The organism is Enhydrobacter aerosaccus (assembly GCF_900167455.1).
Classification (GTDB): Bacteria; Pseudomonadota; Alphaproteobacteria; order Reyranellales; family Reyranellaceae; genus Reyranella; species Reyranella aerosaccus.
In genome coordinates this window covers 1-54946 of sequence record NZ_FUWJ01000017.1, presented here as the reverse complement: position 1 = coordinate 54946, position 54946 = coordinate 1, and the positions used below count along the sequence as shown (strand labels likewise).

59 protein-coding genes (1 of these 59 cut by a window edge) are annotated in these 54946 nt (G+C 64.4%); 37 read left to right on the top strand and 22 right to left on the bottom strand.

Going from position 1 to position 54946, the window contains the following annotated elements; translation table 11 throughout:
* From B5D62_RS30835 to B5D62_RS30785, 11 genes are all read left to right on the top strand, one after another.
* Positions 1-451 carry the 3' portion of an urea ABC transporter substrate-binding protein gene (locus B5D62_RS30835; protein ID WP_085937932.1) on the top strand. Its footprint begins 785 nt before the window's first position, so only the last 451 of its 1236 coding nucleotides appear in the window; its start codon lies off the left edge, out of view; the stop codon is at positions 449-451.
* Positions 452-565: 114 nt separating this feature from the next.
* Positions 566-1432 carry a branched-chain amino acid ABC transporter permease gene (locus tag B5D62_RS30830; protein ID WP_085937931.1) on the top strand — a complete coding sequence of 289 codons (867 nt, stop codon included), beginning with the start codon at positions 566-568 and terminating at the stop codon, positions 1430-1432.
* 1 nt (position 1433) lies between these two features.
* On the top strand, positions 1434-2486 hold the full coding sequence (locus B5D62_RS30825) for an ABC transporter permease subunit (RefSeq protein WP_085937930.1): 1053 nt from the start codon (positions 1434-1436) through the stop codon (positions 2484-2486).
* Positions 2483-3211, top strand: a complete 729-nt coding sequence (locus B5D62_RS30820) for an ATP-binding cassette domain-containing protein (RefSeq protein WP_085937929.1) — start codon at positions 2483-2485, stop codon at positions 3209-3211. The genes B5D62_RS30825 and B5D62_RS30820 overlap by 4 nt, the downstream gene beginning before the upstream one ends.
* Positions 3211-3918, top strand: coding sequence for an ABC transporter ATP-binding protein (locus B5D62_RS30815; RefSeq protein WP_085937928.1), 708 nt, complete (start codon positions 3211-3213; stop codon positions 3916-3918). Before B5D62_RS30820 ends, B5D62_RS30815 begins: the two co-directional genes overlap by 1 nt.
* Before the next feature lie 55 nt (positions 3919-3973).
* Positions 3974-5488, top strand: coding sequence for an amidase (locus B5D62_RS30810; protein WP_085937980.1), 1515 nt, complete (start codon positions 3974-3976; stop codon positions 5486-5488).
* 10 nt (positions 5489-5498) lie between these two features.
* Entirely contained in the window at positions 5499-5801 is a 303-nt protein-coding gene (locus B5D62_RS30805) for a putative quinol monooxygenase (RefSeq protein WP_085937927.1), read from the top strand.
* Between the two features lie 187 nt (positions 5802-5988).
* On the top strand, positions 5989-8196 hold the full coding sequence (locus B5D62_RS30800) for an amylo-alpha-1,6-glucosidase (RefSeq protein WP_085937926.1): 2208 nt from the start codon (positions 5989-5991) through the stop codon (positions 8194-8196).
* Positions 8197-8253: 57 nt separating this feature from the next.
* Entirely contained in the window at positions 8254-8859 is a 606-nt protein-coding gene (locus B5D62_RS30795; RefSeq protein WP_218191391.1) for a PRC-barrel domain-containing protein, read from the top strand.
* The gene (locus tag B5D62_RS30790; RefSeq protein WP_085937925.1) at positions 8859-10091 is read left to right on the top strand and encodes an MFS transporter; all 1233 of its coding nucleotides are present in this window, start codon (positions 8859-8861) and stop codon (positions 10089-10091) included. Before B5D62_RS30795 ends, B5D62_RS30790 begins: the two co-directional genes overlap by 1 nt.
* Positions 10088-10825 carry a DUF72 domain-containing protein gene (locus tag B5D62_RS30785; RefSeq protein ID WP_085937924.1) on the top strand — a complete coding sequence of 246 codons (738 nt, stop codon included), beginning with the start codon at positions 10088-10090 and terminating at the stop codon, positions 10823-10825. The genes B5D62_RS30790 and B5D62_RS30785 overlap by 4 nt, the downstream gene beginning before the upstream one ends.
* A gap of 397 nt (positions 10826-11222) precedes the next feature.
* On the opposite strand, the gene B5D62_RS30780 is transcribed toward B5D62_RS30785, so the two are convergent.
* On the bottom strand, positions 11223-11615 hold the full coding sequence (locus tag B5D62_RS30780) for a YcxB family protein (RefSeq protein ID WP_170921238.1): 393 nt from the start codon (positions 11613-11615) through the stop codon (positions 11223-11225).
* A gap of 319 nt (positions 11616-11934) precedes the next feature.
* Positions 11935-13152: an MFS transporter gene (locus B5D62_RS30775; protein WP_269435142.1), complete on the bottom strand. Its 1218-nt coding sequence runs from the start codon at positions 13150-13152 to the stop codon at positions 11935-11937.
* A gap of 219 nt (positions 13153-13371) precedes the next feature.
* Here B5D62_RS30775 and B5D62_RS30770 point away from each other — a divergent pair, with 219 nt between their 5' ends.
* From B5D62_RS30770 to B5D62_RS30755, 4 genes are all read left to right on the top strand, one after another.
* Positions 13372-13791 (top strand): ArsR/SmtB family transcription factor, encoded by a 420-nt coding sequence (locus B5D62_RS30770; protein WP_085937922.1) that lies wholly within the window; start codon positions 13372-13374, stop codon positions 13789-13791.
* Entirely contained in the window at positions 13788-14132 is a 345-nt protein-coding gene (locus B5D62_RS30765) for an SRPBCC family protein (RefSeq protein WP_231715001.1), read from the top strand. Before B5D62_RS30770 ends, B5D62_RS30765 begins: the two co-directional genes overlap by 4 nt.
* Positions 14129-14986 (top strand): transglutaminase domain-containing protein, encoded by an 858-nt coding sequence (locus tag B5D62_RS30760; protein ID WP_085937920.1) that lies wholly within the window; start codon positions 14129-14131, stop codon positions 14984-14986. The genes B5D62_RS30765 and B5D62_RS30760 overlap by 4 nt, the downstream gene beginning before the upstream one ends.
* A gap of 115 nt (positions 14987-15101) precedes the next feature.
* On the top strand, positions 15102-15554 hold the full coding sequence (locus tag B5D62_RS30755; protein ID WP_085937919.1) for a VOC family protein: 453 nt from the start codon (positions 15102-15104) through the stop codon (positions 15552-15554).
* Between the two features lie 21 nt (positions 15555-15575).
* Here B5D62_RS30755 and B5D62_RS30750 read toward each other — a convergent pair whose 3' ends face one another.
* The gene (locus B5D62_RS30750; RefSeq protein WP_085937918.1) at positions 15576-16052 is read right to left on the bottom strand and encodes a gamma-glutamylcyclotransferase family protein; all 477 of its coding nucleotides are present in this window, start codon (positions 16050-16052) and stop codon (positions 15576-15578) included.
* Entirely contained in the window at positions 16049-17332 is a 1284-nt protein-coding gene (locus tag B5D62_RS30745) for an adenylate/guanylate cyclase domain-containing protein (protein ID WP_139374185.1), read from the bottom strand. Before B5D62_RS30745 ends, B5D62_RS30750 begins: the two co-directional genes overlap by 4 nt.
* A gap of 93 nt (positions 17333-17425) precedes the next feature.
* On the opposite strand from B5D62_RS30745, the gene B5D62_RS30740 reads away from it, so the two are divergent.
* Together B5D62_RS30740 and B5D62_RS30735 are read left to right on the top strand one after the other, a co-directional pair.
* A complete protein-coding gene (locus tag B5D62_RS30740) occupies positions 17426-18487 on the top strand; it encodes an alpha/beta hydrolase (protein ID WP_085937916.1) in 1062 nt (353 codons plus the stop codon).
* 20 nt (positions 18488-18507) lie between these two features.
* Positions 18508-19134, top strand: a complete 627-nt coding sequence (locus B5D62_RS30735) for a TetR/AcrR family transcriptional regulator (RefSeq protein WP_170921237.1) — start codon at positions 18508-18510, stop codon at positions 19132-19134.
* Between the two features lie 10 nt (positions 19135-19144).
* On the opposite strand, the gene B5D62_RS30730 is transcribed toward B5D62_RS30735, so the two are convergent.
* Positions 19145-20017 carry a fumarylacetoacetate hydrolase family protein gene (locus B5D62_RS30730; protein WP_085937914.1) on the bottom strand — a complete coding sequence of 291 codons (873 nt, stop codon included), beginning with the start codon at positions 20015-20017 and terminating at the stop codon, positions 19145-19147.
* Positions 20018-20110: 93 nt separating this feature from the next.
* Between B5D62_RS30730 and B5D62_RS30725 the strand changes: the two genes are divergently transcribed.
* Positions 20111-20731, top strand: coding sequence for a LamG domain-containing protein (locus B5D62_RS30725; protein ID WP_085937913.1), 621 nt, complete (start codon positions 20111-20113; stop codon positions 20729-20731).
* A 17-nt stretch (positions 20732-20748) separates the two neighbouring features.
* On the opposite strand, the gene B5D62_RS30720 is transcribed toward B5D62_RS30725, so the two are convergent.
* Positions 20749-21378, bottom strand: a complete 630-nt coding sequence (locus B5D62_RS30720; RefSeq protein ID WP_170921236.1) for a MarC family protein — start codon at positions 21376-21378, stop codon at positions 20749-20751.
* A gap of 40 nt (positions 21379-21418) precedes the next feature.
* Entirely contained in the window at positions 21419-22228 is an 810-nt protein-coding gene (locus B5D62_RS30715) for an HAD-IIB family hydrolase (protein WP_085937911.1), read from the bottom strand.
* Between the two features lie 153 nt (positions 22229-22381).
* Here B5D62_RS30715 and purB point away from each other — a divergent pair, with 153 nt between their 5' ends.
* On the top strand, positions 22382-23791 hold the full coding sequence (purB, locus tag B5D62_RS30710; protein ID WP_085937910.1) for an adenylosuccinate lyase: 1410 nt from the start codon (positions 22382-22384) through the stop codon (positions 23789-23791).
* Between the two features lie 65 nt (positions 23792-23856).
* Here purB and B5D62_RS30705 read toward each other — a convergent pair whose 3' ends face one another.
* Complete coding sequence (locus tag B5D62_RS30705) at positions 23857-24186, bottom strand: DUF1476 domain-containing protein (RefSeq protein ID WP_085937909.1); 330 nt, start codon at positions 24184-24186, stop codon at positions 23857-23859.
* A 112-nt stretch (positions 24187-24298) separates the two neighbouring features.
* Between B5D62_RS30705 and B5D62_RS30700 the strand changes: the two genes are divergently transcribed.
* Genes B5D62_RS30700 through B5D62_RS30685 form a run of 4 tightly spaced genes read left to right on the top strand, consistent with a single transcriptional unit; the run spans position 24299 to position 27443 of the window.
* A complete protein-coding gene (locus B5D62_RS30700; protein ID WP_085937908.1) occupies positions 24299-25147 on the top strand; it encodes an HTD2 family dehydratase in 849 nt (282 codons plus the stop codon).
* Positions 25144-25677, top strand: a complete 534-nt coding sequence (locus B5D62_RS30695; protein WP_085937907.1) for a carbonic anhydrase — start codon at positions 25144-25146, stop codon at positions 25675-25677. The genes B5D62_RS30700 and B5D62_RS30695 overlap by 4 nt, the downstream gene beginning before the upstream one ends.
* A 24-nt stretch (positions 25678-25701) precedes the next feature.
* Complete coding sequence (locus B5D62_RS30690; protein WP_231715000.1) at positions 25702-26739, top strand: glycosyltransferase family 2 protein; 1038 nt, start codon at positions 25702-25704, stop codon at positions 26737-26739.
* A complete protein-coding gene (locus tag B5D62_RS30685) occupies positions 26739-27443 on the top strand; it encodes a class I SAM-dependent methyltransferase (protein WP_085937905.1) in 705 nt (234 codons plus the stop codon). The genes B5D62_RS30690 and B5D62_RS30685 overlap by 1 nt, the downstream gene beginning before the upstream one ends.
* 23 nt (positions 27444-27466) lie before the next feature.
* Here the strand turns inward: B5D62_RS30685 and B5D62_RS30680 are convergent, their stop codons facing one another.
* A complete protein-coding gene (locus B5D62_RS30680) occupies positions 27467-28582 on the bottom strand; it encodes a ferritin-like domain-containing protein (protein ID WP_085937904.1) in 1116 nt (371 codons plus the stop codon).
* A gap of 139 nt (positions 28583-28721) precedes the next feature.
* Between B5D62_RS30680 and purC the strand changes: the two genes are divergently transcribed.
* The 6 genes from purC to grxD all read left to right on the top strand — a co-directional run bounded on the left by purC (position 28722) and on the right by grxD (position 33481).
* Positions 28722-29486 (top strand): phosphoribosylaminoimidazolesuccinocarboxamide synthase, encoded by a 765-nt coding sequence (gene purC, locus B5D62_RS30675; RefSeq protein WP_085937903.1) that lies wholly within the window; start codon positions 28722-28724, stop codon positions 29484-29486.
* Between the two features lie 9 nt (positions 29487-29495).
* Positions 29496-29738 (top strand): phosphoribosylformylglycinamidine synthase subunit PurS, encoded by a 243-nt coding sequence (gene purS / locus B5D62_RS30670; RefSeq protein WP_085937902.1) that lies wholly within the window; start codon positions 29496-29498, stop codon positions 29736-29738.
* A 154-nt stretch (positions 29739-29892) separates the two neighbouring features.
* Positions 29893-30582, top strand: coding sequence for a phosphoribosylformylglycinamidine synthase subunit PurQ (gene purQ / locus B5D62_RS30665; RefSeq protein WP_085937901.1), 690 nt, complete (start codon positions 29893-29895; stop codon positions 30580-30582).
* Between the two features lie 10 nt (positions 30583-30592).
* The gene (purL, locus tag B5D62_RS30660) at positions 30593-32833 is read left to right on the top strand and encodes a phosphoribosylformylglycinamidine synthase subunit PurL (protein WP_085937900.1); all 2241 of its coding nucleotides are present in this window, start codon (positions 30593-30595) and stop codon (positions 32831-32833) included.
* Between the two features lie 17 nt (positions 32834-32850).
* Positions 32851-33087 (top strand): BolA/IbaG family iron-sulfur metabolism protein, encoded by a 237-nt coding sequence (locus B5D62_RS30655; RefSeq protein WP_085937899.1) that lies wholly within the window; start codon positions 32851-32853, stop codon positions 33085-33087.
* Positions 33088-33139: 52 nt separating this feature from the next.
* The gene (grxD, locus tag B5D62_RS30650; RefSeq protein ID WP_085937898.1) at positions 33140-33481 is read left to right on the top strand and encodes a Grx4 family monothiol glutaredoxin; all 342 of its coding nucleotides are present in this window, start codon (positions 33140-33142) and stop codon (positions 33479-33481) included.
* A gap of 203 nt (positions 33482-33684) precedes the next feature.
* Here grxD and B5D62_RS30645 read toward each other — a convergent pair whose 3' ends face one another.
* Positions 33685-34455, bottom strand: coding sequence for a DODA-type extradiol aromatic ring-opening family dioxygenase (locus tag B5D62_RS30645; protein WP_085937897.1), 771 nt, complete (start codon positions 34453-34455; stop codon positions 33685-33687).
* Between the two features lie 71 nt (positions 34456-34526).
* Between B5D62_RS30645 and B5D62_RS30640 the strand changes: the two genes are divergently transcribed.
* Positions 34527-36104, top strand: a complete 1578-nt coding sequence (locus B5D62_RS30640; RefSeq protein ID WP_085937896.1) for an ABC transporter substrate-binding protein — start codon at positions 34527-34529, stop codon at positions 36102-36104.
* Positions 36105-36182: 78 nt separating this feature from the next.
* On the opposite strand, the gene B5D62_RS30635 is transcribed toward B5D62_RS30640, so the two are convergent.
* Entirely contained in the window at positions 36183-36770 is a 588-nt protein-coding gene (locus B5D62_RS30635; RefSeq protein WP_085937895.1) for a flavodoxin family protein, read from the bottom strand.
* A 145-nt stretch (positions 36771-36915) separates the two neighbouring features.
* On the opposite strand from B5D62_RS30635, the gene B5D62_RS30630 reads away from it, so the two are divergent.
* Positions 36916-37293, top strand: a complete 378-nt coding sequence (locus tag B5D62_RS30630; protein ID WP_218191390.1) for a winged helix-turn-helix transcriptional regulator — start codon at positions 36916-36918, stop codon at positions 37291-37293.
* Positions 37294-37307: 14 nt separating this feature from the next.
* On the opposite strand, the gene B5D62_RS30625 is transcribed toward B5D62_RS30630, so the two are convergent.
* The 11 genes from B5D62_RS30625 to B5D62_RS30575 form a co-directional block, all read right to left on the bottom strand.
* The gene (locus tag B5D62_RS30625) at positions 37308-38876 is read right to left on the bottom strand and encodes an ABC transporter substrate-binding protein (protein ID WP_085937893.1); all 1569 of its coding nucleotides are present in this window, start codon (positions 38874-38876) and stop codon (positions 37308-37310) included.
* 122 nt (positions 38877-38998) lie between these two features.
* Positions 38999-40054: an amidohydrolase family protein gene (locus B5D62_RS30620; RefSeq protein ID WP_085937892.1), complete on the bottom strand. Its 1056-nt coding sequence runs from the start codon at positions 40052-40054 to the stop codon at positions 38999-39001.
* A 23-nt stretch (positions 40055-40077) separates the two neighbouring features.
* Positions 40078-40488 carry an AtzH-like domain-containing protein gene (locus B5D62_RS30615; protein WP_218191389.1) on the bottom strand — a complete coding sequence of 137 codons (411 nt, stop codon included), beginning with the start codon at positions 40486-40488 and terminating at the stop codon, positions 40078-40080.
* Positions 40489-40511: 23 nt separating this feature from the next.
* Positions 40512-41693 (bottom strand): amidase, encoded by a 1182-nt coding sequence (locus tag B5D62_RS30610; RefSeq protein ID WP_085937891.1) that lies wholly within the window; start codon positions 41691-41693, stop codon positions 40512-40514.
* Positions 41694-41784: 91 nt separating this feature from the next.
* Entirely contained in the window at positions 41785-42399 is a 615-nt protein-coding gene (gene rpsD / locus B5D62_RS30605) for a 30S ribosomal protein S4 (protein WP_085937890.1), read from the bottom strand.
* Between the two features lie 331 nt (positions 42400-42730).
* Positions 42731-43153, bottom strand: a complete 423-nt coding sequence (locus tag B5D62_RS30600) for an OsmC family protein (protein WP_085937889.1) — start codon at positions 43151-43153, stop codon at positions 42731-42733.
* 2 nt (positions 43154-43155) lie between these two features.
* A complete protein-coding gene (locus tag B5D62_RS30595) occupies positions 43156-43920 on the bottom strand; it encodes an RNA methyltransferase (protein ID WP_085937888.1) in 765 nt (254 codons plus the stop codon).
* A gap of 43 nt (positions 43921-43963) precedes the next feature.
* Positions 43964-45556 carry a DHA2 family efflux MFS transporter permease subunit gene (locus tag B5D62_RS30590; protein ID WP_085937887.1) on the bottom strand — a complete coding sequence of 531 codons (1593 nt, stop codon included), beginning with the start codon at positions 45554-45556 and terminating at the stop codon, positions 43964-43966.
* A gap of 7 nt (positions 45557-45563) precedes the next feature.
* A complete protein-coding gene (locus tag B5D62_RS30585) occupies positions 45564-46685 on the bottom strand; it encodes an HlyD family secretion protein (RefSeq protein WP_085937886.1) in 1122 nt (373 codons plus the stop codon).
* A gap of 115 nt (positions 46686-46800) precedes the next feature.
* Entirely contained in the window at positions 46801-48420 is a 1620-nt protein-coding gene (cimA, locus tag B5D62_RS30580) for a citramalate synthase (RefSeq protein ID WP_085937885.1), read from the bottom strand.
* A gap of 42 nt (positions 48421-48462) precedes the next feature.
* Positions 48463-48858 carry a hypothetical protein gene (locus B5D62_RS30575; protein ID WP_085937884.1) on the bottom strand — a complete coding sequence of 132 codons (396 nt, stop codon included), beginning with the start codon at positions 48856-48858 and terminating at the stop codon, positions 48463-48465.
* A 158-nt stretch (positions 48859-49016) separates the two neighbouring features.
* Between B5D62_RS30575 and B5D62_RS30570 the strand changes: the two genes are divergently transcribed.
* The 6 genes from B5D62_RS30570 (at position 49017) to B5D62_RS30545 (ending at position 54894) form a co-directional block, all read left to right on the top strand.
* Complete coding sequence (locus tag B5D62_RS30570; RefSeq protein ID WP_085937883.1) at positions 49017-50135, top strand: mandelate racemase/muconate lactonizing enzyme family protein; 1119 nt, start codon at positions 49017-49019, stop codon at positions 50133-50135.
* A 44-nt stretch (positions 50136-50179) separates the two neighbouring features.
* Entirely contained in the window at positions 50180-50986 is an 807-nt protein-coding gene (locus B5D62_RS30565; RefSeq protein ID WP_139374184.1) for a cytochrome c, read from the top strand.
* Between the two features lie 86 nt (positions 50987-51072).
* Positions 51073-51732 carry a BON domain-containing protein gene (locus B5D62_RS30560; RefSeq protein ID WP_085937881.1) on the top strand — a complete coding sequence of 220 codons (660 nt, stop codon included), beginning with the start codon at positions 51073-51075 and terminating at the stop codon, positions 51730-51732.
* 95 nt (positions 51733-51827) lie between these two features.
* Positions 51828-52466, top strand: coding sequence for an alanyl-tRNA editing protein (locus B5D62_RS30555; RefSeq protein WP_085937976.1), 639 nt, complete (start codon positions 51828-51830; stop codon positions 52464-52466).
* 139 nt (positions 52467-52605) lie between these two features.
* Positions 52606-53541: a lytic transglycosylase domain-containing protein gene (locus B5D62_RS30550; protein ID WP_085937880.1), complete on the top strand. Its 936-nt coding sequence runs from the start codon at positions 52606-52608 to the stop codon at positions 53539-53541.
* A 318-nt stretch (positions 53542-53859) separates the two neighbouring features.
* Positions 53860-54894 (top strand): OmpA family protein, encoded by a 1035-nt coding sequence (locus tag B5D62_RS30545; RefSeq protein ID WP_085937879.1) that lies wholly within the window; start codon positions 53860-53862, stop codon positions 54892-54894.
* Positions 54895-54946: the final 52 nt, after the last annotated feature.

The following is a 54946-nucleotide window of genomic DNA, read 5'->3' as shown; positions in this document are numbered from 1 at the left end:
CAACGAGCCGTCGACGCTCGATGAGAAGGAGAGCGATGGCGTGCTCGGCTCCTATGGCTATTTCGAGGAACTCACCACACCGGCCAGCACCAGCTACGTGAAGAAGCTCAAGGCCAAGTTCCCCGACATCCCCTATATCAGCGAACTGGCCGCCGCGACCTACGAGGGCTTCTATCTCTGGGTGGCGGGCGTCAAGGCGGCAAACTCCATCGACCGAGACAAGGTGGTGGCGGCCCTCGAAGGCGGCATCTCCTACGACGGTCCAAGCGGCAAGGTCGTGCTCGACCACGCGACCCACCATGCGATCCGCAATGCCTATCTCGCCGTGGCCAAGGACAAGAAGTGGTCGGTCCTCGAGACTTACGAGCAGCAGAAGCCGCTCGACACGGCCGGTGTCTGCGATCTGATCAAGAAGCCGACCGACAATCAGCAATACGTCATCAAGATCTGAGCGAAGCCTCTCTTCAACATCGGATCCGCCGTCCCCGCCTGCGGGAGCGGCACGCTGATTGACCTTGCAGCGACTGGGTTCGTGCCAGTCGCCTCGACGGAGACGGGCTTTCTCATGGATCTCGCCCTCATCATCGCCTTGGACGTGGTCAACGGCGCGGCGTCGCTTGTGCTGCTCTGCCTGGGGCTGGCGATCATCTTCGGCATGATGCGCGTCATCAATCTCGCCCATGGCGAGTTCGTGATGCTCGGGGCCTACGCCACCGTCATCTCGGCCAATGCCGGCCTGAATATCTGGATCGCCATGCTGGTCGTGGCCCCGGTGTTCGTGGGGGTGGTTGGCATTGTCATCGAGCGCTGCCTGATCCGCTTCCTCTACGGCCGCCTCGTCGACACCATGCTCGCCACCTGGGGGTTGAGCCTGCTGATCGTAGGCCTCGTCACCACCCTCTACGGCAACACGATCAAGGGTGTGCCAACGCCGCTCGGCGGATTTTCGGTCGGCGCCTATAAATCGAGCTACTACACGTTGTTCCTGGCGGCGGTGGCGCTGATCATGCTAGCGCTCGTGTATGTCGTCATGCGCCGCACGCGGTTCGGCCTCGTCGCGCGCGCCACCATGCAGAATCCCGGCATGGCCGCCACGCTGGGAGTCAATCCCAGCCGCATCTACATGATGTCCTTCGGCATCGGCTCGGCGATCACCGGCCTGGCCGGTGGCCTGCTGGCGCCGGTTTCCGGCGTGGTGCCAACCATGGGCGCCGCCTACGTCGCCAAGGCGTTCATCACGGTCGTGGGGGGCGGCTCGGCCATCCTGGCTGGCACCGCTTCCTCCTCCGCGCTGTTCGGCCTCATCAACCAGCTCGGGTCCTACTTCACGACACCGGTCTTCGGTGAAGTCATCCTCTTCATCTCCGCCATCATCCTGATCCGCATCCTGCCGCAGGGCATATCGGAGCGCTTCTTCAAGGGAAGCCTGTGACATGATTCACGTTCCCGTGCGCACCTGGATGTCGGTGGTCCTCCTCGCCGCTGCTATCGCCGTCCTGATCGCCATTCCGGACTTCGTCGAAACCTTTACCCTGATGCAGTTCACGCTGTTCTCTGCCATGGCCGTGCTGGCGCTGAGCCTCGGCTTCATCTGGGGGTATGGCGGCATCCTGTCCTTCGGCCAGACGGCCTTTTTCGGGCTCGGCGGCTATGCCTATGCGGTCTCCGTTCTCAATCTCGGCGAGTCGACCGAGGCCATCGCGATCGCGATAGCCCTGCCTGCCGTCTTCGCCGCCTTTCTCGGCTACTTCGTCTTCTACGGCCGGATCAGCGACGTCTATCTCGGCGTGATCACGCTCACCGTCACGCTGATTCTGTTCAACGTCGTCAATGCGACGGCGGGCGACGAGTATCGCATCGGCAACGCCGCGCTCGGCGGTTTCAACGGCATGCCGTCGGTCCCGACCTTCAACCTGCCGGGCAATCCATCCATCGTGCTCGATCCGACGCAGGGCTGGTACGCCACAGGCGGCGCGCTCATCGTCGTCTACGTCCTGCTGCGTCTGCTCCTGCGCAGCCGCTTTGGGCGCGTCGCCATTGCGGTACGAGAGAACGAAACGCGTGCTTCGCTGCTTGGCTACGATCCGCGCCTCATAAAGCTCGGTGTCTTCGTGATTGGCGGCGCGATCGCCGGACTCGGAGGAGCGCTCTATGTGAACTGGGGCGCCTTCGTGAGCCCGACCATCTTCGCGCTCTCCCTGTCGGCCGAGATCATCATCTGGGTGACGGTCGGCGGACTCGGCACGCTGATCGGTCCGGTCGTCGGCTGTTTCCTGATCCAATATCTCGACAGCCAGATCGGCACGCAGCAGACCTTCAACTCCAATCTTGCTCTGGGTGCGATCCTGATCGTCTTCGTCCTGCTGCTGCCGCAGGGCCTGATTCCAACGATCCGCACAATCGCAAGCCGGCTCGTGCGACTTCGGCCAGCGTCCGGGAATGCGACCGAGTCCGCCGCAAAGCAGCCGGTGGGAGCTGCGCGATGACCCCGCCTCTCCCGCTTCTCGAAGCCCGGAACCTCACCATGCGCTTTGGCGGCGTGGTGGCCGTGAACAACATCGATTTCACGCTGCGCGAAGTCGAGCTCCGCTGCCTGATCGGGCCGAACGGCGCCGGCAAGAGCACCTTCTTCAAGATGCTGACAGGACAGCTCACGCCCAGCACCGGCACGATCGCCTTCCGCGGCACGCCGATCGCGGGCTCCGCCTCGCATGAAATTGCCCGTCTCGGGATAGGCATCAAGACGCAGGTGCCCAATGTCTTCAACGGCCTGCCGGTCCGCGAGAACATTTGGCTTGCCGCGCGTCGCCGCAATACGCCGGACCAGACCAAACGGCTCGTCGACGAAATCCTCGAGAAAATCGCGCTCACGCATCGCGCCGATGCGCTCGTCGGGCAGCTTTCCCACGGCCAGCGGCAATGGGTCGAGATCGGCACTGTCCTGGCCGGCGAACCCGACCTGATCCTGCTCGACGAGCCCGCCGCCGGCATGACCGACGACGAGACCGCGCGCACTGCGGAGATCATCCGCGACATCAACCGGACGCGCGCGCTCATCGTCGTCGAACACGACATGCAGTTCATCAAGATGATCGCCAAGACCGTCACCGTCTTTCATCAGGGGCAGATCCTGATGGAAGACAAGATCGACGCGGTGATGCGCGACGAGCGTGTGCGCGACGTCTATCTCGGCAAGAAGGTCGCCGCCTGATGCTTGCCGTCAAGGGACTCCAGGCCGCCTATGGCCGCATCCCCATCCTCACGGGCGTCGACTTCTCCCTGCACGAGGGAGAGTATCTCGGCATCCTCGGCCATAACGGCATGGGCAAGACGACCCTGATGCGGACCTTGATGGGCCACATCAAGGCCACTGCCGGCACCATTTCCTTCAACGGCACCGACGTCACCAAGCTCGCCGTACACGAGCGGTCGCGGCTCGGTATCGGCCTGGTCCCACAGGGCCGCGAGATCTTTCCCTCGTTGACCGTGTACGAAAACCTGCGCATGGGCCTCGCCAGTGCGAAGAAGGAAGATCTCTCCGTCATCGACGAGGTACTGACCGAGTTTCCACGGCTCGTCCGACTGCTCGATCGCAACGGCGGCGCCCTGTCGGGCGGCGAGCAGCAGTTGCTTGCCTTGGCGCGGTGCCTCTGCACCCGCCCGCGCGTCGTCCTGCTCGACGAGCCGACCGAAGGCATCCAGCCATCGATCATCGAGGAGATCGTCGAGACCTTGCTGCGATTGAAGCAGAAGCACGGCATCGCCATGATCCTGGTCGAGCAGAATCTCGATTTCATCACCTCATTGTCGGAACGCGTGCTGACCATCCAGAAGGGCCGCATCACGCGCGAGATCATGCCGGCCGATCTCAAAGATCCCGCTGCCATCGCAGAATATGTGGGCATGGCAACGCACTGACGCCGCTCGCTCATCGCCGCCCAATCCGTTCATCGCATCGCAGAAAGGACTGAACATGCCGATAACCCGACCGACTACAGATGACGTCATGCAGCTCGCAGAGGAACTGGGCATGAGCTTCTCCAGGGAGCGCGCCGCGGAGTTTCTCACCCTGATGCAGCCGAACTTCGACGCCTATGACGTCGTCGACGCGCTGCCGGACAACGTGCCGCGGGTCAAATATCCGCGTACGCCCGGCTACCGTCCGGGCCCGGCCGAGAACAAATACGGCGCATGGTATTACAAGAGCACGGTCAAAGGCGCTGCGGCGGGCAAACTTGCCGGCAAGACCGTGGTCCTCAAGGACAATGTCAGTCTCGCCGGCGTACCGATGATGAACGGCGCTTCCACGCTGGAAGGCTTCGTGCCGGTCGCCGATGCCACCATTGTCACGCGCATGCTCGATGCCGGTGCGACCATCGTCGGCAAGTCGGTGTGCGAGCATTTCTGCCTCTCCGGCGGCAGCCATACGTCCGATCCGGGCCCGGTCCACAATCCACGCAAGATGGGCTATTCCGCCGGTGGTTCGTCTTCGGGCAGTGCCGCACTCGTTGCGGCGGGCGAGGTCGACATGGCGATCGGCGGTGACCAGGGTGGCTCGATCCGCATCCCCTCCTCGTTCTGCGGCATCTACGGCATGAAGGCGACTCACGGCCTTGTTCCCTACACCGGCGTGATGCCGATCGAGGCGACGATCGATCATACCGGGCCGATGACGGCCACCGTGAAGGACAACGCGCTCCTGCTCGAGGTGCTGGCCGGCCCGGATGGGCTCGATCCACGTCAGTATGCTCCCAAGGTGTCCGCCTACACCGAGGCGCTCGACAAGGGCGTCAAGGGACTCAAGATCGGCATCCTCAAGGAAGCGTTCCTCGTTCCCGGCACACAGCCCGACGTCGCCGATAAGGTGAAGGCGGGTGCCGAGCGCTTCCGCTCCCTCGGCGCGACCGTCGAGGAGGTGTCGATCCCCGAGCATCCGCTGACGGCGGCCATCTGGGGACCGATCGGTCTGGAAGGCCTGACAGCGCAGATGATGCTGGGCAACGGCATGGGCTTCAATTGGAAGGGCTACTACGACGTCGGCCTGATCGACGCCCATTCGGCGTGGCGCGAGCGCGCAGACGATCTGTCCGACACGCTCAAGCTCTCCATGCTGGTCGGCCTGTACGGCCTCAAGCACTATCGTGGTCGCTATTATGCCAAGGCCCAGAATATCGCGCGGGTGATGAAGGCGGCCTATGACGCCGCCTTCGCCAGTTACGACCTGCTCCTGTCGCCGACGCTGCCGTTGAAGGCAACACCGCTGCCGGCACCCGGAGCCTCGCTCACCGAGTATGTCAGCCGCGCTTTCGAGATGATCGGCACGACCTCGCAGTTCGACGTCACGGGCCACCCCGCCATGTCCATCCCCTGCGGCCTCGAGGATGGATTGCCGATCGGGTTGATGCTGATCGCGAAAGACTACGACGAGAGCATGATCTATCGAGCCGCCGCGGCCTTCGAAGCCTCGGGCGACTGGAAGACGTTCTAAGCACGAAGCGATGATCACGATCACCGCGGTCATCCGCGCGAAGAAGGGGTCTGAGGCGACGATGCGTCAGGCCCTGCTCGATGTCGCCAGACACGTCCAGGAGAATGAAGCCCAGACCCTGGGCTTCTTCATCTCCCAGGACGAAAGCGATCCGGCGCTGTTCACCACCTACGAGCGGTTTGCGGATCGCGCGGCCATGGATCGTCACAACAGCTCCAGCGCGGTCGCCCGCTTCTTCGATATCGCGCGTCCTATTCTCGATGGGCCGGTCACGCTCGTCACGGCACTGGAGATTTCTGCCAAGCCCACCTGATGATCATGGTGGCTGAACATGCAGGCCCGATGAGTCTCGACCAATCGGAAGGCCGACCCGAAGCGGGCACAACGCAAGGGAATGAGGCCTTTCTGGGGCGGGCGAAACTTGTCGACCGTTGCCATTGAACCCAGCGTTCCAACTCGTATCTTGTTCGCATAGCTCGGTCCTACAGAGTGATGGAGCCATGTCGATCCAGACCTTGTCCGACACGACGAGCCTCGCGCCAATTTCCAAGGAGGAAGTTGGCGAACTTCCATTCTACATTGCCGCAACGGGCCCTGCGTCTGGACCACGTTGGACGTTGAAGCACGACGACGCTTTCGCCGTCGTCGACAGTCTGGGTGACATGGGTGCGGCCGCCGCCGGTCCCAATGGACTGTTCTTCGAGGATACGCGCTTCCTCTCGCGTCTCGAGTTGCTGGTGAATGGGCAGCAGCCGCTGCTGCTCGGATCCAACATCCGCGACGACAACAGCATGTTGTCGGTCGACCTGACCAATCCGGACTTCCTCATCGACGGCAAGATCGTATTGCAGAAGGATCTGCTGCATATCAGCCGGACCTTCTTTCTGTGGCGCGGCACAGCCTATGTGCGCCTCGCTGTTTCCAATCATGCCGATCGGCCGATCGGCTTGTCGCTGTCGCTGCTCTATGGCAGCGATTTCGCCGACCTGTTCGAGGTCCGAGGCATGCGACGGGCCCATCGCGGCAGTGCGGAGCGACGGACGAACGGAAAGGATATCGTTTCGCTGGCGTATCGCGGTCTGGACGGCATTACCCGCACCACCACCCTCACCTTCGATCCACCGCCGCCGGAATTGTCCGCATCCGAGGCGACGTACCGGCTGGACCTCGCTCCCGGGCAGATGCAGCCGATCTACCTTGCCATCGGCTGCAACGCCGCGGAGAGGCAGCAGGCTAAGCCCTTCCTCAAGGGACTTCTCGAAGCGCGCCGCGAGCTTCGTGTCCGAGCCCGCGACACGACAAGCGTGGAGACCTCCAACGAGGTCTTGAACGAGATGCTGTGTCAGTCGGCCGCCGATCTGCAGATGCTGATGACGGAGACGCCGCAAGGTCGCTATCCCTATGCCGGCATCCCCTGGTATTCGACGACGTTCGGCCGCGACGGTCTCATCACCGCCCTGCAGATGCTGTGGTGCGACCCGAGTGTCGCTCGAGGGGTCCTGCGCCGCCTCGCAGCCTATCAGGCGACCAGAACCGATCCGGCCTCCGATGCGGAACCCGGCAAGATCCTGCACGAGATGCGCGGCGGAGAGATGGCGGCGCTCGGCGAGGTTCCTTTCGCTCGCTATTACGGCAGCGTCGATTCGACACCGCTCTTCGTTCTCCTTGCCGGCCTCTATGCCGAACGCACCGGCGATCTCGGAACCGTAAAGGCCCTGTGGTCCGCGATCGAGGCGGCTCTGGCCTGGATTGATGGTCCGGGAGATCCCGACGGGGATGGCTTCATCGAATATTGCCGCGCCACGGAGCTCGGTCTGGCGAATCAGGGCTGGAAGGATTCCTTCGACGCGGTCTTCCATGCCGACGGCCCCCTCGCCGAGGGTCGCATCGCTCTTGCCGAGGTGCAGGGATACGTCTTCGCCGCCAAGCGCTCCATCGGCCGCTGCGCGCGCCGCCTCGGCCGTGTCGAGCAGGCCGATCGTCTCGAGGCTGAAGCAAGGCGCCTGGCGGAACGGTTCGAGACCGCATTCTGGTGCCCTGACATCGGCAGCTATGCCCTGGCGCTCGACGGGCACAAGGAGCAGTGCCGGGTCGCCACATCGAACGCAGGCCAGTTGCTGTTCACGGGCATCGTCAGACCGGATCGCGCCGCCGAGGTCGCCGCTGGTTTGCTGGGACCGCGCTTCTTCTCGGGCTGGGGCATTCGCACCGTGGCCCAGGGCCAGGCCCGTTACAACCCGATGTCCTATCACAACGGCTCCGTCTGGCCTCACGACAACGCGTTGATCGCCCTGGGCCTGGCGCGCTACGGCTTCAAGCAGGCGGTCGATCAGCTCTTCAAGGGCTTGTTCGATGCGGCGTCCTACATGGACCTGCGTCGCCTCCCCGAATTGTTCTGCGGCTTCCGCCGGCAGGCGAATCGCGGCCCGACCCTCTATCCTGTGGCGTGCTCGCCGCAAGCCTGGGCAAGCGCCACCCCGTTTTCCCTGATCGAGGCCGCGCTCGGGCTGGAACTCGATCCCGAACGGGACGAGATCCGACTGCGCAATCCGCGGCTGCCGTCCTTCCTCGACGAGGTGACATTGCGCAACCTCCGCCTTGCCGAGACCCGGGTGGACATCACGATCCGGCGTCATCGGCACGACGTGTCGATCGAAATCGCCCGCCAACAGGGAGAGGCACAGGTCGCCATCGTCTCCTCGCGGTGAAGCGACGCGGGAACCCGCCCGGGCCTTTCGAGTTAACGCTCGGCGCGGGAGGGCTGTATGAGCGGCAAAAGGCTTTGGTTGGTCGCGGCGATGCTGTTGGCCTTTCATTTTGGCAGCACCGCCTCGCTGGCCCAGGACCCGCCGGCGCAGAGCCCACCCTCTTCCCAGCAGCCTGAAGCGTCCCCCAACGCCCCCGATACATCGAGCAGCCAAGGCTCTTCTTCAGCGCCAACGCCTCCGGCACCATCGCCCGCTCCGCCAACGACCCATTCCCCTCCCGCGGCGCCACCTCCCACCACGGCACCAGGCGACAGCAGTGGCCCTCCCTCTGTCACGGTCCTCGGCAGCCGCGAAGTCCAGGGCATCGTGGGCGGCGAGGTGCGCACGATCGCCAACGAGAGCATGGGTCGCATCGTCGATGTCATCGTCGATGGCGAGGGCAAGCCGCGCGCGGCCATCATCGATTTCGGCGGCTTCCTCGGAGTCGGCAGTCGGAAGATCGCCGTCGACTGGAGGGCGCTGCACTTCGTCCCGGCGGCGACCAAGCGGTACGGCATCGTCCTGGAACTCAGCCGGGAGCAGGTCAAGGCGGCCCCGGAATACAAGGAGGGCCAGCCGATCGTCGTTCTCGGCGCTTCGGGAAATCTCGAGTCTCTCCCCTGATGCCGGCGTCGCGACGCAGCCTGCGCGGCCTCGACTGGTTCGCGTTCTTCGTCGCCGATGTTCAGACCGGCTTCGGCCCCTTCGTCTCGGTCTATCTCACCGCGCAGAAGTGGACCCAGGTCGATATCGGCCTGATCCTGTCGGTGGCCGGAGTCGTTTCGCTGATCGGCCAGATTCCGGGCGGCGTCCTGCTCGACGCGGCGCGATCGGAGCGGCTGGTGGCGGCGACTGCCGTTGGTCTCATCAGTGCCAGCGCCATCGCCTATGCCGCCTGGCCGATCTTTCCCATCGTCTTTACGGCTGCCGCCTTGCATGCGGCCGCGAGCTGCCTTCTCGGGCCGGCCATCGCTGCCATGAGCCTCGGCCTCGTCGGGCAATCGGCGATCGGTGAGCGGCTCGGCCGCAATGCGCGCTTCGCCTCGATCGGCGCCGGCCTCTCGGCCGCCATCATGGGCGCCTGCGGCTACTTCTTCGAGACGAGATCCGTCTTCCTCGTCACGGCCGCCCTGCTGATCCCGACCTGGATCGCGCTCAGCTTCATCGCGCCGCGCGAGATCGACCCGGAGCAGGCCCATGGCAGCCCGCCCCAGCAGCAGGTGGACAGGCCCGCCAGGGGTACCCTGCGCTCGTTGCTGAGCCGACCGCTCCTGGTGTTCGGCTGCAGCATTCTCCTGTTCCACCTCGCCAACGCGGCGATGCTGCCCTTGATGGGCAGCGTGCTCACGACACGCAGCAGTGACTGGGCGACGATCCTGATCGCCGCCTGCATGGTCGGCCCGCAGATCGTGGTCGCCCTGTGCTCGCCGTGGGCCGGCCGCCAGGCCCAGCGCTGGGGCCGCCGGCCGATCCTGCTCATCGGACTGGCGGCGCTGCCCTTGCGCGGCCTGCTCTTCGCCACGGTGACCGATCCCTATCTTCTCGTGCTGGCCCAGCTTCTCGACGGTGTCACGGCGACGGTCTTCAGCGTGATGGTGCCGCTGACCGTGGCCGATCTCACCCGCGGCACCGGCCATTTCAACCTCACCCAGGGCCTCGTCGGCACCATGATGGGCATCGGCGCCTCGCTGAGCCCGACCTTGGCCGGCTATATCACCGACACCGCCGGCAGCTCGACCGCCTTCCTCGGCCTTGCCGTCATTGCGTTCGTCGGGCTGATGGTGGTCGCGCTGTTCATGCCCGAAACGCGTCCACACGAGCAGAAACCTCCCTGTCATGGTAAGAAGAGCCCATGACAGGCAAGATCCACATCGGCATCGGCGGCTGGACGTTCGAACCCTGGCGCGGCGTCTTCTATCCCGAGGGCCTGACGCAAAAGCGCGAACTCGAATACGCCAGCCGCAAGCTCACCTCGATCGAGATCAACGGGACCTATTACTCGAGCTTCAAGCCCGCGAGCTGGGCCAAGTGGCGCGACGAGACGCCGGACGGTTTCGTCTTCGCGATGAAGGCCTCGCGCTTCTGCACCAACCGGCGCGTGCTGGCCGACGCGGCCGAATCGGTGAACCGCTTCGTGAGCCAGGGGCTGGTCGAGCTGCGCGACCGGCTGGGGCCGATCAACTGGCAGTTCATGGCGACCAAGAAGTTCGATCCGGAGGACATCGAGTCGTTCCTCAAGCTCCTGCCGCGCGAGGCCGGCAAGCTGCCGCTGCGCCATGCGTTGGAGGTGCGTCATCCGAGCTTCCAGGACGATCGATTCTACGATCTGTGCCGCAAGTACAAGGTCGCGATCGTCTATGCCCACGACAAGGACTTCCCCGAGATCGACGAGCACACCGCCGACTTCACCTATGCCCGGCTGATGGGCACGGAAGAGAAGATCAAGACCGGCTACAAGCCGGCCGATCTGGACAAGTGGGCCAAACGCGCCAAGGCCTGGGCCAAGAACGGCGACGCGTTCATCTACTTCATCTCGGGCGCGAAGGTACGCAATCCCGCCGCCGCGATGGCGCTGATCGAGCGGGTGTAGAGCGCCCGCTCGCGCGACGTCCTTTTCTCCCAACCGCATCGCGTCCAACAAAAAAAATCGCCTCGCGAGGATTGGCCTCCGAGGCCGGTCGAATCGGCATTTCAGGCGAATCCTCGCGAGGCTCGCGAGCCTCGCGAGGGCCAGCGGCGCGGCCGGAGTGATTGCCCGCGGGTCACGATGGCGGAACGATGGAGACGGAAGCAAAAACGCGACACGGCAGCACCTGAGGTTTCCTCGCAACGAGAGATGCCGCCACTATAGGGCTGACAAGACCCAAGCGACGATTATGGCCCTCTACGCCTCCTGCGAAAGTTGGCAATTGCGGCCTCCGCGAGAAGGACTCCTGCTTTCATCGTTTTCCCATCGATCGAGCCAATGCCAGGCCGATCGAGGGGCATCAGGAATTGTGCGGCAACCGAGAGCGCAAGAAAGCCAACGTCTCTTCGGGAATGTCCATGACTGGCAACGTCACGAATTGGTCCTGTCCCAGGAAGATCATCCAGAATTCCGGCGTCTGCCAAACGTCCGTGAAGCGCGCCCATGGCAGCGTCATCGAACCGAGTTCCGACCTGATCGTCACGTCCTGATCTCCGAAAACAAATTCACCAACAGGCCGCGTCATCGAGCGGAACTTGCCGACGGTATTGGTGAAATGTGCTCGCCAGACGATCAACAGGCAAAGAGGAACAAGCATGATCACTGCGATCTCGACGAACGATATCCATACTGGATCGTCACGCCAGCCAACCGCGAGGCCGATACTTGGAACGACAATGGCCGTCAGCCACATCCAGGCACGCCGGCGTATCACACCGCGCCACAGGAATAATCGGACAGCCCGACGGAGCATGGGTTCGGTATAGACAACGCTGTGATGCACGACCGTCGGGCTCCAGAAATATCGATGGTCATCCGATGAGGCCTTCCTCAATTACGTGAAACGTTCTCTCGCTGCCAGTGCGCCGCGAGCGCTTCATTGTGCAGGCACCGATCAGCAGTCCGCATAGCCCAGTCCGATCGCGGAAACTCCAATTCAGAGTTTCGGACTCTTCACTTCGCCCACCATCTCCACTCCGCGCTGAATTTTTCTCCGGAAGGCTGCATCACCGTTACGACGCCGCCCGAAGCCCCTGCATCCGGGCACAGGCGAGCCAGATCGCGATCGAGCCGAGCGCGATGCCGCCCAGGGCGAGAAAGGCAGCGGGATAGCCGAGTCGCTCGGCGATCCAGCCGCCAACGGCGGGGCTGAGGGCAGCACCGATGCCCTGCAGGGTCATCACCGCGCCCTGCCCGACATTGATGCGGCCGGTGCCGTCGAGGAGCCGCGCGACCAGGCCGGGCACGGCGACGCTCTGCAGGCCGGCGCCGACGCCATCCAGGATCTGCACCGGGAAGACGCCCCAGGGCGCGATGCAGCCGGCGGCGATCAGGCCGCGCAGCGGCAGCGCCAGGAAGGAGATCATCAGGACCAGCCAATAGCCGCGCTGCTCCGCCAGGCGCATGGCGACCAGCGACGCGACGATCATCACCGCCTGCGCCACAACGATAGTGAGAGCGACGAAGCCGGGCCCATCGGTGTGTTCCGCATCCACGACGGCGAGGCCGTAGAGCGGCAGCATCGCCGCATTGCCGAAATGGAAGAGCAGCAGCGCCGCCGCCAGCGCCAGCAACGGCTTGCAGTCCAGTAGCACGGCGAGACCGCTCGCTTGAGCGCTCCCCTCGTCCTTGTCGGCGAGGCCGCGGGCGGCACGGTCGTCGATCGCGGCGGGCGGAATGGTCAGCACCGAGACGATCGCCAATACGCCGAACAGCGCCGCCAGGGCGAACACCGCGGGATAGCCGAACTGCCAACCGAGCAGGCCGGACAGTCCGGCGCCGACCATGTTGCCGGCGTGATTGAAGGCCTGGTTGCGGCCCATCTGGCGATTGAAGCCGGCTTGGCGCACCAGCCCCAACGTCATGCCGGCGATGGCGGGCGCCAGCGCGGCGCTCGCCATGGCAGAGGCGACCTGCGAGGCAGCAACGACCCAGAAGGCCTGCGAACCCAGCACGAGCGCCGAGGCCAGCACGACGCAGATACAGGGCACGATGATGTAGAGGCGCTTGCGACGAGTGCCGTCCACCAGCGCGCCCAACGGCGTGGTCACCAGCATGCCGGCGATCCCGCCGATCGTCATGACGCTGCCGATCAGCCCGCTCTTCCAGCCGTGCGCCAGCAGGAACACGCCGAGGAACGGCCCGAGGCCGGCCTGGATATCGGCCATGAAGAAATTGAGCGCTTCCAGCGAGCGGCGGATTCCCGGTGGGGCGGTGTCGTGACGATGCACTCGGTTTTCCCATCCCTCTGGAGCTATCGTACGTGGCAAGGCCGGCTCGCCGCCTCACCCAGTCTCTCCTTCTTCGCACGAATAGACCAACTGCGTATGACAACGATTCTCCGTGGCCTCGAGCGAAGGCGAGCCACCGAGGCGCCAAGGCGGGTCACGGCGACGCAGTGTCTTCCTGTCTTGACAGGCCGAGGGCGGCTCGGTCATTTACTAAACATTATGGTTAACTATCAGCCCGCCGCGCTCGACCGCACTTTCGCCGCTCTGGCCGATCCGACACGCCGTGCCCTCCTCGCCCGGCTCGACGAGGAGCCGGGTGCCAGCGTGAGTGAACTGGCGCGGCCCTTCCCCGTCTCTCTGCCCGCCATCATGAAGCATCTCGACGTGCTGTCCGATGCCGGGCTGATCGTCCGCACCAAGACCGGTCGCACCGTTTCCTGCCGGCTGAATCCGGCACCGATGGAGCAGGCGATGAACTGGCTCGCCCACTACGAGCGCTACTGGACCGAGCAACTCGACCGTCTCGCGGCATTCCTGGAGCAAGATCAATGGCCAGCGCCCCCAGCCTCGTCCTCAAGCGCCAGCTCAAGGCCCCGCCGGAAAAAGTCTACCAAGCGTGGACCCAGCCGGAGCAGATGATGCGATGGTGGGGCGTCACGCCCCACCCGAACAAACCCATTGCCGAGACCGATCTGCGCGTCGGCGGGCGGTTCCGCGTGCAATTCTGGGGCGCCAGCGGCGAACACCACAGCGTGAGCGGCGTCTATCGTGAGATCGAGCCCAACCGGAAGCTGGTTTTCACCTGGACATGGCAAAGCACGCCCGAGCGCGAATCACAGGTCACCATCGACATCAGGCCCTCGAGCGAGGGCAGCCTGCTCACGCTGACGCACGAACGGTTCTTCAACGAGAAGGTCCGTGACGATCACGGCGTGGGCTGGAACCATGCCCTCGACAATCTCGAGAAGGTGTTCGCATGAGCCTCGACTTCTATCGCCAGCCCGTCGATCTCAGCGATCCGGGAACACTCGGCGCGCTGTTCGACTCGATATCGTCCGGGCCGGCCGCCTGCGCCAAGGTCGTTCAGGGCCTGTTGATGCATGAACATGTCGCTCCCGCCTATGGGCTGGCGCTAACCGACAGCCAGCATGCCCAGGCCCATATCCGATCCGTTTCAGCCATGCTGGAAAGTATCGTGGAACATGATCCGCGGCCGCTGACCGAAGCGCGCGCCGTTTCGGCGCGGCAAATCGGAGTCTGCCGGCATTTCACATTGCTGCACGTCGCCATGCTGCGCCGCCAGGGTCTACCCGCCCGTGCCCGTTGCGGTTTCGGCGCCTATTTCCAACCGGGCAAGTTTATCGATCACTGGGTGACCGAATACTGGAACGCTCCGGAAAAGCGCTGGGCCATGGTCGACTCCCAGATGGACTCCGTCCAGCGCGAACTCTTCAAGCTCGCCTTCGATCCGCTCGACATCCCAAAGGGGGAGTTCCTGGTCGCCGGAGAAGCCTGGGCTCGCTGCCGTAGCGGCCAGGCCGATCCTGCGAATTTCGGCGTCCTCGATATGTATGGGTTGTGGTTCATCGCCAGCAACGTGATCCGCGACCTCGCCGCTCTCAACAACCGGGAGATGCTACCCTGGGACGGCTGGGGCGCCATGACGCCCGACGATGCCAGAATCGATCTCGCCTTCATCGACCGGCTGGCTGCGCTCAGCCGCGAGCCCGATGCACATTTCGCCGAATTGCGCGCCATCTACCGTGATGACCGCCGGGTCGCCGTGCCTTCGGTCGTCTTCAATCATGTCCTCAACCGACCGGAAGCCGCCTGAATGGCGCGTTCCACGGCAAACGGCCGGCCCCCAATACCACCCGCAGGCCGGAAATTCCGATTGTCCCGATCGAGCGGGATGGGTGTAAGCTCCGTGGCTTGCAGAGGAGGAAATCATGCCCGCTCTCTCGCTCGATCATTGGAATGTCTACTGCAAGGACCTCGAGGCCACCGTGCGTTTCTACGAACGCTATGTCGGCCTGTACAACGGCGACCGTCCCCCCTTCCCCTTCCCGGGCGCCTGGCTCTATGCCGGCGACAAGCCGATCCTGCATCTCGTGTCGGAGACCGGCCGGACAGACCATGGCGGCGGCGCGATCGACCATGTGGCGATCAACTGCTCCGACATCCGCGGCACGATCGACACCATCAAGAAGGACAAGGTGCCGTTCGAGGTCCGCAAGGTTCCCGCCCGCCCTCTGCAGCAGGTATTCCTTCACGATCCAGACGGCGTGATGATCGAGCTGAACTTCTGGAACGAGGATGACGTCGCCGAACTCGAAGGCTTCGATCCCATGACCAATAGAGCCGGAGCCCGGAAGGAAAAGGGACTGGCAACCGCCAAATAGAGATCGATCAGGCGGACATGATCAATCGAACGTGGGGGTGGCCTTCAGCCACTCCCAGTAGTCCGTCGGCAGAAGGTCGCGACCGGCCAGAAGATAATTGAGATAGGCGCGCGTCGGACGAAGACCCTCTCCCGTGAGAAGGGCGATATAAGTGATGGCCTGCACGGTCATACCGTTGTCGGCGCGGATGATCGGCACGATCCGACGTTCATAGTGACCGCCGGCCACACCTTCCCAGACGTCAAGCACATCGAAGCCTTCAGGTGGCAAGGCGTTCAGCGTGCCATGGACCGTCGATCCAGGGGCCGAGACGATGTTGCCGGCGCCCGATCCGACCGGGCTGCGAGCGCGCTTGTCGAAGGTGAGCCGCCAGCCCTCCAGCCGACCGCCGATACGGTCGTCAAGGACCACGCCCTTCGGCTTCAGCCGTTCGTCGACCAGCCGCGCCGGATCCATGTTCGAGCCGTAAGCGAAGTACCAGGCCAAGCCGTCGTTCAAGCAATCCTCCAAACGCGCACCGGAGCGCTGTAGCCCCGGATCGCCATCGGCCCGAGATCCGCTGCATCCGCTTGTCGTGCCTGCGTGACCAGTGCATCGGAGACCAGCAACCGGGCACCGGTATCCTTGGTCAACTGCTCGAGCCGCGCGGCGAGATTCACGGTATCGCCGATGACCGTATATTCCTTGCGCTCCGCCGATCCCACCGTCCCGGTAACGGCGTCACCGGAATGGATTCCGATGCCGACCTGCAGGGCCTGCATCGGCCGCCGCCTGTTCCAGGCGTCGAGCGCCTTCAGCATTTCGCGCCCGGCGGCCACGGCATGTGCTGCCGCATCTGGATCCGGAAGCGGAGCCCCGAACACAGCGAGGAATCCATCGCCCAGGAACTTGTTCACAATGCCGCCGTGACGATCGACGATGGCGACCATGTCGGCGAAGAAGTCGTTCAGCAGCGCCACCGTCTCGGCGGCGGGCCGCGTCCGGCTCATCGCCGTGAACCCGCGGATGTCGAGAAACAGCACGCAGACCGGTCGGATCTCGCTCGGCGGATCGGTATGCGATGCGAGCAGCCGATCGACGACGGCGGGTGAAACGTGCTGACCGAACAGGTTTGTGACCCGGTCGCGAGCCGCCGCCGCCGTGACTGAATCCTCGAATTGCCGGCGCAGGCTTTGCGCCACGATGCCGGCGACGATCCCGGCCAACAACAGCATCATGCTGCGGCTCAGGTGATAGTAGATCGTCGCGTCGGCACCGGTGCCGTCCGCGTCGAGAGGCAGCAACCAGTAGACGAGCGCCAGTTGCTCGATCGCCGCCACAGCCCCCGTCCAGAGCGACAGCCAGAAATCGAGCCGCAGCGTCGACAGTATGATGAACACGAAATAGAGAAGCGGCGGCCAGAAGCCGAACACCAGTTGCGGCTCCATGTGGCGCGACAGGACGAAGATCACGACGCCGGGCAAACTGGTTTCGACCAAGGCGTTGGCGAAGCGGCCGATCCGCGGAAAATCCTTGTCGGCGGCTATCCGCCAACGCATGACCCTCAAGGCGCCAAGTTCGAACAGGATGAAGGGGCCGAAGCCCGCGATTGGCGCCCAGACCGAGATGTCGTTGGAAAACAGTCGTTGACGCAGAGCCGGGAAGAACAGCGCGCCCGTCGCCGTGACGGCAAGGAGCACGGCGAGGATAATGGCGAGCGCCCGCATGCGCCGCTGCTCGCTGCGCAGGATCTCTTGCCGGAGGGCCTGCGAATAGGTGCCGGATACCGTGTTTGCCATCTTGGCGTGCACGCTACCCAGCACCTCGCCTGCCGTCGAGCCGGCACCTCCTGACCCCTGCCCGCCCGGAAAGAGACGTGCTAGGACAGCACCATGCAGTGGAAGGAGATCGCGCGGCGCCTACAGGGTCGTTTTGCAAATATCGCGCTCCGCATGCCGATCTCCTGGGTTCACCTCGTCGCCGGTCCGCCGGTCGTCGTCGACGGCCGCACGCTCGACAGCCGGACCCAATGGTTCCTGAAGCTCTTGGCGCTGAGCGGCCAACGCCCCCTGAGCATGCTGGGTGTCGCGAAAGCGCGAGCCGAAGTCGATACCTTCATGGCGGTCATGGGCGGTCGCGCCGCTCCGGTCGGCGAGATCGTCGATCGAATTATTCCGGCAGCGGCAGGCCCGCTGCGGCTTCGGCTCTATCGCCCCGCCGGTTCGGTCGCCCGCCTGCTGCCCACGATCCTGTTCTTCCACGGCGGCGGATTCGTGATCGGCAGCCTCGAGGGCTATGACCTCGCGTGCCGCTACTTCTGCGCCCGCTCCGGCTGCGCGGTCCTGGCCGTCGATTACCGGCTCGCGCCCGAGCACAAGTTCCCGGCGGGGATCGAGGATGGGCTGGCGGCGTTTCGCTGGCTGGCAGCCGAGGGTCCGACATGCGGACTGGATCCGGCCCGCATCATCCTGGCCGGGGAGTCGGCGGGCGGCACCATCGCCGCCGTGGTCGCCCAGGAGGTGCGCGGCGCGCCACAGATGCCATGCCTGCAGTGGCTCATCTATCCGGCTATGGACTTCGAGGAGGAACGGACCTCGCATGTGAGCTGCGGCTCGGGCTTCCTTCTCACGCGCCCCGACCTCGAATGGTTCCGCGATCTGTATCTGGATGGGCTGGGCCAGGTCTCCGATCCGCGGGTCTCGCCGCTGCGGGCCGGGGACCTGTCGGGCCTCCCTCCGGCGCTGGTCTTCACGGCAGGCTTCGACCCGCTTCGCGACGAGGGGCAGGCCTATGCCGACCGATTGACCGCGGCGGGGGTGCGCACGATCCATCGCGAATTCGATTCGCTGATCCACGGATTTGTCTGTATGCGTGGGGCGTTGCCGGCGGCGGCACGCGCCATGGATGATATGGTCGCAGGATTACGGCACGAACTCGCACGACTGGGACGTTGAGCATGAGCAACGAGGCGGCGATGACGAGGACGGTCCGGGAACGCTCCGGCCGCCGTGAGCAGAACAAGGCAGAGAACCGGGCCGCGCTCCTGAAAGCGGCGCGCTCGGTGTTCGCCGAAATAGGCTTCGGCGCCGCCGGCGTTCGCGACATCGTCCGGCGCACCGATCTCGCGTCCGGCACTTTCTACAATTACTTCAAGGACAAAGACGAAATCTTCGAAGCCGTCGTGGCCGAGATGAGTGTCGAAATCCTGCGGCGCCATCGCGAAGGCCGCGCCAAGGCGCGGACGGCGGAGGAATTTCTCCGCAATCACATCTCCGTCTACATGAAGTTCGTGGCCGAGGACCCCGAGATCCTGGCGTTCGGACGCCAGAACGTGACGCCGATCCGCATGCTGATGGAGAAGCCCAACTTGCGCGGCATGTCGCGCCAGCTGCACGACGATATCACGGCGGCGATCGCGCACGGCATCCTGCCGGATGTCGATATCCCCTATCTCGTGGGGGCGCTGGCCGGCGTGGTTTTCGAGATTTCCGTGGTCATGGTCGCCCGCGATCCGGTCAATCCCGCCGAGGCGATCGACTTCGCCACCCGGCTGATGATGGGCGGCCTCGACAACCTGCCGAGGCGGCGCCCGGATAGCTGACGGGCGTGGATCAGGCGCCCTTGACGATCGTGTTGCTCAGCACACCGATCTTCTCGATCTCGATTTCGCAGACATCGCCGGCCTTCAGCCACGGCTGAGGCTTGCGCGCCATCGCCACACCGGACGGCGTGCCGGTGATGATGACGTCGCCCGGTTCGAGCGTCATGACCTTGGACAGCTCATGCACCAGCGTCGGCACATCGAAGATGAGGTCGTCGGTGTTGCTGTCCTGCATGACCTTGCCGTTGACGCGGGTCATGATTCGCAGCGGCGCTCCGCCCGGCGGCAGCTCATCCGGCGTCACGATGTCCGGGCCAAATCCGCCGGTGCCGTCGAAATTCTTGCCGAGCGTGAATTGGCCGCCCGACTTGCGCTGCCAGTCGCGGACCGATCCATCATTGAAGCAGGCATAACCGCCGATCACCGACAGCGCCTTCTCCTTCGGCACATTGCGGCACTTCTTGCCGATCACCACAGCCAGCTCCGCTTCCCAGTCGAGTTGCGGCGAATGGCTCGGCACCGGCATCTTGCCCTTATGGGGGGTCAGGGTGTTGTTGAAGCGGCAGAAGACGACCGGGTATTCCGGGATCGGGCTGCCGGTTTCTTCAGCGTGTTTGCGGTAATTGAGTCCGATGCACAGGATCTTTCCGGGATTGGGAATCGGGGCCAGGTACTTGGCCGATTTCTCCGACACGGTGGCGCCGGCCTTCGGCTTGGCGCAGGACTTCAATACCGCCTGCTGCACTTTCTTCCCGCCCACGAGGATTTCGGCGACGGATTTCGGACCGCGCGGCATCTGCTTGCTGAGATCGATGACCTTGCCGTCCCCCAACTTGACGCCGACAGCCGGCTTGCCACCGCTCAGAATGGTGCACAGACGCATTGTTTCCCCCTCGAAGGTCCTGAATTCGGAGGCGGCTAACGTCCTCCGTCCCGATCATGCGGTCAAGTACGACACGTTTTGTTAGGTTCAAACATGCGCCTCCTCGTTTTCGCTGCCGTCGTGATGCTCTCCTGCCCCGTCTTCGCGCAGCCGATCGCCCCTCTCGCCATCGACGGCCGTGTCGCCTGCGTCCAGGGAATGACCGGCATCGGGCGCCCGCCAAGCTGGAAGGCGATTGCCGATCCCGATGCCCTGGGCGGCTGGGCGATCTCCGAGACCACCGGCGACACGACCGACCTGCATTTCCCTCTGTGCATTTCTACGCAGACCGAGGCGCTCGACATCGACGCCACCCTTCGCTTCAAGCCGATCTCCGGCACCGCCGCCCGTACGGCCGGCATCGTGCTCCGCGCCCAGAATGCCAACGACTACTATGTCGTCGCCGCCAACGCCCTCGACGGATCGGTCCGCCTCTACCGCATGCAAGGCGGTCGGCGAGCCCAGCTCGCCGTCAAGGACACGCCGATCGCCACCGGCCAGTGGCATGACCTGCGGGTTGTCCTCGTCGGTAACGATTTCCGGGTCTCGCTCGACAGGACCGAGCTGTTCAAAGCCACCGATCGCAGCCTGCCTCTGCCCGGGGCCGTCGGCGTCTGGAGCCAATCCGACAGCGTCGTCCGCTTCGGCTCGCTGGTGGTGGGCGCTCCTTCCTAGCCCTGTCCCGACCAGCCCTACTCCGGCATGAAGCTGAGCTTGATTGCCACCACCAGGCCGTTCACGGCGATGCTCGCGAGGATCAGCCCGAAGACCCGGCTGATGATCTCGACGCCGGACCGGCCCAGCAGGCGGAAGATCAGGCCGGACGCCGCGAACAGGACGAAGAAGCAGAGGAGGCAGAGAGCGAGAATTCCGGTCGTCTGGGCCTGCTCCGCCAAGGTCCGAGCCTTGTTGTCGGTGAGCAGCACCACGGTGAGGATCGCTCCGGCACCGGCGATCCCGGGGATGGCCAGAGGGTAGATCGCCCGTTCGAACAGGGTTGCATCGGGCGGCAGGTTGGCGATCTCCTTGGTCACCTTGCCGAGGACCATGTTGATGGCGAACAGCAACAGGATGATCGAGCCGGCGAGCTGAAAGGACGCCATCGGGATCTTGAGGGCTTCCAGCAGCGGGCGGCCGCCGGCGATGAAGAACAGCAGGACGAGGAAGGCCACGCACAGGGCGTAGGCGGCGACGGTTAGCCCCTGACGTCGCGGCAATCCCGCCGTGACGAACAGGAAAATCGGCACCGTCGCCACGGGATCGAGGATCACGAACAGCGTTACGAATTCATACAGGAAGTTGCTGCTGAAGGCCGTCCCCACGTTCTCTCCCTCCTCGTGATCTTGGTCCGCCGCCGACCGCTTACGATGATGGCTGCTGCCTCGCTCCGACCAGCAGGCCGGCGAGTTCGACGAATCCCGCGCCCGACCGGGCATCCGTCACCCAGCGAGGCAGATGCCGCATATCATCGGCAAAATCGCGCACGTTAGCGACGCCGACCGCGTTGGGAAAGAAGCCGAACATCGGCGAATCGTTGGGCGAGTCCCCGGCAAAGACGAAACGAGACGCATCGGCCGCAAGATCGATGCCAAACAGTTCCGACATCATTGTTCTGGTGGTCGTCAGCTTGTCGTAGTCGCCGAACCAGCCATTGACGTGGATGGAACTGACCTTGGCATGGGCGCCATACTTCTCGAAGATCGTCACGATGCGCTCGATCTCCCCCTTCGCCAGGGGAGGAACATCCTCGCAGAAATCGATGGCCAGATCGGCGATGCGGTAGGGCTGGTCCGAGGCGATGCCGGCGCCCGCGACCGTGCCGAGCACCTCCGCCCGCACCGCCTCCAGCCGTCGTCTCCCCTCGGCGCGTTCCGTCTCCGACTGGATGAAGCGGGTACGTAGCCTGCCGGCCTTGCGATCGTGCCACATCCAGAAGGCGCCGTTCTCGCCGATGACGGCATCGACCGGCCAGAAGCGGGCAATGTGATCGCACCAGCCGGCCGGTCTTCCCGTCACCGGGACAACGAGGAAGCCCGCTTCCTTCAGGCGCTCCAGCGCGGTGTAGGCAGCAGCCGTCAGATGCCCGCGCGTGGACAGGGTCTCGTCGATATCGGTCAGGACGCCACGCACCGCAGCAAGGATCGCACGCGGACAGGAAGCCAGGGGGGTCATGGCGGTACTTCTAACATGGCGTCGGCAGGCCATCGGGGCTAAAAGCGCGCCTATGATCCGCGCTCCTTTCGGCCGCACAGGGCGGTCCTCCGGGGCCCGGCCAACCGCTTCCGCCTCCCAGCCTGGGCAAATTCACAGCAATAGTTGACGACGATGCATCTCGAGACGCTCACCGCCATAAGCCCTATCGATGGCCGCTATCGTTCCACCGCCGAACCGCTAGCCGAGTATTTCAGCGAATACGCGCTCATGAAGATGCGCGTCGTCGTGGAGTGTGAATATCTCGTGGCGCTCTCGGAGACGAAGGGAGTCGGCATCCGTCCGCTCACCGCTGCCGAGAAGTCGATGCTTCGCGCGCTCCAGCAGATTTCGGTCGAAGATGCCCAGATCATCAAGAAGTTCGAACGCGAAGGCCATGCCGGCATCCCCGCCACGAACCACGACGTGAAGGCGGTCGAATACTTCATCAAGCTCAAGCTCAAGGGCTCGAGCCTTGTCGACGTGCTGGAATGGGTTCATTTCGCGCTCACCTCGGAGGATGTGAACAGCACCGCACACGCCCTCGCCCTGCGCGGCGCGCTCGAAACGGCGATGCTGCCCTCCCTGCGGAAGGTCCATGACGAGATCGTCGGCCTCGCCCGAACTCATGCCGACACGGCCATGCTCGCACGTACCCACGGCCAGAGCGCGACACCGACGACCTTCGGCAAGGAGATGAACGTCTTCGCCACCCGCCTCGAGAGGCAGGTCGGCAACTTGAAGAACAGCGTCGTCCTCATGAAGTGGGGTGGCCCGTCGGGCAACTACAACGCCCAGACGGTAGCCCTTCCGCAGGTCGACTGGCTGGCCTTCGCGCGTTCCTTTGCGGAGCGGCTGAATGCGGAGGGCGCGGCCAAGACCGATTTCGTGCGCCTCGCGCTCAACGAGGTAACGACCCAGATCGAGCCGCACGACACCTTCGCGGAGATGTTCGACAATCTCCGCCGCATCAACACGATCCTGCTCGATCTGTCTCAGGACATGTGGCGCTACATCTCGGACGGCTGGGTCACGCAAAGGCCGAAGGAGGGCGAGATCGGTTCGTCGGCCATGCCGCACAAGGTGAACCCGATCGATTTCGAGAACGCCGAAGGCAACTTCGGCATCGCCAATGCGCTGTTCGAGCACCTGTCGAGGAAGCTGCCGGTCTCACGCCTGCAGCGCGATCTCTCGGACTCCACGGTGGCACGCACCTTCGGCACGGCCTTCGCGCATTCGCTCATCGGCTATCACGCGCTCATGCGCGGCTTCAGCAAGATCAGCGTGAACGGACCGGCCCTGCGCGAGGCGCTCACGACGCACCCGGAAGTCCTCGCCGAAGCGATTCAGACCGTCCTGCGCGTGGCGGAAGTCGAGATGCCGTACGAAAAGCTGAAAGCGCTTACGCGCGGCAAGCAGGTCACGATGGAAGATTTCGCCACCTTCATCGACGGTCTCGACGTCGGCACGGAGACGAAGACCCGTCTCAAGGCCCTTCGTCCCGAGACCTACACGGGCCTCGCCGGCCTGCTGGCGAAGAAGTAGGGCGACGCGTCGGGCCCTGGCCCACCCGCAGCGGTCGGGCCCTGACGGGCCCGAGCGCCAGGAGATCAGCCCTTCACTTCAGTCTTGAGCTGGTTGATCGCCTCGGTGAGGAAGCGCTCGCCCTGACGGCGGACCGTGTGTTCCTCGACCGGCTTCCCGGCCGCGGCGAGATCGTGCATCAGCGTGTGGACCACGTCATGGTCGCCCGGCTTCTCGAAATCGGCCATGACGATGTCGCGGGCATAATTCTCGGCATCAGCCCCCGTCTTGCCCATCAGCCCCGCGGCCCACAGGCCCAGCAGCTTGTTCTTGCGCGCCCGAGCCTTGAACTGCAGCTCCTGGTCGTGCGTGAACCCCTGCTCGAAAGCCTTCTCGCGTCCGTCGAACGTCGTCATTTCAGCCGCTCCATCAGCCCCAGATTGCGGCGGGTTATAGCCATGGCCGCTCCGGCTTTCCACCCCGTGTTGACGGTGGCAAAGTCGCCGGCCTTTTGGAGGAAACGGACGAATGTCGCTGGAAAACCTGCGGAATTGGGTCGGAAGAAGCCAGTCAGCGGAAGATCTTATTGCCCCCTGGCCGGCTCGGGCGCTGATTGCCACCCTGGACGAGACGGATCCGCCGCCCCGCAACGGTGACCCACTGCCGCCTCTCTGGCACTGGCTCTACTTTCTCGACGCCGCCCCAAGATCGAAGCTCGGCAACGATGGCCATGCCGAGCGAGGGGACTTCCTGCCACCGGTTCCCCTGCCGCGCCGCATGTGGGCGGGCAGCCGCTTCCGCTTCGATGGAACACCGCTGGCGATCGGCGATACCGCTACGCGCAAATCCGAGATCAAGTCGGTCGAGCCCAAGACCGGCTCGACCGGGAACATGGTGTTCGTCACCGTGCTGCACACGATTTCCGGTCCGCGCGGTCACGCCTTCACCGAAGAACACGACATCGTCTATCGCGAAGCGCCCAAGGCCGGAGAACAGGCTCGTATTCCCAAGCCAGCACCAAGCGATGCGACGTGGTCGAAGACGATCATGGCCGATCCGGTTCTGCTGTTCCGCTTCTCGGCCCTGACCTTCAACGGCCATCGCATTCACTACGATCACCCTTACGTCACTGGGGTTGAAGGCTATCCCGGCCTGATCGTGCACGGACCGCTCCTAGGTATGCTTCAATTGGAGTTGGCACGCCGATCTAACTCAGTGAAGGTCCCGGCGAGCTTCGAGTTCCGTGCGCTGTCGCCGGTGTTTGCGGATGCACCGCTCACAGTCGGCGCCCGCCGCGAAGCCGATGGCTCCGTCACAACCTGGATCGCCAACGATAAAGGCGGTCTCTCCCAACAAGGAAAGGTCACGTTTAAATGAAGGAGCATGTCCATCACGCCGGCTGTGGCTGCGTCGCTCGCCTGTCGCGTCGCGGCCTTCTCGGTCTCGGCTTCGCCGGCGCGATCACCGCAGCGTTTCCTGTGCTCGCGCAGTATCCGAATTACGAAGCGATGTTGGTGAATTGCATCGATCCGCGTTTCACGACGAGCTCCTTCGTCTACATGGCCGCCAACGGCATGAAGGATCACTACAGCCAGTTCAGCATCGCGGGCGGCCCGATCGGCATCGTCGCACCGGCCTTCGCCGCCTGGCAGAAGACCTTCTGGGACAATCTCGACATCACGGTCCAGCTGCATCGGATCAGCCGCGTGGTGGCGCTCACCCACCGCGATTGCGGCGCCGCGTTCGTGGCCTATGGCGAGGCGTTGCGGACCGACAAGGCGCTGGAAACGGCCAAGCAGACCGAGGCTTTGCGGGCGTTCAAGGCCGGGGTCGGCCAGCGTTATCCCAATCTCGCGGTCAACATGGGGATCATGGCGCTCGACGGTACTGTCGAAGTCGTGACCTGAGCGCCAATGGTGTAGACTGGGCGCGTGCCCGACCAGTCCCTACCCGTCTCCACCGCTTCCATGGGCGCGCTAGAACGACAGCTCGCCGCGCAAAAGGCGCGGCGGCCGGCCGATCCGCTTCTCTCGCTCGTGGTCCCCGTATTCAACGAGGAAGAGTCGATCGACATCTTCCTGGAGCAGGTCGTGCCCCTGCTGGAGCGCGATCGGCTCCGGTTCGAGATCGTTTTCGTCAACGACGGCTCGCGCGACGAGACGCTCGCCCGGCTGTTCAATAGCAGCACCCGCGATCACCGTATCCGGATCGTCAACCTGTCGCGCAACTTCGGGAAGGAAGCGGCCCTCACGGCTGGGATCGATCATGCGCGCGGCGACGTGCTGATCCCCATGGATATCGACCTGCAGGATCCGCCGGAGCTGATCGAGCCCTTCATCGCCCGTTGGCGCGAGGGCTACGACATCGTCTACGGCGTGCGATCGGCTCGCACCTGGGATACGGCCGCCAAGCGCCTTTCGGCGAGCTGGTTCTATCGGGTGTTCAATTCCATGTCGCCGGTCCGGATCCCGGAGAATGTCGGCGACTTCCGCCTGGTCGACCGCCGCGCCATCGAGGTGCTGCGTCAGCTGCCCGAGCGCAATCGCTTCATGAAAGGACTGTTCGCCTGGGTTGGCTTCAACGCTGTCGGCGTACCGTATGAACGGCCGCAGCGCGCGGCCGGCTCCAGCAAGTTCAACCTCTGGCGGCTTTGGAACTTCGCCCTCGACGGCGTGGTCAGCTTCTCGACCGTCCCGTTGCGCGCCTGGTTCTATGTCGGCGTCGTGATCGCCACGGTCGCCGTGCTCTACGCCCTTTTCATCGTCACACGCGTCCTGATCTTCGGCATCGATACGCCAGGCTATGCCTCGCTGCTGATCGCGGTACTGCTGATGGGGGCGATCCAGCTTCTATCACTCGGCATCATCGGCGAGTATCTTGGCCGCCTGTTCCTCGAGGTCAAAGGTCGACCGATCTATGTCGTCGAGGGTGTCTACGAAGAGGGCGGGCCGCAACCGCGCCAGGACTGATGGATCTCAAGGAAGAGGATATCCTGGGCGATGATATCGCCCGCCATTGGTACTACCGATCCAAAGCCGCCGCCCTTCGGCAGGTCGTCAAAGGACTGAAGCCGCGGCGGATCCTGGATGTGGGTGCGGGATCCGGATTCTTTTCCCGCCATCTGCTGACCGAAGGGGGCGGCGAGAGCGCATTGTGCGTCGACGTCGGCTACGACCGAAACCGGGAAGAGACAGTGGCGGGCAAGCCCATGCTGTTTCGCCGCGACTGCGGTCCCACCGATTGCGACCTCGTCCTGATGATGGATGTGCTCGAGCATGTGAAGGACGACAGCGGCCTCGTTCGTCATTACGCGGCCAAGGTGCCGAGCGGCGCCCATTTCCTGGTGACTGTGCCCGCCTTCCAGTTCCTGTGGAGCGGCCACGACGTGTTCCTCGATCACTGCCGCCGCTATCGCCTGGGCGAAATCGAGGAGACGATGCGCAAGGCGGGACTGACCGTCGTGCGCGGCGCCTATTACTTCGGCTTCATCTTCCCGTTGGCCGCCGCCGTCCGCCTTGCCACGCGACACGACACGACGCCGAAAAGCAGCCTGACGAGGCACGGCGCCGTGACCAACGCCCTTCTGACGGCCGTCTGCAAGGCGGAGCTGCCGCTACTCCCGTTCAACCGGTTGGCGGGCCTGTCGGCCTTCGTGCTGGCGAGAAAGCCCTAGATCCACCACCGCAGGCGGAGCGATCAAGCCACCGTCGCCTTGCCGCCAATGCGGCGGCGCCGGGCATTGATCTCGCGCAGCACGACGAGCATCTCATCGGCGACGACGTCGCCGGGAATCCCCTCGCCTTCGGCCTTGAGCTCCTCCATGTCGACCCACACGCCATAGAGCGGCGCGGTGCGCTGGGTGATGATGCCGGCATGCAGCAGCGTCTTGATCAGCACCCGGAAGATGTTGGTGCCGTCCTTGAGCTGGGCGCGCCGATCCTCGTCGCTGAAGACCTCCTTCACCGCGTCGCGAACCCATTGCCAATCGAGCCCATACTTGGCGTAGATGACCTGCTTCTGCTCGGCGTTGATGAGGTTGAACAGCAGCATCTGGAACAGTTGCGCCGACCAGTCCTCGACCTTGCGATGCTCATCCGGGCTCAGATAGCGGATGGTCTTGGCGGCCCAGAGCCGGCCGAAGCGATGATGGAACGCCTCGTCGCTCATCACCAGCTGCACCAGCCGGCGCAGCACCGGATCGTTGGTCCTAGCGTTGAACGTCGCGAAGGAGCCCATTGCCAGCCCTTCGATCAGCATCTGCATGCCGACGATCTTCTTGTAGACCTCGCCGGTGCCGACGAGATCGCCCAGAACCGTGGCAATGGTCTTGCCGACCGGGAGGGGAGCGCCCCAGCGCTTGGCGATGTAGCGCGTGAAGCCGGTTACGTGCCGGGCCTCCTCGCGGGCCTGGTTGGCGGCATATTCCTGCGCACCGGGGTCCAGCAGCACATGGCACAGGCTGGCCGAGAGCGACAGCGCCCCCTGCTCGCCGTGAAGCAGGTTCGAGACCGACCAGTGGATGACGTCGTTCGCGAGCTGGATCTTCTGGCCCTCGTCCAGCCGGTCCGCCACCGCGCTTTTCAGCTCGATGACATTGTCCAGCGGCATGATCGGGATGCTCGCCATGTCGAACGGTTCATCGAAATCGATGTACTGCTTGTCGAGGGGGTCCCAGAAATGGTCGTGTGTGGCCGAAATGATGCCGTCGAAGGCGTCAGTCCGCCGTCCATAACGCGGCACTTCCAGCATCGCGGCAAAGTCGCCGGGGGCGACCGCGTCATAGGCCTTGTCGTAAGTGATTTGTTGGGCCATGTGGGGCCTCCCAATGCTAGTCAATATGACGGACACGTCACCTTTTTCAATGGATTTTTCCCCATCCCGGGCGCATGGGGTTTCCGCCATATTCCGGCCCAAGCGCGGGTGGCTGCGGCCGCCTGCACAGGAGTAACAGATGTCCCGCCGCCGCCGCATTTACGAGGGCAAGGCCAAGACCTTGTTCGAGGGGCCAGAGCCCGGGACGATCGTCCAGTACTTCAAGGACGACGCCACGGCCTTCAACAACCAGAAAAAAGGCACCATCACCGGGAAAGGGGTGATCAACAACCGGATCTCCGAGTTCCTGATGACCAAATTGGGGGAGATCGGGGTCCCGACCCACTTCATCCGCCGCCTGAACATGCGCGAGCAGCTCATCCGCCAGGTCGAGATCATTCCCCTGGAGGTCGTGGTCCGAAATGTCGCAGCCGGCTCGTTCGCCAAGCGTTTCGGCCTCGAGGAAGGCACCCAGCTGCCGCGCTCCATCATGGAATTCTTCTACAAGAACGACACGCTGGGCGATCCGATGGTGACGGAAGAGCATATCACCGCCTTCGGCTGGGCGAGCCCGCAGGATCTCGACGACATCGTGGCGCTCACGCTCCGGATCAACGACTTCCTGTTCGGCCTGTTCCTGGGCTGCGGGATCAAGCTGATCGACTTCAAGATCGAGTTCGGCCGCCTATATGAGGACGACATGGTCCGCATCGTGCTGGCCGACGAAATCAGCCCGGATTCGTGCCGGCTTTGGGATCTGAGGACCAACGAAAAGCTGGACAAGGATCGTTTCCGCCGCGACCTCGGCAAGGTCGAGGAGGCCTACCAGGAGGTGGCCCGGCGGCTCGGCATCCTGATCGATCAGGGCCCCGGCGACGTACGCGGGCCCACAACGCTGCAATAAAGAGGCGAGATGAAAGCCAGAGTCCACGTAACCCTCAAGAACGGTGTGCTCGACCCGCAGGGCAAGGCCATCGGTCACTCGCTGAACCGCCTCGGCTTTCCCGAGGTCGGCGACGTCCGCCAGGGCAAGTTCATCGAGCTGGAGCTGGCCGAAACCGACGCGGCGAAGGCCCGGGCCCGCCTCGACGAGATGTGCCGCAAGCTGCTGGCCAATACGGTGATCGAGAACTACTCGATCGAATTGGTGGGCTGATGGCCAAGCACCGCCTCGCCTGCAGCCCATCCTTCGAGACGCCGCGCTCCGCGCAGTTCCTCAGGATGAGGACGTTCCAGAACACACCTCACCCTGAGGAGCGGTCCGCAGGACCGCGTCTCGAAGGGTGGGCAACGGCTAAGGACTGCCTGCCATGAAAGCAGCAATCCTCGTCTTCCCCGGCTCCAATCGCGAGGGCGACGTCGCGCAGGCGCTCGAACTGGTGACGGGCCGCAAGCCGACCATGGTCTGGCACGGCGACGGCGACTTCGAAAAGACCGATCTGATCGTGGTGCCGGGCGGTTTCTCCTACGGCGACTATCTGCGCTGCGGCGCCATGGCGGCGCAGTCACCGGTCATGGCCGAGGTCAAGCGGCGCGCGGCGCAAGGCGTGCCGGTGCTGGGCATCTGCAACGGCTTCCAGATCGTCGCCGAGGCTGGCCTGCTGCCAGGCGTGCTGATGCGCAACGAGAACCTGAAATTCGTCTGCAGCGACGTCCATCTGAAGGTCGAGACGAGCCAGAGCCTGTTCACCAACCGCTATCAGGCGGGCCAGGTGATCAAGGTCCCCGTGGCCCACGCCGAGGGCAATTATTTCGCCGATGCCGAGACGCTGAAGCGGCTCGAGGATCGCGGCCAGATCGCCTTCCGCTACTGCAGTCCGGATGGCGCCGTCGACGGAACCGGCAACCCCAACGGCTCGATCAACAATATCGCCGGCATCTTCAACGAGACGAAGACGGTGTTGGGGCTGATGCCTCACCCCGAGAACGCCATCGAGCCGATGTTCGGCGGCACCGACGGCAAGGCGCTGTTCGAAGGCATCGTCGAAGCCCTTTCGTGAGTAAAATGTCGTGACGATCGCTGCTGAAAAGAACCCGCCGGTAAAGCTTCCCAACGAACCCCAGATCACGCCGCAGATCGTGGCCGAGCATGGCCTGGCGCCGGACGAATACGAGCGCCTGCTCAAGATCATGGGCCGCACGCCGACCATGGTGGAATTGGGCATCTTTTCGGCGATGTGGAGCGAGCACTGCTCCTACAAATCCTCCAAGGTGTGGCTGAAGAAGCTGCCGACCAAGGCGCCCTGGGTGATCCAGGGGCCGGGCGAGAATGCCGGTGTCATCGATATCGGCGACGGCCAGGCGGCTATCTTCAAGATGGAGAGCCACAACCACCCCTCTTACATCGAACCCTATCAGGGCGCGGCGACCGGCGTGGGTGGCATCCTGCGCGATGTGTTCACCATGGGCGCGCGGCCCATCGCCAATCTGAATGCGCTGCGCTTCGGCGATCCCAGCCATCCCAAGACGCGCCATCTGGTGTCCGGCGTCGTCGCGGGCATCGGCGGCTACGGCAATTGCATGGGCATCCCGACCGTCGGCGGCGAGACCAACTTCCATGCCGCCTACAACGGCAACATCCTGGTCAATGCCATGACCGTCGGCATCGCGCCGACGGACCGCATCTTCTATGCGGCGGCGGCAGGCGTCGGCAATCCGCTGGTCTATGTCGGCTCCAAGACCGGCCGCGATGGCATTCATGGCGCCACCATGTCGTCGACGGAATTCAGCGAGGACAGCGAGAGCAAGCGGCCGACCGTGCAGGTCGGCGACCCGTTCGTGGAGAAGCTGCTGCTCGAGGCCTGCCTGGAGCTGATGGCGACCGATGCCATTGTCGCCATCCAGGATATGGGCGCGGCCGGCCTCACTTCCTCCTCGTTCGAGATGGCGGCCAAGGGCGGCCTGGGCGTCATCGTCGAGCTCGACAAGGTACCGATGCGCGAGACCGGCATGAACCCCTACGAACTCATGCTGTCCGAGAGCCAGGAGCGCATGCTGATCGTGCTGAAGCCTGGCCGCGAAGAACTGGCCCGCAAGATCTTCGAGAAGTGGGAACTCGATTTCGCGGTCATCGGCCGCCTGACCGACACCGAGCGCATGGTGCTCACCTGGCATGGCGATGTGGTCGGCAATATCCCGATCCCGCCCCTGGTCACCGAGGCGCCGATGTACGAGCGGCCGTGGACCCTGACCCCGCTGCCGCCCGTCCTGGACGCCCGGCAGGTGCCGGCGCCGAAGGATTGGAATGCGTCCCTGCTTGCCCTGATGAGCTGCCCGGATCTCGCCAGCAAGGCCTGGATCTGGCACCAGTACGATCATCTGATCATGGGCAATACGGCGATCCGCCCGCAAGATGGCGATGCCGCCCTGGTCCGCGTCGCCGGCGGCCAGAAAGGGCTGGCCATGACGTCCGACTGTACCCCGCGCTATGTCCAGGCCCATCCCGAGACCGGCGGCCGACAGGCCGTCGCCGAGGCCTGGCGCAACATCACGGCCACCGGCGCCACGCCGCTCGCGGTGACCGACAACATGAACTTCGGCAATCCGCAGAAGCCCGAGATCATGGGGCAGTTCGCCGGTGCCATCATGGGCATGACCGAAGCCTGTTCCACCCTCGACTTCCCCGTCGTGTCGGGCAATGTCTCGCTCTACAACGAGACCGAGGGCCGACCGATCCTGCCGACGCCGACCATCGGCGCCGTCGGCGTGATCAAGGATATCAACAAGGCGGTGGGCTCACGCCTGACCCAGGATGGCCTCGGCATCGTCCTGGTTGGAGAGACCAAGGGTTGGCTCGGCCAGTCGCTCTATCTCCGTGAAGCCTGTAGCCGGGAGGAAGGCGCCCCCCCGCCAGTCGATCTTGCGATCGAGCGGCGCAATGGCGATTTCGTCCGCGCCCAGATCGACGCCGGCCGGGTTTCGGCCTGCCACGATCTCAGTGACGGCGGCTTGCTCGTCGGTCTGGCGGAGATGTGCATCGCCGGCGGTACTGGCGTGGACGTCACCCTGGCGCTCGGCGATGTGCCGTCGCACGCGTTTTTGTATGGCGAGGATCAAGCGCGCTATCTCATCGCTTCCGGCCGGCCACAGGAAGTGCTCTCGGCGGCCGAGTCGGCCGGGATCCCGGCAGTATTGCTGGGCTACTCCGGCGGTCCGTCGCTGATCGTGAAAGGTCTCGTGTCGCTGCCGATCGCCGACATAAGGGCGGCACACGAAGCATGGCTGCCGACCTATATGAACGCGGTCGAATAACAGAGGAAAATCAAGCAATGCCGATGGCAGCTGACGACATCGTCCGCCTGATCAAGCAGGGCATCCCCGACGCCGAGGTCGAGATCCAGGACCTGGCCGGAGATGGAGACCACTACGCTGCTACGGTCATTTCCCAGACCTTTGTCGGCAAATCCAAGGTGCAGCAGCACCAGATGGTCTACACGGCGCTGGGCGGCCGCATGGGCGGCGTTCTCCATGCCCTGAAGCTTACCACCATGGCGCAGCGCCCCTGACCGCCCTATATTTCCATCAAATCGGGACCCTTCTGCGTTTCAGGAGACAGACATGAGCGAACCCCAAGTGTTCGAGCGTATCCGCGGCGAGATCGCCAAGAACGACGTCCTGCTCTTCATGAAGGGCACGCCGGTCTTCCCGCAATGCGGCTTCTCGGCCGCTGTGGTCGACGTGCTGAGCACGCTCGGCGTCAAATTCCATGGCATCAACATCCTTGTCGACGACGACCTGCGGCAGGGCATCAAGGAATTCAGCCAGTGGCCGACCATTCCCCAGCTCTATGTGAAGGGTGAATTCGTCGGCGGCTGCGACATCGTGCGCGAGATGTACGAGACCGGCGAACTCGAGCAGCTCCTCAAGGACAAGGGCGTCGCTCTCGCGGACGCCGCGTAGCGCGGTCGCGATGAGCAGCGGGCGGTAGTGCTTCGCGCAGCGGAGCGCGGGAACCCGTCGCGTGAAGTCTTACAGAGTATCGAAGACGCGGCCTAGGCCGCGTCTTTTCTTTTCCGATTTCATGGGAGCGCGCCACTCCAGTGGCGCATCATGCGCATGAGCGCCACTCCGCGCGGGCAAGCCCGCGCTTTAGTGGCGCGCTCCTATGAGAAGGCGTAGGCCGCCATCGAAAGATTCCCCAGCGTGAAACTGCGGTGCAGCGCTTTGCCGTGTGCACCCGGTCCTGCAGCGCCAAAGGCAACATGCAGCGGCAGGAAGTGCTCGTCTGTGGGATGGGCCTCCTCCGCATAGGGGGCTAGCCGACGGTAATCGGCCAAAGCCCCTTCGTCGCCCTTCTCCAGAGTCTGCGCGAGCCAGTCGTCGAACTGTTTGGCCCAGGATTCCGGTGCTGGCGTAGCGCCCGGCTGTCCACGCACGAGGCGATGCAGATTGTGGGTGGCGCTGCCGCTGCCCATCACCAGCACGCCCTCGTCCCGCAGCGACGCAAGCTTGCGCCCCAACGCGATATGGTCGCCCGGCGAGCGATAGGGCTGTACCGAGAGTTGGAAGATCGGGATGTCGGCCTTGGGCCAGCCCAGCATGGCGGGCACCCAGGCGCCGTGATCGAGCCCATAAGCCGGATCGGCGACCGCCCCTGTCAGGGCAGCCACGCGTTCGGCAAGTTCCGGGGCGCCGGCGGCGTCGTAGTGCAAGCGATAAAGGGCCTCGGGAAATCCGTAGAAATCGTGAATCGTCTCCGGTCGGGCATTGGTCGAGACAGCCGGTCGCTCCGTCGTCCAGTGCGCGGAGACGGCGATGATCGCCTTGGGCCGCGGAAAGAGCTCGCCCAGCGTGGTGAGGAAGGCGCGCGCCGGGCGATCCTCGAGGATCAGGGTCGGCGCACCGTGCGACACGAAGACAGTAGGCATCGACATTGCTTTATTCCTCACAGCTCACATGGCAGTTTGTGTGCAATTAGCCGATAGGCCAATTGAAAGGACGTTAAATGATCTCTCTGCGCAGCAAATGGGCGCTGCTTCTGATCGCCATATGCGGATTTATAGGGCAGCCAGCGGCCGCTCAAACCACCCTGCGCATGGTCCCTCACGCCGACATCAAGGTCCTCGACCCGATCTGGACCACGGCGCTCATCACCCGCAACTTCGGTTACATGATCTACGACGTCCTGTTCGCCAAGGACGCCAACCTGAACATCCAGCCGGAAATGGCGGACCATTACACGGTCTCCGACGACAAGCTCACCTACACGATCGTGCTGCGTGACGGCCTGGTGTGGAGCGACGGCACGCCGGTCACCGCCGAGGATTGCGTCGCCTCGATCAAGCGCTGGGCCGCCCGCGATTCCTACGGCCAGCTGATGATGAAGGACACCGCCGAGATCAAGGTCATCGACGAAAAGACCTTCGCCATCGTGCTGAAGCGCGAATTCGGATTCGTGCTCGATGCGCTGAGCAAGGTGTCGTCCAATGTTCCGTTCATGATGCCGAAGCGCGTGGCAGAGACCGATCCGTTCAAGCAGATCACCGACTTCACCGGCTCCGGTCCTTTCATCTTCAAGCAGGACGAATGGAAGCCCGGCGACAAGCTGGTGTTCGTGAAGAACCCGAAATACAAGCCGCGCTCCGAGCCGCCCTCCATGCTGGCCGGCGGCAAGGTGGCCAAGGTCGACCGGGTCGAGTGGCTGGCCATGCCTGATCCCAGCACCGCCATGAACGCGCTGATCGCGGGCGAGATCGACCTGATCGAACTGCCGCCGCCCGACCTGTTCCCGGTGCTCAAGGCCGACAAGAACATCGAGGTCTACGGCTGGAACGCGCAGGGCAGCCAGATCATCATGCGATTCAACTGGCTTCAGCCGCCCTTCAACAACGTGAAGGCGCGCCAGGCCGCCATGTATGCCCTCGCCCAGGAGGACATGCTGCGCGCCCAGGTCGGCGATCCCGAGATCTACAAGGTCTGCAATGCGCCGTTCATTTGCGGCACGCAGTTCGGCAAGGAATACGGCGATCTGCTGATCAAGCCCAATCTTGCCAAGGCGCGCGAGCTCCTGAAGGAGTCCGGCTATGACGGCACGCCGATCGTGATGCTGCGCCAGACCGACCTGCAGTCGTCTAACAACCTGCAGCCGGTCGCCAAGCAGCAGCTCGAGAAGGCCGGCTTCAAGGTCGACATGATGGACATGGACTGGCAGAGCGTGGTCTCGCGCCGCGCCCGCAAGGAGCCGCCGGCGCAAGGTGGCTGGAACATCTTCTTCACCACCAACATCACGCTCGACTCCACTAACCCCGGCCCGCATTCCTACGCCGCCGGAAGCTGCGACAAGGCGTGGTTCGGATGGCCGTGCGACGCGGAGATGGAGAAGTTGCGTGACGCGTTCATCCACGAGACGGATCCCGCCAAGCAGAAGGCGCTCGGTGACGCCATCTCCGATCGCGTGATGGAGCTGGGCTTCTTCGTGCCGATCGGCGAGTACAAGGCCTTCGGCGCCTATCGCAAGGACCGCCTCGAAGGCTGGCTGCCGGGCCCCGTCGCGGTGGTCTGGAACATCAGCAAGAAGAAGTAGCGCGACGAGGGACACTGTCCTGCTCATCGAAGAAAGAGGGATCCTTCCGATGGAAGGATCCCTTTTTCATGTCCGCTCTCAGGCCGCCTTGGCGACCGGGGCGGTCGCCGTCCAGCGGGCGGCGGCCAGGGCGACACGCTTGCCCAGCTCGTTCATGGTCTTGAAGTCGCTGGGCGCAATGCCTTCGACGCCTTGGTCGGCGTTGGCCTGGGCCATAGCGCCGATGGAAGCGCCGGTGCGATTGAGATCCTCGATCGAGCCCTTCGAGTGGTTGTTGCCCGGCGGCAGGCCTAGTCCGACCCAGATCATCCCGTGCTGCGCCGCTAGGGTGACGAACTGGTAGAGCGTGTTATGCTTGTCGCCATTCCAGGAGGCCGAGCCGGTAAATCCTGCGGCAAGCTTGTCCTGCCACGTCCGGCTCATCCAGCGCTTGGACGTCCAATCCTTGAACTTGGCGAAGTCCGCGCTCACGCCGCCCATATAGGTGGGAGATCCGAAGATGATCGCGTCGGCAGCATCGAGCTCGGCCTCGCGCTGCTCGGCCTCGGCAACAGGAATGAGGCTGACCTTGGTGCCGGCCACCTGCTCGGCACCGGCCGCCACGGCCTCGGCCAGCGCTTTGGTATGGCCATAACCCGAGTGAAAAACGATCGCGACATTGCTCATAAGACGCTCCAATCCTTTGACATCCCGTAAAGAACGGTTCTTATGTTTCTTTACGGAATTTGATTACTCCAAGTGACTGGAAAGAATTAAGACGCGCACTATATCTTTGCCAGTAGGTACTAAATCGTAACCACGAGATTTTTCGATGATCGCAAACTCATCCCCTGACCATGGCAAGGAAAGCGGCGCCGTTTGTCCGATGGATTACATCCTGCGGATGCTGATGGGGCCGTGGACCACATACATCGTCTACAACTTGCGCACCTTCGGACCGCAGCGTTTCGGCGAGTTGAAGCGGCGGGTCGGCGGCATTTCCGCCAAGATGCTGACCGAACGGTTGCGCACGCTCGAGGGCGCCGGGCTGGTGCGGCGCGATTACGAGGCGACGATCCCGCCCAAGGTCACCTATTCCCTGACCAAGCGCGCTCATGAACTCGACGAGGCGCTCGACAAGCTGGCCCAGGTGGCGATTCGGTGGCAGGCCGAGGACGCGGCAGCCCGCACTCTCAAAGCCGCCGAATAGGAAGCGCGACCGTCCTACTTCTTGCTGACGCCCCAGAACACGAACATCGGCGGCAGCGGATCTGGGAAGACGACATTATCCCGCGCTGCGCTCAACGAGTTCCATTCGCCGAGCGGGATGTGGGTGACGACCTTCATCGCTCGCGTCTGCGCCTCCTCTGCGGCGGCCTTGCGCTCGGCGTCCGTCGTTGCCTGAATGAACTTGTCGCGGATCTTCTCGATCTCGGCGTCGCACGGCCACCCTGGGCGGGCCTTGTCGCAGGTTGCCACGAGGTAGGGTGTCATCAGCGGATCGAGGATATCGATCTGCTGCCAGCTCGTGCCGAAGGCGTTCCAGCCGCCCTGTGACGTCGGACCCTTATTGGCCAGCCGACCGATCATGGTCTGCCAATCGGTCGGCTGGATGTCCACCTTGAAGCCGGCACGTTCGAGCTGAGCCTTGGCGACGGGCGCGAGCTGCTTGATGACGCCCAGATCGGTCGGCTGCGGAACCACAATAGGCGTGCCGTCGTAGCCCGCCTGGGCCAGAAGTTGCTTCGCCTTGGCGACGTTGCCTTCGATCAGCCCGTCCATTCCCGCCGTCGTGGCATAGGGCGAATCGCAGGTGAACATTGCCTTGCAGACCCGGTAGTAACGCTTGTCGCCGACATTGGCTTCGAGAAACTCGGGCTGGCTCAGCGCAAAGGCGACAGCCTGGCGGATCTTCTCGTTGTTGAAGGGCGGCTGGAGCCAGTTGAGCCGGAACACATACTGATTCACCACGGTGCTCTTCAGCACCTTCACACCCTTGGTCTTCTCGAGTTCCGATGCGTGATCGAAGTCGAGACTTTCGATGGCATCGATCTCGCCCTTCACCAGCGCGTTCACCTGCGTCTCGGGATCGGGAATCCACACCCATTCGACGCGGTCTAGATTGACCACCTTGCCGCCGGCCATGCCTGAGATCGATTCGGCGCGCGGCTTGTATTTCGGGTTCTTCACGAACACCATCTTCTCTCCAGGCTTCCATTCATCCCGCTTGAGGATGAAGGGACCCGAGCCGATCGTGCTGTCGATCTGCTTGAACGGATCAGTCTCGGCCACCTTCTTCGGCATCATGAAGGGAACAATAACCGAGGGCTTGCCGATCGCACTCAGCAGCGGGCCGAAGCGCTCCTTCAGCACGATCTGGAAGGTCTTGTCGTCGACGGCCTTGTATTCGGCCAGCACGGCGGCGAGCTTCTGTCCCATCGAATCGCGCGCCGACCAGCGCTTGAGCGAGGCGATACAGTCTTCAGACGTCACGGGCGTGCCGTCGTGCCATTCGAGCCCGTCACGCAGCTTGAAGGTCCAGGTCAGCCCGTCGTCGCTGGTGCTCCAGGTGTCGACCATCTGCGGCTTGACCTGGAACTTCGCGTCCATCGAAAACAGCGTGTCGTAGATCATGTAACCGAAGCCGCGCGTGATATAGGCGCCGCTCCAGATCGGATCGACCGCCTTCACGTCCGATTGCATCACCACCTTCAGGACGGTTTCGGCCGAGGCGGCGACCGGTCCCGCCGTGACCGCGAGCGCGGCCGCTACTGACATCAGGAAACGACGCATGAACTATCCCCCTCGACGACGCGTAGAAGATCGAGCTTACGTCGCTGTCGCGCTGATTAGCGAGGAGTGTTTGAGCCGACGAAAAATATCCTTCATCGGCTCCGCGTTTGACACGGTTTTTGCTAAGCCAGCGCCAGCTTGTAGACGCGCGTCGCCGTGCCGGAGAAGAGCGCCTTCTTTTCCGATGCCGAGGCATTGGCGGCCAGCCGCTTGAAGGCGTTCCACAGTACACCGAAGCCCGACGTGATCTTGTCGACCGGGAAATTGCTCTCGAACATGCAGCGCTCGGCGCCGAACAGCTCGATGCAGGTCTCGATCCACGGCTTGTAGGCCTTGGCCAGCGTCTCGGAACTCGGCGGCGAAGGCTGCTTGAAGAAGTCGTAGAGTCCAAGCGGCATGCCGAGACCACCGAGCTTGATGTTCATGTTCGGCCGCTTGGCCAGTTCGGCCATCGCCGCTTTCCACGTCCTGAAGGTCTCCTGATGATCCTCGTACGGACCGAAGCCCAGCGGTCCTCCGACATGGTCCAGCACCATCACGGTATCCGGGAACGCGGAGGCAAGGTCGGCCATCTCCTTGATTTGCGGATGGTACATCCAGCAATCGTAGGTGAGGCCGAGCTTGCCGATCTGGGCGAAGCCCTCGCGCCAGGTCTTGTCGTACATCAGCTTCTCGGCCGGATCGGTGCGGGCGCGCCGCACGCGCAGGTCGGCGTCCCAGCCGGTCGAGAAGCGGATTCCGGAGAAGCGCCGGCCGCCGGCGCGCATCTGCGCCTCCAGGACGTCGCGCACGCGGGCACCGATGCGCAGTTCGGCATGGCCGACGATGCCGTCGCAGGCGCGGGTCTTGCCGTACTGGCCGCTTGCGCTCATGGCGGCAACGCCGTTCACGAACTCGACCTCGCCGACCGCCTTCATCTCCTCCGGCCCGCTCGCCCGGAACATCGAGCCGCATTCGACGAAGACGGTGCCGACCACGTTGTGGCCCTCGTTGCAGTCGGCCAGGAGATCCGGCAGCAGGTAATGGTTGTTGGGTCGGTCCCAGAGGTGATGGTGTGGATCGACGATGGGCAGGTCGGGTTCCAGCGCCGGCTCCCTCACCTTCGCCACCCAGTCGAGGTCCGGATCGAGCACATTGCCGAACTTCGGCATCGGCCTTTCCTGCTGCTTCTCCGCCATCGCTTCCTCCGTTGTTGTTGTTCCTAAAGGACGGGCTGCTCCGCGATCATCGAGACATGCGCGGCGACCACTCTCCAACCGACATCGGGAAAGCGGACCCAGGTCTGCATCTGGCGTCCGGTCATCTCCCGGCCGCGCACCTTGTAGACGAGCGTGACGGTCGCGAAGTCGTGCCCCAGCGTAACGATATCGAGCCGCAGGCGCTTTTCCTTGTGGCCCGGCCCGGGCGGCCGCGCGACGCGGTGGGCATGGATGCGGTCGAAGCCGTAGCCATGCTCGTGGTTGGCAAGGCGGATCGTGTGCGGGCTGTTCCAGAACGTGTTGTCGAGCACCTCGACATTCCGGTCGATCAGTGCTTGCTCATAGCGCTCGAACAGGCCGGCGATCTCGGCAACGACCTCGGGAATGTTGGGCGTCAGGTCCCTCGCCGGCATTGGTCGGGTGGGCTCGGCCGCATTCATGCGCCGGCCGCCCGTTCCATCGCCTGCGCCACCGCGACCAGCGTCGCGTCGCTGCCGCGCGCCCCGATGATCGACAGCCCGACCGGCAGCCCGCCAACGGCCGCGCCCGGCAGGTTGACCTGCGGATGGCCGGCCAGGCCACCCTGTGCGCACAGGCAGGTGATACGGTCACGCAGCGGATCGAGCACCGACAGCGGCTGGCCGCGAAGCGGCGCCGGGAACGGCGTCGTCGGCAGACACAGGATCGTGCCCGCGGGCAGCAGGTAGCGCATGCGCCCACGCGCCTCCTGCCGCATCAGGGCGGCCCAGCTCTGCTCGGCCGGCGGCGTCAGCGAGCCCATGACCAGCGCCTTGGCGACCGAGAAGGCGAAGCGCGGATTGCCGGTGTCGAGCCAATCCTTGAACGTGTTGTAAGCCTCGACCGGCTGCAAGGTGCGCTGGGCTCGCGCCCACACTGAGAGGCCCTGCGGCGCCATGATCTCCTCCCGTACGCCGCCGATCACCATCGTCAGCCGTTCGACCATCGGCTTCAGCGCCTCGGCGACATCGGGATCGGCGAAGCCGAAGGCATCGACGGCAACGATCAGCTTGTTTGGCAGCGCGGTCGGGATCGCCTCGCCCAGCATCACCGACGAGACGCGGGCAAAGGTCGCTGCGTCGCGAGCGAACCAGCCCGTCGTATCGGAGGTCGGCGCCTGCGGCAGCATGCCTGTGGTGTCGATCCGACCATGCGTCGGCCGGATGCCGTAGAGGCCGCAGAAGCTCGACGGCACGCGTACTGAGCCCCCGGTATCGGTACCGAGCGCGGTGTCGCAGATCCCGGCCGCCACAGCGGCAGCCGATCCCGACGATGATCCGCCCGGCACGCGACCGGGCGCACGGACATTCACCGGTGTGCCGTCGAAGGCGTTCTCGCCCAAGATGCCCAGGGAGACTTCGTCGGTGATGGTCTTGCCGATCAGGGTGGCACCGGCATCGAGCAGCGTCTGCACTGCCCAGGAATGGCGCGTCGGCACCGGCCGGCCGGTCGGCCAGTCGTGGTTGCCGCCGCCCGTGGGCACCCCCGCCACGTCGAACAGATCCTTGGCCGCGAACGTCAGGCCGGACAGCGGTCCGCCAGGCTGACCCTCGATCCGCACGCGCGGCCCGGGAACGAATGCGCCGATATCTTCCGTCATGATCCCTCTTCTCGTCACGAGGATGCCCCCAACGCAAAAAGCCCGCCACAAGGGCGGGCTTTCGCTTTCGAGATGCGGGTAGGAAGCCCGATCAGCGGCTGTAGTACTCGACCACCAGCGACGGTTCCATTTGCACCGGATAGGGCACATCGGCCAGCTTCGGGCCCCGCACGAAGGTGCCCTTCATCGCGGTATGGTCGACATTCATGTATTCCGGCACATCGCGCTCGGGGCTCTGGATGGACTCGAGCACGCGGGCCATCTCCTTGGCCTTCGGCGTGAGTTCGATCTCGTCGTTGTCCTTCACGAGGTAGGACGCGATGTTGACGCGCCTGCCGTTCACCTTGACGTGGCCGTGGCTCACCAACTGGCGCGACGCGAACGGGGTGATGGCGAACTTCATGCGGTAGACGACCGCATCCAGCCGGCGCTCCAGCAGCTCGACCAGGTTCTCACCGGTATCGCCCTTGCGACGCACGGCCTCGAGGTAATAGCGGCGAAGCTGACGCTCCGAGACCGAGCCGTAGTAGCCCTTGAGCCGCTGCTTCGCCATCAACTGCAGGCGATAGTCGGTCGGCTTCTGGCGACCCTGGCCGTGCTGGCCGGGGCCGTATTCGCGCTTGTTGATCGGGCTCTTGGCTCGGCCCCACAGGTTGACCCTGAGGCGGCGGTCGATCTTGAACTTTGCATTCTCGCGCTTGCTCACGCGACTGCTCCATCATTGTGCGGCGCCGATTTGGCGTCCGCGCGTGTTGTCCGGATAGGCCTTGGTCCGAATCGCCGCCGTCACCGGCGGGCTGTTCGGGGCGGGATGAAGGCCCGAATTGGCCTGCAACCACGTTCTCCGGAAGAAGGGCGCGAAGATACCGGCGAAACTAGTGCAGTCAAGCGCAGGTTTATCGATCGAATTCAATGGTTTAGCCTGGCAACGAAGCAGAATCGTCCAGGTTGGCGGGTTTCCAGGCCGCTCATACGGCACTCATTGCGGAGAGGACGGGGGGCTGGACGCCTGTGGTCCGGGAAGAAAGGACTGTGGGTCACACCTCCACCAATACGACCTCATGGGTCACGTTGGCCGACTTCTTGATCATCGCGGTGGCGGAGCAATATTTCTCGTCGGACAGGCTCACTGCACGTTCGACGAGAGCCTTGTTCAGCTTGCGGCCACGCACCGTGTAGACCAGCTTGACCGAGGTGAAGACCTTGGGATGGTCTTCGGCACGCTCGGCGACGAGCGAGACCTCGACGCCCTCGATGTCCTGGCGCTGCTTCTTCAGCATCGACACCACGTCGATGGCGGTGCAGCCGCCCATTCCCATCAGCACCACCTCCATCGGCCGCGAGGCCAGGTTGCGGCCGCCGATGTCCGGCGCGCCGTCCATGGTGATGGTGTGCCCGCTGCCGCCCTCGGCGACGAACAGGGCGCCGTCGACCCAGGAGATCTTGGCGGTGGTGGACATGGTCACTCCTCGTGCTTGTGCTTGGACAGGAACTTGATGACGCCGTGGAAGGTCCTAGCCTCCTGCTCGGTCATCTCGGCGCGCTGCAGCAGGGCGCGCAGATTGAGCACCATGGCGGGACGCATGTCCTTGTGGCGCAGGAATCCCGACTGATCGAGCGCGCGTTCGAGGTGATCGAAGAGGTTCTGCAGCTCTTCCTTCGTGGCCGGCCGCGCCGCGTGATCGGCCATGCGCGCCGGCGGCGTCGCATCGCCGGCCGTCGCCCATTCATAGGACACCAGCAATACGGCCTGGGCCACATTGAGCGACGAGAATTGCGGATTGAGGGGAATCGAGAGCGCCGTATCGGCATGCACCATGTCGTCGTTCTCGAGGCCGGTCCGCTCCGGCCCGAACAGGACGCCGACATTGAGCCCCTGCCCGATCCAGCCCCGCATTTCCGAGGCAGCGGCGCGCGCCGTGACGATGCGCTGCACCAGTTCGCGGTTACGGGCAGTCGTGGCCACCACGTGCTCTAGATCGGCGACCGCCTCGCCGACCGTGTCGAACACTTCGGCGTTGTCCAGGACGACGTCGGCCCCCGAGGCGGCACGCTGGGCGCGCTCGTTGGGCCAACCGTCGCGCGGTGCGACCAGGCGCAGCGTCGACAGCCCGCAATTGAGCATGGCCCGCGCCGCCATGCCGATATTCTCGCCCAGCTGCGGCCGCACCATGATGATGACCGGCCCCGGCGCAGCGGCCGGCCGTCCCTTCGACGCTCGTCCCATGGCCGGCCTTATAGGAGATAAACCCCGCGCTGGGGAGCCGATGTCAGCGACGCGTCGGCACGGCCAGCATGGCCTGCCGGCGCATGAAGAACAGCAGCGGGATGAAGATCACCGTCGCCGCCCCCAGGATGCGGAAATCGTTGAGATAGGCGATGGTCGCCGCCTGGCGGGTGAGTTCCTCGGACCACATGGCGACCAGCTTGGACGGATCGTCGGTCGGCACCAGGCCGAACGGCCATGAGCCGCCGAACGGCATCATGTAGTCGAGCAGCCGGGAGCGATCGACCGGAATGCCGTGCTCCATCGGCGTGGTGCCCAACCGCCAGAACGGGTTGAAGGCCGTCAGATGCTCGGCCATCTCGGACCGGCTGATCTGGATGTTGCGGCTGAGCGTCGCCTCCAGCACGGCGACACCGACCGAAGCGCCGAGATTGCGCATCAGCGCATTGATCGCCGCGCCTTCCGTGCGGATGCGCGCGGGAATGGTGGCGAAGGCAAGGGTGGTGAGCGGCGGAAAGATCAGGCCGAGTCCCAGCCCCTGCAGGAACCCGTTCCAGACCACGCGGCCTTCATCGACGTCGAGGGTGAACTGGGTCATGTCGTAGAGCGAGATGCCGCACAGGCTCAGGCCAATGGCGATCAGCCAGCGCGCGTCCATGCGGCCGATCAGGCGCGACACGAGGAACATGGTGAGCATGGTGCCGACGCCGCGCGGCGCCATCACCACGCCGGTCGTGAACACCGGATAGCCCTTGAGCTGCTGCAGGAACGGCGGCAGCAGCGTCGCGGTCACGATCATCAGCAGGCCGGTGATGGCCGTGAAGATGATGCCCAGCATCAGGTTGCGGTCGCGGAACAGGTCGCGCGGCAGGAACGGATGGTCGTCCGACAGCATGTGGATCACGAACATGCAGGCGGCGACACCCGCCACCACCGCCTCGATCACGATCTCGCGCGCACCGAACCAGTCGATCTGCTCGCCGCGATCGAGCATGAGCTGGAACGTACCGATGGCGATCGACAACAGCGTGAAACCCAGCAGGTCGAACGGCCGGCGCGAATCGGCGGCCTTGTTCTTGACCAGGATCATCAGCCCGACAGTGCACAGAATGCCTACCGGCAGGTTGATGTAGAACACCCATCGCCAGGAATATTCATCGGTCAGCCAGCCGCCCAGCGTCGGGCCGGTGATGGGGCCGAGCATGGTGCCGACGCCCCACATCGCCATCGCCTTGCCCTGCTCCTCGCGGCGATAGGCCTCCATCATCAGTGTCTGGCTGAGCGGCACCAGGGAGGCGCCGCAGACGCCCTGCAGAGCCCGAAACAGCACCAGCTGCTCAAGCGTCTGGGCGGCGCCACACAGCATGGAGGCGATGGTGAAGCCGATCACCGAACTCACCAGGATGCGCCGCACGCCGAACCGCACGGCGCAGAAACCGGCCAGCGGCGTCGCGATCGCGGCCGACACGATATAGGAGGTGATCACCCAGGCGACCTGCTCCTGGGTTGCCGACAGCGAGCCTTGCATGTTGGGCAACGCCACGTTGGCGATGGTGCCGTCGAGCGCCTGCATGATCGTGGCCATCATCACCACGACGGTCAGCCAGCGGCGGCGGCGCAGCGCGTCGGCGTCCATCACGCCCTCACAGGCCAAAGGCCTTCAGAATATCCCTGAACGAACGCTCGTGACCGGTATCGATCTCGATGGTGGTGCTCATGCCGACCCGCAGCGGCGGATCGCCCTCGCGGCAGGTGACCGAGGTGCGGATCGGGATGCGCTGCACCACCTTGACCCAGTTGCCGGTCGCATTCTGCGGCGGCAGCACGGCGAATTCCGCGCCGGTCGCCTGGGACATCGACGTCACCTTCCCGCTGCATTGCATGTCGGGATAAGTGTCCACCTGGATCGAGACCGGCTGGCCGACGCGCACGCGCGTCAGCTCGGTCTCCTTGAAATTGGCCTCGATCCACAGGTCGGTGTCGGCGATCACGGCGATCGAGGGTACGCCCATGATCGCGAAGCTGCCCGGCACCAGCACCTTCTGCACGATGCCATCCATCGGCGCTACGATCATGGTGCGACGCAGGTTGAGCAACGCCTCGTCGCGAGCGGCGATGAGCTGCCTGACCTTCGGATGGTCATCGACCTTGATCTTGGGATCGCCCGCGAGGCCCGCCTCGATGCGGGTGAGATCCTCTTCCGCAGTCGAGATGCGCTGGCGCGCCACGTCGAGCGACATGCGCGCCTCATCGAACTTGGCCACCGAGGCGAACTTGCGTTCGGCCAGATCCTTCTGGCGATCGTAGTCGGCTTGCGCGAACACCTCTTGGCTGCGCGCCGCCTTGATTTCCTCGCGCTTGCTGCGCCATTGCGCGCGCAAGGCGCGGATGTCGGCACGGGCCGATTCGATCTCGGAGTCGATCTTGGCGAGCTGGATACGGTAGGGGGTGTCGTCCAGCTTGTAGAGCAGCTGGCCACGCGAAACGTGCTGGTTCTCACGCACCGGCACCTCGACGATGGGGCCGCTGATCTCAGTGGCGATGAAAGCCCGATCGCCCTTCACATAGGCGTTGTCGGTGCCGACATAGCGCCCGGTGCTCAGCCAGATGAACAGCGCGCCGCCAGCGACGAGGAACGGAAGAGCCCACATCACGGCGCGCGCCGCAAGGCGCCGCCCCGTCCGCGGCCCGCGCGGCACATGTGGCGGTGCAACCGTGATCGGCGGCGGTGACGACACCTGCGCCGGTATGTGTTCTCCATCCATTGTTAGTATCGTCTTACCGACTTATGACAGCGTCAACAAAAGGCGCGTCATGGCTGCTAGTTTACAGTGTCGGTATTGTCGGCCGTACCGGTTATACCCCGCCGGGCCGCACCGCTCAGGCCGAAGCGGCTCTCTCCGTCGCCGGTGTCGCGCCGTCGCGGAACAGCTTGTAGGTGATGGCGTCGTAGAGCGCGTTGTAGGAGGCGTCGACGATGTTGGGCGAGACGCCGATGGTCGACCAGCGCCGGCCCTTGGCGTCGCCGCTCTCGATCATGACGCGCGTCGTCGCCGCCGTGCCGCCAGCGGAATCGAGGATACGCACCTTGAAGTCGACCAGGCGCATATCGGCCAGCTCGGGATAGACCGGCACCAAGGCCTTTCGCAGCGCAGCATCGAGCGCGTTGACGGGACCGTTGCCCTCGCCCACTTCCATCGCCCGGTGACCCGCCACGTCGAGTTTCACCGTCGCCTCCGACATGGCGATAAGCTGGCCCCGCGCATTCACGCGCCGCTCCACCAGCACGCGGAAGCTCTGCAGGGCGAAGTAGTCCGGCACGGTGTGCAGCTCGTGCCGCGCCAGCAGCTCGAAGCTCGCGTCGGCACCATCATAGGCATAGCCCTCGGCCTCGCGCTCCTTGACGATCTCCAGCAGGCGGGCGACGGCGGGATCTTTGGGGTCGACCTCCAGCCCGATCTGGCGGAATCGCGCCATGATGTTGGAGCGGCCGGCCTGGTCGCTGACGACGATGATGCGCTGGTTGCCGACCATCTCGGGGTCGACGTGCTCGTAGGTCTTGGGATCCTTCTCCACCGCCGAGACATGCAGCCCGCCTTTGTGGGCGAAGGCGCGCGTTCCGACGTAAGCCGCGCTGCGGTTGGTCGGCACGTTCAGGCGGTCGTCGAGCAGGCGCGACAGATGCGTCAGGCGCTGCAGCGCGCCGTCTTTCAATCCGGTCTCGTAGCCCATCTTGATCACTAGGTTGGCGATCAGCGAGATCATGTTGGCATTGCCGCAGCGCTCGCCCAGCCCATTGATGGTGCCCTGGACCTGGCGCGCGCCGGCGCGCACGGCGGCCAGCGTGTTGGCCACGGCGTTCTCGGTGTCGTTGTGGGTGTGGATGCCGATCTTCTCGCCGGGGATCCTGGCGCATACCTCGCCGACGATGCGCTCGATCTCGTGCGGCATCGTCCCGCCGTTGGTGTCGCACAGCACCAGCCAGCGCGCGCCGGCCTTTTCGGCGGCGTGCAGGCAGGCAAGCGCATAGTCCGGATTGGCCTTGTAGCCGTCGAAGAAATGCTCGGCGTCGAACATCACTTCGTCCATGCGGCCCTTCGCGTGGGCGATGGAGTCGGCGATCATCTCGAGATATTCGGTGCGGTCGAGTTCGAGCGCGACGTCGACATGGAAGTCCCAGGTCTTGCCGACCATGCAGACATTGCGCGCCTTGGTCTGCAGGATGGCATTCAGTCCCGGATCGTTGGCGGCCGAGCGGCCGGCGCGACGGGTCATGCCGAAGGCGACGAACTTGGCGTTCTGGAATTCCGGAGGATCGGCGAAGAAGCGATCGTCGGTCGGATTGGCGCCCGGCCAGCCGCCCTCGATATAGTCGATGCCGAGACGATCGAGTTCGCGGGCAATCGCCACCTTGTCCGCCACGGTGAAATCCACGCCCTGGGTCTGGGCGCCGTCGCGCAGGGTGGTGTCGAAGAGATAGAGGCGGTTCGAGCTCGTCATGGCGGCCGCATCATAGTGTCCGCCATCGATAAAGATAGGCCGTCACTTCGGCGCGGCGTCAGGCTTGCCCGCCGGCTCGAAGCGCGGTTGGTAGGAGGAACCGAGCTTCTTCGCCTGCTCGGCATTGGTGAGCGCCACCTGCCGGATCTCCTCCAGGTCGGGATAGTCGGTCGGCAGATTGCTGACGAAGCACGCCGCGATGCAGGAAGCGGCTTCGTACGAGGCTCGGGTCGTCCCCGCCTGGGCAGTGGCAATGTAGCCACCGCATTGGGCCGCTTGCTGGCAGTGCTCGCCCAGGAAGGTGGCGGCCTGCTGCTTCTGCGCCTCGGACCAGGAGCTGTAGCTGCCCGATGGCATGCCCTGGGCAAAAGCGGGCGCCGCCACCAACAGGACCGCGGTCGCACCGGCCGACAGCAAGGCTTGGATCGTCGTTCTCATGCTCCCCTTTCCATTCCCACGTCCCGAAACGGGCGCGACCCTACAGCGATCATGGTCACGGGAGAATCGCAGAATGACAGGTCCGGCGGTCGGTTGCGTCCCGCGTGGCCGGCCGCTCATAGTGCGACCTCCATCGAACGAGACGGAGGAAACTGTCCATGACCAGCGGCACCACCATCGTCGAGCTGCGATCGACCCTGCTGCAGGTACCGTGGCACGGAAAGCCGCCGGCGGCGGGTATCCTCTCCGATCCGTTCCGCGAGATCTATGTGCTGGAGATCGAGACCGGGGACGGTTTCGTCGGCATGAGCTACCTTCAGCCGCTGCGCGGCGGATTGCACACCATCGATGCCGCGATGAAGGAACTGGTTGCCCCGCACGTCCTCGGCCGTGATGCAACCGAGATCGAGGCGATCTGGACCCAGCTCTACAAGTCCAACTTCTGGCTTGGCCGCATGGGCGTCACGGTCTTCGCCCAGAGCGCCGTCGACATGGCGCTATGGGATCTGCTGGGCAAGCATGCCGGCCTGCCGCTGTTCCGGCTGTGGGGCGCGTCGCGCAGCAGCGTGCCGGCCTACGGCTCGGGCTGCTTCCGCGGCCTTGGCCGCGACGGCATGATCGCCCGCGCCAAGGAATTCACGGCGATGGGGCTGAAGGCGATCAAGATGCAGGTCGCGCACATCAGGCCGTGGCGCGAGGACGTGAAGAACGTCCAGGCGATGCGCGAGGCGATGGACGACGGCATCGAGATCATGATCGACGTCAACATGGGCTGGGACGCCGACACCGCGATCCAGGCCGGCCATCGCCTCGACGAGTTCGATCCCTACTGGCTGGAGGAGCCGGTGATCGCCGAGGATTTCGCCGGTTACCGCCGCATCGCATCAGCGCTCAAGACGCGCATCGTGGGCGGGGAGAGCCATTTCACGCGGCAAGACCTCCGGCCCTTTTTCGAGACGCCGTGCGTGCCGATCCTGCAGCCCGATCCGATGCGCGGCGGCTACACCGAGTTGCGCAAGATCGCCGCCGCGGCCGAGCCATGGGGCATCCGCCTCGCCCCGCACCTGTTCCACGAGCAGATGGTGCATCTGCTGGCCTCGATCCCCAATGCCAGCTACCTCGAATACATGGATTGGAACGACGACTTGTGGCTCGAGCCGATCCTGCCGGCGAAAGACGGCACGATGACGCCGCCCGAACGACCCGGCCATGGCCTCGCCTTCAAGCCCGAGATCCTGAAGTCCCATCGCATCGGCGGGCAAAGGATGAGGGCGTGAGCGCTGGGATTGATGCTCGCGGTCGCCTTGCCGCGATCCTGCTGGTGATCGCGCTCGCCGCAGGCTTCGTCTGTTCGGCGCAGGCACAGACTCTGACGCTCGCGGACCGACAGGCATCGAAGACGTTTGCACTGCAGGTCCTCCTTGCCGATCCCGCCGTGCGGCAAGTCACGATCGCGGAGGATCCGGTCTATCACCGCAGCATGACCTATCGGGCGATTCCGATGGCCGATTTCCTCAAGGGATTGACCATCGGCGACGACGACTACGTACAGGCGCGCGCGGTCGACAACTTCTCGGTCAGCATCCCGGCCCGCCTGCTCAAAGGGGGTGCCGGTTCCGACGCACGGGCCTACCTGGCCATCGACGATCCCGCCAGCCCCTGGCCGCCCTTGCCCGGCAAAGCGGACGGAAAGAGCGCCGGCCCCTTCTCGATCGTCTGGCAGATAGGCGGCAAGGCCGATGTGAGCAGCGAATACTGGGCCTACCAGCTAGTGGCGCTGACCGTCACCGACAGCCCTTTCAAGCGCTGGCCGGGCCTTGCCGTCGCGGACAGCGTGCCGGCAGCCGATCCCATCCGGCGCGGCCTCGACCGGTTCGTGGTCGTCTGCATGGCCTGCCATCGCTTCGGCGGCGCCGGTGAAGCCGACCAGGGACCCGACCTCGCAGTGCCCATGAATCCGGTCGACTACTTCAAGCCCGAGGCACTTCGCAAGCTGTTGCGCGATCCCGCCTCGGTGCGCACCTGGCCGGAGCAGAAGATGCCCGCCTTCGGCCCCGACACCCTGCCCGACGACGACATCGACGCCATCGTGGCCTGGCTCGCCTACAAGGCACGTGAAAGGAAATGACCTCTGCAACTGCCGCTTGATGCAGGTCAAGGATCGGCGACACTGGTCAGTCGAAGTTCGGCCGGAACCGAGGACGGGAGAAGACGATGCTTGCCAAGGATGTGATGTCGGTTGGCGTTATGTCCGTGAAATCCGACGCGACGATCCTGGATACCGCTGCCCTGATGGTCAGGCTGGGCGTCAGCGCCCTGCCGGTACTGGATGGCGACGGCCTGATGCTGGGCATCGTCACGGAGGCCGATCTGATGCCGTTCGCTGCGCTGGAGCCCGCCCCGAACGGCAGTGCCGGCGGCGTACTGCGCAGCCGACGCGTCACGGAGGTGATGACCCGGGATGTCATCAGCGTCGAGGAGGACACGCCGCTCAAGGACATTGTCGCGTTGATGACCGCCAAGAACATCAAGCGCGTCCCCGTCCGACGCGGCAAGGCCATCGTCGGCATGCTGAGTCGCATGGACCTCATGCGCGCAATCGCAATCCAAGGTGGCGCGACCGAAACCCGGCCGCTTGTTGCCGAAGACAAGGATCTGCGCGCGACAGTGTTTCACGCCTTGCGCGGCCGCAGCTGGTCCAACGCGATGAATTTCGATGTCGCGGTGGACCGAGGCGACGTGCACCTGTGGGGCGTGATCTCCTCGGAGGAAGAGCACCTCGCCTACCGCAAGGCGGCGGAGGCCGTTCCCGGCGTGAAGAGCGTGGTCTCGCACATGCACGTCTCGGGAATCATTGTACCGGCGCGCAGCTGATCGGATCTGCCGATCGGCAGGAGACATGACCTCGTCGCTCCGCTAGCGTGCGCGTCGCCAATAGCGGCGGCAAACGCGTTCCGACTGGCCATTCGATGACCCGCAAGCTGTTCTGGGAAGATCCCTATCGCACGAGCCTTGGCACCACCGTATCGGCTGTGCGCGGCGACGAGGTACGACTGGAGTCCACGATCTTCTTCGCCTTCTCTGGCGGCCAGGAAAGCGATGCCGGGACCATCGGCGGCATTCCGGTCGCGGAAGCGCGCAAGGATGGCCTCGATATCGTCTATCGCCTGGCGCAGGAACACCGGCTCTCGCAAGGAGACTCGGTCGATGTGCTGATCGACTGGCCGCGCCGCTACGGCCTGATGCGTCATCACTTCGCCGCCGAGATGGTTCTCCAGCTGGTCTACCGACGGATGCCTGGTATCGTCCGCATCGGCGCCCATGTCTCGGCCGAGAAGGCCCGCATCGATTTCGCGTGCGACCAATCCCTGTCCGGAATCGATTCCGAGCTCGAGCAGCAGGCCAACGTCCTCGTTCAGGCGGATCGGCCCATCGTCGCCGGATTCAGCGACGAGCCGAACCAACGTCGCTACTGGCGCGTGGATGGATTTGCCGAGATGGCCTGCGGCGGAACCCATCCCCGATCGACCGGCGAGGTCGGTATGGTCAGGGTCAAGCGGCGCAATCCCGGCAAGGGCCGCGAAAGATTGGAAATCTCCGCTTTCTGACGCCTGAGATCCTTCGCCGGCAAGCAGCGCTATTGGCCCCGGGCACGCTTGGCCATACTGTCGTCACGCTGCGGTGCCTTCTCCTGGCGGTGCTCCCTTCAAGGAAGCTCGACGTGACATCTTCCCGGGATCTCATCCAATGCGACCGGCATTGACGCTTCTGGTCGTTGCGACCGGCCTGGCCCTGGCGACTGTCCTGTTGCAGCCGGCAGTGGTTCACGCTGAACCGCCCGGCGCCACCGGCGTAGGTCACGACGCAAACACCAAGGCCGCCGCCACCACACCGGAGCCGAAAGACTCACGGCCCTCGGTCGACAAGATCTGCAGTGCGCTCGCACAGGCGGCGGCCGACAACGATCTTCCCGAGGAGTTCTTCACCCGGCTCATCTGGCAGGAGAGTCGCTTCGACTCAGGCGCGATCAGCCCTGCCGGCGCACAAGGCATCGCGCAGTTCATGCCTCAAACCGCCGCGATGCGCGGGCTCACCAATGCCTTCGAGCCGCTGCAGGCGCTGCGCGAGTCGGCGAGTTACCTGCGCGAGCTGCGCACGACGTTCCGCGGCAATCTCGGTCTGGCTGCGGCCGCCTACAATGCCGGCCCGGGCCAGGTCGAAGCCTGGCTCGCCGGCCGCCGGCTGCTGCCGGGCGAGACCCAGGCCTACGTCCGCATCGTCACAGGCCACACTGCGGAAGCCTGGACCTTGCAGCCGCCACCGCAGGTGGAGAGCTCGAACGCGCCGATGGGCGCGCGCTGCACTGAACTCGCCAAGCTGATGCTCGAGAACGCACAGCACCGTCTCGCCCTGACGTCCAGCCCGGCCTGGGGCCCCTGGGGCGTCCAACTTGCCGGCAACTGGTCGGAAGGAGCCGTCCTCGCCACTTACGAGCGGCTGCGACGGAAATACGACGCCATTCTCGGCGACCGGCTGCCGCTTGTTCTGCAGGCGCGCCGACACGACCTTCCGACATTCGCGGTCCGGGTGTCTGAAAACAGCCGTGCGGCCGCGGACGCGCTATGCACCAAGCTGCAGGCGGCCGGTGGTGCCTGCGTCGTCCTGCGAAATCCGCGCGACTAGGAGGTTACTGCGACCGCCCCTCCGTGCGCAGCGAAGCCGCAAAGAGAGGGTGCGTGTCGTCTCGGCTCGAACCGGCGAAAAGCGGGCGGGCAATCTCGACGACAGCCGACAGCGAATGCCACCAGTTGCTCGCTCCTCGATTCGAATGCCTGTCGTTTAATTTTTGCTTCGCAATACGCCGGTAGGCTGTTGCAGTGAAGTCACGCTCGCGGGCAGATACACTTATAAGTTTATGAACCGTATACAATTTCTCCAATCGATGGTTCATAGTGTGTGCACGGGCGACGGCCCGGCGTTGTATATGTACGGGAGATAATTATGAAGCGCTTTTTGATGTCCGCTGCGGTGGTGGCGGCGTTACCGGTCGCGGCGCAAGCGCAGTCGCTGCAATCTCAGGGCTTCTATATCGGTGCCGAAGGCGGCCTGAATTGGATGCTCAACAACTCCTTCACGACGACGCTTTCCATCCCCGGGGTCTTCTCGGGTAGCGGCACGACCAACTCTGCGCCCGCGACTGGCTGGGCCGCCGGCGGCATGATCGGCTATGACTTCGTCGGGCCGCGCGTCGAGATCGAGGCGCTGTATCGCGACAACAAGTCCACGATCACGGAGAACGGCATTCCGGGAACCCTCGGCGCCGATTTCAACCAGACCTCGATCATGGCCAACGTCCTCTACGACTTCATGGCCGGCCAGACGATCACACCCTATATCGGTGCCGGCGCCGGCATCGCCTTCACCAACTTCTCGCTCTCCGGCCTCTCCAGCAGCAGCACGGCATTCGCCTATCAGGGCATCATCGGTGTGGGCTGGAACATCAACGAACAGCTTCGCCTGAACCTGGATGGCCGCTACTTCGGCACCACCAACCCGAACTACAGCTTCTCGGGCAATGTCGCGGGCTTCCCCGCCACCCTGAGCGGCAGTTACCCCAACAACAACTTCAGCGTCATGGCGAGCCTGCAGTACAAGTTCGGTTCGCCCGCCGTCGCCGCCCCGCCACCGGCGGCGCCGTCGGTCACGGCCCCGTCCTTCATGGTGTTCTTCGATTGGGATCGCGCCAATCTCTCGGCGCAGGCTCTGAGCACGATCAAGCAGGCGGCTGACGTCTACAAGACCAAGGGCAATGCCCGCATCACGGCGACCGGCCACACCGACACGTCGGGCCCGGAGAGCTACAACATGGCGCTGTCGCTGCGTCGTGCGAATGCGGTCAAGGACGCTCTGGTGCGCAACGGCGTGCCGGCCACGGCGATCTCGGTCGTCGGCAAGGGCGAGCAGGGCCTCCTGGTCCCGACCGCCGACGGTGTCCGCGAGCCGCAGAACCGCCGCGTCGTGATCGAGATCCAGTAATCTCGACCTGATCGAAACGAAGAAGGCGGCCCTCCCGGGCCGCCTTTTTTGT

What these genes read in the sequence shown, in the direction of transcription:
- B5D62_RS30830 (WP_085937931.1), top strand. Translation starts at nt 566, where the DNA reads ATGGATCTCGCCCTCATCATCGCCTTGGACGTGGTCAACGGCGCGGCG.
- B5D62_RS30825 (WP_085937930.1), top strand. Translation starts at nt 1,434, where the DNA reads ATGATTCACGTTCCCGTGCGCACCTGGATGTCGGTGGTCCTCCTCGCC.
- B5D62_RS30820 (WP_085937929.1), top strand. Translation starts at nt 2,483, where the DNA reads ATGACCCCGCCTCTCCCGCTTCTCGAAGCCCGGAACCTCACCATGCGC.
- B5D62_RS30815 (WP_085937928.1), top strand. Translation starts at nt 3,211, where the DNA reads ATGCTTGCCGTCAAGGGACTCCAGGCCGCCTATGGCCGCATCCCCATC.
- B5D62_RS30810 (WP_085937980.1), top strand. Translation starts at nt 3,974, where the DNA reads ATGCCGATAACCCGACCGACTACAGATGACGTCATGCAGCTCGCAGAG.
- B5D62_RS30805 (WP_085937927.1), top strand. Translation starts at nt 5,499, where the DNA reads ATGATCACGATCACCGCGGTCATCCGCGCGAAGAAGGGGTCTGAGGCG.
- B5D62_RS30800 (WP_085937926.1), top strand. Translation starts at nt 5,989, where the DNA reads ATGTCGATCCAGACCTTGTCCGACACGACGAGCCTCGCGCCAATTTCC.
- B5D62_RS30795 (WP_218191391.1), top strand. Translation starts at nt 8,254, where the DNA reads ATGAGCGGCAAAAGGCTTTGGTTGGTCGCGGCGATGCTGTTGGCCTTT.
- B5D62_RS30790 (WP_085937925.1), top strand. Translation starts at nt 8,859, where the DNA reads ATGCCGGCGTCGCGACGCAGCCTGCGCGGCCTCGACTGGTTCGCGTTC.
- B5D62_RS30785 (WP_085937924.1), top strand. Translation starts at nt 10,088, where the DNA reads ATGACAGGCAAGATCCACATCGGCATCGGCGGCTGGACGTTCGAACCC.
- B5D62_RS30780 (WP_170921238.1), bottom strand. Translation starts at nt 11,615, where the DNA reads ATGTGGCTGACGGCCATTGTCGTTCCAAGTATCGGCCTCGCGGTTGGC.
- B5D62_RS30770 (WP_085937922.1), top strand. Translation starts at nt 13,372, where the DNA reads ATGGTTAACTATCAGCCCGCCGCGCTCGACCGCACTTTCGCCGCTCTG.
- B5D62_RS30765 (WP_231715001.1), top strand. Translation starts at nt 13,788, where the DNA reads ATGATGCGATGGTGGGGCGTCACGCCCCACCCGAACAAACCCATTGCC.
- B5D62_RS30760 (WP_085937920.1), top strand. Translation starts at nt 14,129, where the DNA reads ATGAGCCTCGACTTCTATCGCCAGCCCGTCGATCTCAGCGATCCGGGA.
- B5D62_RS30755 (WP_085937919.1), top strand. Translation starts at nt 15,102, where the DNA reads ATGCCCGCTCTCTCGCTCGATCATTGGAATGTCTACTGCAAGGACCTC.
- B5D62_RS30745 (WP_139374185.1), bottom strand. Translation starts at nt 17,332, where the DNA reads ATGGCAAACACGGTATCCGGCACCTATTCGCAGGCCCTCCGGCAAGAG.
- B5D62_RS30740 (WP_085937916.1), top strand. Translation starts at nt 17,426, where the DNA reads ATGCAGTGGAAGGAGATCGCGCGGCGCCTACAGGGTCGTTTTGCAAAT.
- B5D62_RS30735 (WP_170921237.1), top strand. Translation starts at nt 18,508, where the DNA reads ATGACGAGGACGGTCCGGGAACGCTCCGGCCGCCGTGAGCAGAACAAG.
- B5D62_RS30730 (WP_085937914.1), bottom strand. Translation starts at nt 20,017, where the DNA reads ATGCGTCTGTGCACCATTCTGAGCGGTGGCAAGCCGGCTGTCGGCGTC.
- B5D62_RS30725 (WP_085937913.1), top strand. Translation starts at nt 20,111, where the DNA reads ATGCGCCTCCTCGTTTTCGCTGCCGTCGTGATGCTCTCCTGCCCCGTC.
- B5D62_RS30715 (WP_085937911.1), bottom strand. Translation starts at nt 22,228, where the DNA reads ATGACCCCCCTGGCTTCCTGTCCGCGTGCGATCCTTGCTGCGGTGCGT.
- purB (WP_085937910.1), top strand. Translation starts at nt 22,382, where the DNA reads ATGCATCTCGAGACGCTCACCGCCATAAGCCCTATCGATGGCCGCTAT.
- B5D62_RS30705 (WP_085937909.1), bottom strand. Translation starts at nt 24,186, where the DNA reads ATGACGACGTTCGACGGACGCGAGAAGGCTTTCGAGCAGGGGTTCACG.
- B5D62_RS30700 (WP_085937908.1), top strand. Translation starts at nt 24,299, where the DNA reads ATGTCGCTGGAAAACCTGCGGAATTGGGTCGGAAGAAGCCAGTCAGCG.
- B5D62_RS30695 (WP_085937907.1), top strand. Translation starts at nt 25,144, where the DNA reads ATGAAGGAGCATGTCCATCACGCCGGCTGTGGCTGCGTCGCTCGCCTG.
- B5D62_RS30685 (WP_085937905.1), top strand. Translation starts at nt 26,739, where the DNA reads ATGGATCTCAAGGAAGAGGATATCCTGGGCGATGATATCGCCCGCCAT.
- B5D62_RS30680 (WP_085937904.1), bottom strand. Translation starts at nt 28,582, where the DNA reads ATGGCCCAACAAATCACTTACGACAAGGCCTATGACGCGGTCGCCCCC.
- purC (WP_085937903.1), top strand. Translation starts at nt 28,722, where the DNA reads ATGTCCCGCCGCCGCCGCATTTACGAGGGCAAGGCCAAGACCTTGTTC.
- purS (WP_085937902.1), top strand. Translation starts at nt 29,496, where the DNA reads ATGAAAGCCAGAGTCCACGTAACCCTCAAGAACGGTGTGCTCGACCCG.
- purQ (WP_085937901.1), top strand. Translation starts at nt 29,893, where the DNA reads ATGAAAGCAGCAATCCTCGTCTTCCCCGGCTCCAATCGCGAGGGCGAC.
- B5D62_RS30655 (WP_085937899.1), top strand. Translation starts at nt 32,851, where the DNA reads ATGCCGATGGCAGCTGACGACATCGTCCGCCTGATCAAGCAGGGCATC.
- grxD (WP_085937898.1), top strand. Translation starts at nt 33,140, where the DNA reads ATGAGCGAACCCCAAGTGTTCGAGCGTATCCGCGGCGAGATCGCCAAG.
- B5D62_RS30645 (WP_085937897.1), bottom strand. Translation starts at nt 34,455, where the DNA reads ATGTCGATGCCTACTGTCTTCGTGTCGCACGGTGCGCCGACCCTGATC.
- B5D62_RS30640 (WP_085937896.1), top strand. Translation starts at nt 34,527, where the DNA reads ATGATCTCTCTGCGCAGCAAATGGGCGCTGCTTCTGATCGCCATATGC.
- B5D62_RS30635 (WP_085937895.1), bottom strand. Translation starts at nt 36,770, where the DNA reads ATGAGCAATGTCGCGATCGTTTTTCACTCGGGTTATGGCCATACCAAA.
- B5D62_RS30630 (WP_218191390.1), top strand. Translation starts at nt 36,916, where the DNA reads ATGATCGCAAACTCATCCCCTGACCATGGCAAGGAAAGCGGCGCCGTT.
- B5D62_RS30625 (WP_085937893.1), bottom strand. Translation starts at nt 38,876, where the DNA reads ATGCGTCGTTTCCTGATGTCAGTAGCGGCCGCGCTCGCGGTCACGGCG.
- B5D62_RS30620 (WP_085937892.1), bottom strand. Translation starts at nt 40,054, where the DNA reads ATGGCGGAGAAGCAGCAGGAAAGGCCGATGCCGAAGTTCGGCAATGTG.
- B5D62_RS30615 (WP_218191389.1), bottom strand. Translation starts at nt 40,488, where the DNA reads ATGCCGGCGAGGGACCTGACGCCCAACATTCCCGAGGTCGTTGCCGAG.
- B5D62_RS30610 (WP_085937891.1), bottom strand. Translation starts at nt 41,693, where the DNA reads ATGACGGAAGATATCGGCGCATTCGTTCCCGGGCCGCGCGTGCGGATC.
- B5D62_RS30600 (WP_085937889.1), bottom strand. Translation starts at nt 43,153, where the DNA reads ATGTCCACCACCGCCAAGATCTCCTGGGTCGACGGCGCCCTGTTCGTC.
- B5D62_RS30595 (WP_085937888.1), bottom strand. Translation starts at nt 43,920, where the DNA reads ATGGGACGAGCGTCGAAGGGACGGCCGGCCGCTGCGCCGGGGCCGGTC.
- B5D62_RS30590 (WP_085937887.1), bottom strand. Translation starts at nt 45,556, where the DNA reads ATGGACGCCGACGCGCTGCGCCGCCGCCGCTGGCTGACCGTCGTGGTG.
- B5D62_RS30585 (WP_085937886.1), bottom strand. Translation starts at nt 46,685, where the DNA reads ATGGATGGAGAACACATACCGGCGCAGGTGTCGTCACCGCCGCCGATC.
- cimA (WP_085937885.1), bottom strand. Translation starts at nt 48,420, where the DNA reads ATGACGAGCTCGAACCGCCTCTATCTCTTCGACACCACCCTGCGCGAC.
- B5D62_RS30575 (WP_085937884.1), bottom strand. Translation starts at nt 48,858, where the DNA reads ATGAGAACGACGATCCAAGCCTTGCTGTCGGCCGGTGCGACCGCGGTC.
- B5D62_RS30570 (WP_085937883.1), top strand. Translation starts at nt 49,017, where the DNA reads ATGACCAGCGGCACCACCATCGTCGAGCTGCGATCGACCCTGCTGCAG.
- B5D62_RS30560 (WP_085937881.1), top strand. Translation starts at nt 51,073, where the DNA reads ATGCTTGCCAAGGATGTGATGTCGGTTGGCGTTATGTCCGTGAAATCC.
- B5D62_RS30555 (WP_085937976.1), top strand. Translation starts at nt 51,828, where the DNA reads ATGACCCGCAAGCTGTTCTGGGAAGATCCCTATCGCACGAGCCTTGGC.
- B5D62_RS30550 (WP_085937880.1), top strand. Translation starts at nt 52,606, where the DNA reads ATGCGACCGGCATTGACGCTTCTGGTCGTTGCGACCGGCCTGGCCCTG.
- B5D62_RS30545 (WP_085937879.1), top strand. Translation starts at nt 53,860, where the DNA reads ATGAAGCGCTTTTTGATGTCCGCTGCGGTGGTGGCGGCGTTACCGGTC.